52 protein-coding genes (1 of these 52 only partly in view) are annotated in these 49,072 nt (G+C 38.3%); 24 read left to right on the forward strand and 28 right to left on the reverse strand.

The window, feature by feature from the left end:
- Positions 1-128 carry the end of a hypothetical protein gene (locus ACKWBX_RS06115; RefSeq protein WP_413967764.1) on the forward strand. It extends 955 nt beyond the left edge of the window, so only the last 128 of its 1,083 coding nucleotides appear in the window; its start codon lies beyond the left edge, outside the window; its stop codon occupies positions 126-128.
- 58 nt (positions 129-186) lie between these two features.
- On the opposite strand, the gene ACKWBX_RS06120 is transcribed toward ACKWBX_RS06115, so the two are convergent.
- The 7 genes from ACKWBX_RS06120 to ACKWBX_RS06150 are packed head-to-tail and all read right to left on the reverse strand — an operon-like array spanning position 187 to position 6,614.
- Entirely contained in the window at positions 187-1,245 is a 1,059-nt protein-coding gene (locus tag ACKWBX_RS06120) for a nucleoid-associated protein (RefSeq protein ID WP_413967765.1), read from the reverse strand.
- A 60-nt stretch (positions 1,246-1,305) separates the two neighbouring features.
- Positions 1,306-1,809 (reverse strand): IS1096 element passenger TnpR family protein, encoded by a 504-nt coding sequence (locus ACKWBX_RS06125; RefSeq protein WP_413967766.1) that lies wholly within the window; start codon positions 1,807-1,809, stop codon positions 1,306-1,308.
- 26 nt (positions 1,810-1,835) lie between these two features.
- Positions 1,836-2,870, reverse strand: coding sequence for a COX15/CtaA family protein (locus ACKWBX_RS06130; protein WP_413967767.1), 1,035 nt, complete (start codon positions 2,868-2,870; stop codon positions 1,836-1,838).
- Between the two features lies 1 nt (position 2,871).
- Complete coding sequence (locus tag ACKWBX_RS06135; RefSeq protein ID WP_413967991.1) at positions 2,872-4,299, reverse strand: CCA tRNA nucleotidyltransferase; 1,428 nt, start codon at positions 4,297-4,299, stop codon at positions 2,872-2,874.
- A gap of 4 nt (positions 4,300-4,303) precedes the next feature.
- A complete protein-coding gene (locus ACKWBX_RS06140) occupies positions 4,304-4,864 on the reverse strand; it encodes an L-threonylcarbamoyladenylate synthase (RefSeq protein ID WP_413967768.1) in 561 nt (186 codons plus the stop codon).
- A 2-nt stretch (positions 4,865-4,866) separates the two neighbouring features.
- Positions 4,867-5,706, reverse strand: a complete 840-nt coding sequence (locus tag ACKWBX_RS06145) for a glycosyltransferase family A protein (RefSeq protein WP_413967769.1) — start codon at positions 5,704-5,706, stop codon at positions 4,867-4,869.
- 5 nt (positions 5,707-5,711) lie between these two features.
- A complete protein-coding gene (locus ACKWBX_RS06150) occupies positions 5,712-6,614 on the reverse strand; it encodes an ATP-grasp fold amidoligase family protein (RefSeq protein WP_413967770.1) in 903 nt (300 codons plus the stop codon).
- Positions 6,615-6,673: 59 nt separating this feature from the next.
- Between ACKWBX_RS06150 and ACKWBX_RS06155 the strand changes: the two genes are divergently transcribed.
- On the forward strand, positions 6,674-7,507 hold the full coding sequence (locus ACKWBX_RS06155; protein WP_413967771.1) for a glycosyltransferase family 2 protein: 834 nt from the start codon (positions 6,674-6,676) through the stop codon (positions 7,505-7,507).
- Here the strand turns inward: ACKWBX_RS06155 and ACKWBX_RS06160 are convergent.
- Both ACKWBX_RS06160 and ACKWBX_RS06165 read right to left on the reverse strand, forming a co-directional pair.
- A complete protein-coding gene (locus tag ACKWBX_RS06160; RefSeq protein WP_413967772.1) occupies positions 7,489-8,283 on the reverse strand; it encodes a glycosyltransferase family 2 protein in 795 nt (264 codons plus the stop codon). The two genes, ACKWBX_RS06155 and ACKWBX_RS06160, sit on opposite strands and share 19 nt — an antisense overlap.
- A 96-nt stretch (positions 8,284-8,379) precedes the next feature.
- Positions 8,380-9,195, reverse strand: coding sequence for a 2,3,4,5-tetrahydropyridine-2,6-dicarboxylate N-succinyltransferase (locus ACKWBX_RS06165; protein WP_413967773.1), 816 nt, complete (start codon positions 9,193-9,195; stop codon positions 8,380-8,382).
- A gap of 102 nt (positions 9,196-9,297) precedes the next feature.
- On the opposite strand from ACKWBX_RS06165, the gene ruvX reads away from it, so the two are divergent.
- The 4 genes from ruvX (at position 9,298) to ACKWBX_RS06185 (ending at position 14,215) form a co-directional block, all read left to right on the forward strand.
- Positions 9,298-9,708, forward strand: coding sequence for a Holliday junction resolvase RuvX (gene ruvX / locus ACKWBX_RS06170; RefSeq protein WP_413967774.1), 411 nt, complete (start codon positions 9,298-9,300; stop codon positions 9,706-9,708).
- Complete coding sequence (gene def, locus ACKWBX_RS06175; RefSeq protein WP_413967775.1) at positions 9,709-10,299, forward strand: peptide deformylase; 591 nt, start codon at positions 9,709-9,711, stop codon at positions 10,297-10,299.
- A 60-nt stretch (positions 10,300-10,359) separates the two neighbouring features.
- The gene (locus ACKWBX_RS06180; protein ID WP_413967776.1) at positions 10,360-10,779 is read left to right on the forward strand and encodes a DUF5606 family protein; all 420 of its coding nucleotides are present in this window, start codon (positions 10,360-10,362) and stop codon (positions 10,777-10,779) included.
- A gap of 109 nt (positions 10,780-10,888) precedes the next feature.
- Complete coding sequence (locus ACKWBX_RS06185; protein ID WP_413967777.1) at positions 10,889-14,215, forward strand: amidohydrolase family protein; 3,327 nt, start codon at positions 10,889-10,891, stop codon at positions 14,213-14,215.
- 64 nt (positions 14,216-14,279) lie between these two features.
- On the opposite strand, the gene ACKWBX_RS06190 is transcribed toward ACKWBX_RS06185, so the two are convergent.
- From ACKWBX_RS06190 to ACKWBX_RS06205, 4 genes are all read right to left on the reverse strand, one after another.
- On the reverse strand, positions 14,280-15,890 hold the full coding sequence (locus ACKWBX_RS06190) for a family 20 glycosylhydrolase (RefSeq protein ID WP_413967778.1): 1,611 nt from the start codon (positions 15,888-15,890) through the stop codon (positions 14,280-14,282).
- A 15-nt stretch (positions 15,891-15,905) separates the two neighbouring features.
- On the reverse strand, positions 15,906-16,580 hold the full coding sequence (locus ACKWBX_RS06195) for an SGNH/GDSL hydrolase family protein (protein WP_413967779.1): 675 nt from the start codon (positions 16,578-16,580) through the stop codon (positions 15,906-15,908).
- A gap of 34 nt (positions 16,581-16,614) precedes the next feature.
- Positions 16,615-17,337, reverse strand: a complete 723-nt coding sequence (locus ACKWBX_RS06200; RefSeq protein ID WP_413967780.1) for an MIP/aquaporin family protein — start codon at positions 17,335-17,337, stop codon at positions 16,615-16,617.
- Positions 17,338-17,448: 111 nt separating this feature from the next.
- A complete protein-coding gene (locus ACKWBX_RS06205; protein WP_413967781.1) occupies positions 17,449-17,901 on the reverse strand; it encodes a DUF1569 domain-containing protein in 453 nt (150 codons plus the stop codon).
- Between the two features lie 124 nt (positions 17,902-18,025).
- Here ACKWBX_RS06205 and mazG point away from each other — a divergent pair, with 124 nt between their 5' ends.
- Positions 18,026-18,805 (forward strand): nucleoside triphosphate pyrophosphohydrolase, encoded by a 780-nt coding sequence (mazG, locus tag ACKWBX_RS06210; RefSeq protein ID WP_413967992.1) that lies wholly within the window; start codon positions 18,026-18,028, stop codon positions 18,803-18,805.
- On the opposite strand, the gene ACKWBX_RS06215 is transcribed toward mazG, so the two are convergent.
- Positions 18,802-19,221: a response regulator gene (locus ACKWBX_RS06215; protein WP_413967782.1), complete on the reverse strand. Its 420-nt coding sequence runs from the start codon at positions 19,219-19,221 to the stop codon at positions 18,802-18,804. The genes mazG and ACKWBX_RS06215 overlap by 4 nt on opposite strands.
- Before the next feature lie 10 nt (positions 19,222-19,231).
- Positions 19,232-20,509: an ATP-binding protein gene (locus ACKWBX_RS06220; RefSeq protein WP_413967783.1), complete on the reverse strand. Its 1,278-nt coding sequence runs from the start codon at positions 20,507-20,509 to the stop codon at positions 19,232-19,234.
- A gap of 201 nt (positions 20,510-20,710) precedes the next feature.
- Here ACKWBX_RS06220 and ACKWBX_RS06225 point away from each other — a divergent pair, with 201 nt between their 5' ends.
- From ACKWBX_RS06225 to ACKWBX_RS06240, 4 genes are read left to right on the forward strand one after another with little or no spacing between them, the layout of a single operon-like run.
- The gene (locus ACKWBX_RS06225) at positions 20,711-22,096 is read left to right on the forward strand and encodes an MATE family efflux transporter (protein WP_413967784.1); all 1,386 of its coding nucleotides are present in this window, start codon (positions 20,711-20,713) and stop codon (positions 22,094-22,096) included.
- 36 nt (positions 22,097-22,132) lie between these two features.
- On the forward strand, positions 22,133-22,360 hold the full coding sequence (locus ACKWBX_RS06230; protein ID WP_413967785.1) for a hypothetical protein: 228 nt from the start codon (positions 22,133-22,135) through the stop codon (positions 22,358-22,360).
- A 5-nt stretch (positions 22,361-22,365) separates the two neighbouring features.
- Positions 22,366-22,935 carry a phosphatase PAP2 family protein gene (locus tag ACKWBX_RS06235; protein ID WP_413967786.1) on the forward strand — a complete coding sequence of 190 codons (570 nt, stop codon included), beginning with the start codon at positions 22,366-22,368 and terminating at the stop codon, positions 22,933-22,935.
- The gene (locus ACKWBX_RS06240; RefSeq protein ID WP_413967787.1) at positions 22,932-24,590 is read left to right on the forward strand and encodes an ArnT family glycosyltransferase; all 1,659 of its coding nucleotides are present in this window, start codon (positions 22,932-22,934) and stop codon (positions 24,588-24,590) included. The genes ACKWBX_RS06235 and ACKWBX_RS06240 overlap by 4 nt, the downstream gene beginning before the upstream one ends.
- A 14-nt stretch (positions 24,591-24,604) precedes the next feature.
- On the opposite strand, the gene ACKWBX_RS06245 is transcribed toward ACKWBX_RS06240, so the two are convergent.
- From ACKWBX_RS06245 to ACKWBX_RS06265, 5 genes are all read right to left on the reverse strand, one after another.
- Entirely contained in the window at positions 24,605-25,480 is an 876-nt protein-coding gene (locus ACKWBX_RS06245; protein ID WP_413967788.1) for a lysylphosphatidylglycerol synthase transmembrane domain-containing protein, read from the reverse strand.
- Positions 25,464-26,423, reverse strand: coding sequence for a glycosyltransferase family 2 protein (locus ACKWBX_RS06250; RefSeq protein ID WP_413967789.1), 960 nt, complete (start codon positions 26,421-26,423; stop codon positions 25,464-25,466). The genes ACKWBX_RS06245 and ACKWBX_RS06250 overlap by 17 nt, the downstream gene beginning before the upstream one ends.
- Before the next feature lie 71 nt (positions 26,424-26,494).
- Positions 26,495-27,508 carry a methylmalonyl Co-A mutase-associated GTPase MeaB gene (meaB, locus tag ACKWBX_RS06255; protein WP_413967790.1) on the reverse strand — a complete coding sequence of 338 codons (1,014 nt, stop codon included), beginning with the start codon at positions 27,506-27,508 and terminating at the stop codon, positions 26,495-26,497.
- 21 nt (positions 27,509-27,529) lie between these two features.
- Positions 27,530-28,093: a DUF2911 domain-containing protein gene (locus ACKWBX_RS06260; protein ID WP_413967791.1), complete on the reverse strand. Its 564-nt coding sequence runs from the start codon at positions 28,091-28,093 to the stop codon at positions 27,530-27,532.
- Positions 28,094-28,131: 38 nt separating this feature from the next.
- On the reverse strand, positions 28,132-29,040 hold the full coding sequence (locus ACKWBX_RS06265) for an aldose epimerase family protein (protein WP_413967792.1): 909 nt from the start codon (positions 29,038-29,040) through the stop codon (positions 28,132-28,134).
- 105 nt (positions 29,041-29,145) lie between these two features.
- On the opposite strand from ACKWBX_RS06265, the gene ACKWBX_RS06270 reads away from it, so the two are divergent.
- The 3 genes from ACKWBX_RS06270 to ACKWBX_RS06280 are packed head-to-tail and all read left to right on the forward strand — an operon-like array spanning position 29,146 to position 31,673.
- Positions 29,146-29,688 (forward strand): RNA polymerase sigma factor, encoded by a 543-nt coding sequence (locus tag ACKWBX_RS06270; RefSeq protein ID WP_413967793.1) that lies wholly within the window; start codon positions 29,146-29,148, stop codon positions 29,686-29,688.
- A complete protein-coding gene (locus tag ACKWBX_RS06275) occupies positions 29,672-30,259 on the forward strand; it encodes a hypothetical protein (protein WP_413967794.1) in 588 nt (195 codons plus the stop codon). Before ACKWBX_RS06270 ends, ACKWBX_RS06275 begins: the two co-directional genes overlap by 17 nt.
- Positions 30,231-31,673 (forward strand): hypothetical protein, encoded by a 1,443-nt coding sequence (locus tag ACKWBX_RS06280; protein WP_413967795.1) that lies wholly within the window; start codon positions 30,231-30,233, stop codon positions 31,671-31,673. Before ACKWBX_RS06275 ends, ACKWBX_RS06280 begins: the two co-directional genes overlap by 29 nt.
- Here ACKWBX_RS06280 and ACKWBX_RS06285 read toward each other — a convergent pair whose 3' ends face one another.
- From ACKWBX_RS06285 to msrA, 5 genes are all read right to left on the reverse strand, one after another.
- Positions 31,674-32,408: a sugar-binding protein gene (locus tag ACKWBX_RS06285; protein WP_413967796.1), complete on the reverse strand. Its 735-nt coding sequence runs from the start codon at positions 32,406-32,408 to the stop codon at positions 31,674-31,676.
- 301 nt (positions 32,409-32,709) lie between these two features.
- The gene (locus ACKWBX_RS06290) at positions 32,710-34,026 is read right to left on the reverse strand and encodes a Gfo/Idh/MocA family protein (protein WP_413967797.1); all 1,317 of its coding nucleotides are present in this window, start codon (positions 34,024-34,026) and stop codon (positions 32,710-32,712) included.
- A gap of 2 nt (positions 34,027-34,028) precedes the next feature.
- Positions 34,029-35,408, reverse strand: coding sequence for a 3-keto-disaccharide hydrolase (locus ACKWBX_RS06295; protein WP_413967798.1), 1,380 nt, complete (start codon positions 35,406-35,408; stop codon positions 34,029-34,031).
- A gap of 109 nt (positions 35,409-35,517) precedes the next feature.
- Positions 35,518-36,252, reverse strand: a complete 735-nt coding sequence (locus ACKWBX_RS06300) for a sugar-binding protein (RefSeq protein WP_413967799.1) — start codon at positions 36,250-36,252, stop codon at positions 35,518-35,520.
- 190 nt (positions 36,253-36,442) lie between these two features.
- Positions 36,443-37,141 (reverse strand): peptide-methionine (S)-S-oxide reductase MsrA, encoded by a 699-nt coding sequence (gene msrA, locus ACKWBX_RS06305; protein WP_413967800.1) that lies wholly within the window; start codon positions 37,139-37,141, stop codon positions 36,443-36,445.
- Positions 37,142-37,241: 100 nt separating this feature from the next.
- Between msrA and ACKWBX_RS06310 the strand changes: the two genes are divergently transcribed.
- Both ACKWBX_RS06310 and ACKWBX_RS06315 read left to right on the forward strand, forming a co-directional pair.
- On the forward strand, positions 37,242-37,925 hold the full coding sequence (locus ACKWBX_RS06310) for a peptidoglycan DD-metalloendopeptidase family protein (protein WP_413967801.1): 684 nt from the start codon (positions 37,242-37,244) through the stop codon (positions 37,923-37,925).
- Between the two features lie 178 nt (positions 37,926-38,103).
- Entirely contained in the window at positions 38,104-38,340 is a 237-nt protein-coding gene (locus ACKWBX_RS06315; protein WP_413967802.1) for a hypothetical protein, read from the forward strand.
- A 76-nt stretch (positions 38,341-38,416) separates the two neighbouring features.
- On the opposite strand, the gene ACKWBX_RS06320 is transcribed toward ACKWBX_RS06315, so the two are convergent.
- Positions 38,417-38,833 (reverse strand): DUF3052 domain-containing protein, encoded by a 417-nt coding sequence (locus ACKWBX_RS06320; RefSeq protein ID WP_413967803.1) that lies wholly within the window; start codon positions 38,831-38,833, stop codon positions 38,417-38,419.
- A 272-nt stretch (positions 38,834-39,105) separates the two neighbouring features.
- On the opposite strand from ACKWBX_RS06320, the gene ACKWBX_RS06325 reads away from it, so the two are divergent.
- Together ACKWBX_RS06325 and ACKWBX_RS06330 are read left to right on the forward strand one after the other, a co-directional pair.
- Entirely contained in the window at positions 39,106-39,342 is a 237-nt protein-coding gene (locus tag ACKWBX_RS06325; RefSeq protein ID WP_413967804.1) for a hypothetical protein, read from the forward strand.
- 294 nt (positions 39,343-39,636) lie between these two features.
- Entirely contained in the window at positions 39,637-39,879 is a 243-nt protein-coding gene (locus tag ACKWBX_RS06330) for a hypothetical protein (protein WP_413967805.1), read from the forward strand.
- Here ACKWBX_RS06330 and ACKWBX_RS06335 read toward each other — a convergent pair.
- Positions 39,876-40,586 carry an arylesterase gene (locus ACKWBX_RS06335; protein WP_413967806.1) on the reverse strand — a complete coding sequence of 237 codons (711 nt, stop codon included), beginning with the start codon at positions 40,584-40,586 and terminating at the stop codon, positions 39,876-39,878. The two genes, ACKWBX_RS06330 and ACKWBX_RS06335, sit on opposite strands and share 4 nt — an antisense overlap.
- Before the next feature lie 61 nt (positions 40,587-40,647).
- Between ACKWBX_RS06335 and ACKWBX_RS06340 the strand changes: the two genes are divergently transcribed.
- The 6 genes from ACKWBX_RS06340 (at position 40,648) to ACKWBX_RS06365 (ending at position 47,068) form a co-directional block, all read left to right on the forward strand.
- Positions 40,648-41,337 carry an ABC transporter ATP-binding protein gene (locus ACKWBX_RS06340; protein ID WP_413967807.1) on the forward strand — a complete coding sequence of 230 codons (690 nt, stop codon included), beginning with the start codon at positions 40,648-40,650 and terminating at the stop codon, positions 41,335-41,337.
- Positions 41,338-41,384: 47 nt separating this feature from the next.
- Positions 41,385-43,883, forward strand: a complete 2,499-nt coding sequence (locus ACKWBX_RS06345) for an ABC transporter permease (RefSeq protein ID WP_413967993.1) — start codon at positions 41,385-41,387, stop codon at positions 43,881-43,883.
- 223 nt (positions 43,884-44,106) lie between these two features.
- Positions 44,107-44,478, forward strand: a complete 372-nt coding sequence (locus tag ACKWBX_RS06350; protein WP_413967808.1) for a DUF2200 domain-containing protein — start codon at positions 44,107-44,109, stop codon at positions 44,476-44,478.
- Between the two features lie 75 nt (positions 44,479-44,553).
- Positions 44,554-44,910 (forward strand): hypothetical protein, encoded by a 357-nt coding sequence (locus ACKWBX_RS06355; RefSeq protein ID WP_413967809.1) that lies wholly within the window; start codon positions 44,554-44,556, stop codon positions 44,908-44,910.
- A 114-nt stretch (positions 44,911-45,024) separates the two neighbouring features.
- Positions 45,025-46,377 carry a DEAD/DEAH box helicase gene (locus tag ACKWBX_RS06360; protein ID WP_413967810.1) on the forward strand — a complete coding sequence of 451 codons (1,353 nt, stop codon included), beginning with the start codon at positions 45,025-45,027 and terminating at the stop codon, positions 46,375-46,377.
- A gap of 433 nt (positions 46,378-46,810) precedes the next feature.
- Positions 46,811-47,068: a hypothetical protein gene (locus tag ACKWBX_RS06365; RefSeq protein WP_413967811.1), complete on the forward strand. Its 258-nt coding sequence runs from the start codon at positions 46,811-46,813 to the stop codon at positions 47,066-47,068.
- An 89-nt stretch (positions 47,069-47,157) separates the two neighbouring features.
- On the opposite strand, the gene ACKWBX_RS06370 is transcribed toward ACKWBX_RS06365, so the two are convergent.
- Positions 47,158-48,744 (reverse strand): amidohydrolase family protein, encoded by a 1,587-nt coding sequence (locus ACKWBX_RS06370; RefSeq protein WP_413967812.1) that lies wholly within the window; start codon positions 48,742-48,744, stop codon positions 47,158-47,160.
- Between the last annotated feature and the right edge of the window lie 328 nt (positions 48,745-49,072).

Genomic DNA, 49,072 nt, shown 5'->3' on the forward strand with positions numbered 1-49,072 from the left:
CGGGTGATTTAAATTTTAAAACGTGCACTACCATGGGAGATGTATTGGACAATGCGCTAAGTTTTGTACGCCGTAATTATGAAGATGTGAGTATGAAACAAATCATGGAGAACAATATCAAGATTTAGATGTCGTCCGTTTTCAGTAGCGCGTAATTAGTTTTGATTTTTCTAAACCCTAACTCTTTTATGATTTTTGCTCCTTGTTAAAATACACCAAGTAATAGTACATTTGACGCTCTTCGTCCCAACCTTTTTCAACAAATTTTTCGGCAGATTCCGGATTGATGAAATCCATCTTGATTTGGATATTCGTGTCTAAATTGATGACGTTTTTAATCTTTTTACGTGCGTCTGAAACTGCTTTGTTGGCAATATCGAAGTTGGAAACATCCTCAATGCTATACTTGGGTCCCTTTTCCACTTTATAGTGTTTAAACTCGGGAATAAGTTCCGGATTTTCAATAACCTCGTTTAAAAAATTACTTTCCTCAAAGGCATCGTTCTTTGCAAAATGGTTAACGGCCCTATTCATAAAGAGGACTTCCTGTTGCTTGTCCTCCGCAGGTAAAACCACATCTTTTGCAAAGTTCTGACAGAACTTTAAATAGTTTTTGGTATAGAAATTTTCATCTGCCAAGGCATCAACTCCCAAAAAGTTTTCCAACCAGTATTTGGTATCGTATTTATTGCTATCCACCGAAAGCACTTTATAGCCTTCCTCCTTGTCAACATTAAAAATAAGACAACCTTTATCCAGTTTATTGATATTAATGCCCTGCTGTACCAAAATATCCAGATTTCCCCCTTTTTCCTGAAATTGCAGAAAATCGTGTTTCAACTCACTTTTAAAAATACCTACGGCTTCTACTTTTTTATTATCCAACATGATATTGGACAAATGCGCCACATAAACTTCCCCACTTTTTATGTGTGGATGGTTGGACTGGTCAAAAAGATGCGTTGCTATTTTTTTTGAATTAAGATGTACCGAAGCCGGTTCTAAAAAAATTGCCGAGACTATTTTATGCAGCTCGTTAAATTCAACGTCTACTTCATTGCTCAGTTTAAAGTAATTTTCTTCCTTTTCCCTAAAGGGCTTGAAGAAATACTCTTTCAATAATCCCGTAGTTTCATCGTTAAGCGCAAAGGGCTCCGCAGACAAGAATACACCTTCATTCTTATTTTTATTGCCCACTCTATGAATGGAGATGCTTTCTATTTGTGTGCTGTAGAGGTTTAGCATATTTTGGTTAAAGGTTAAAGGTTAAAGGTGGTTTTATGTTATCGATTACCGGCGGGTTTTTCAATTCCAGTTTTCGTCAAAATCAAGATCTTCATAACTGTCATAAGTATCATCAAAATCTATTTCCTGGTTTTTATTTTCTGCTTCAAAGTTTTTTTCCGGTGGATTTTCAGGTAGTTCCCCAAAACTGAAAAGTACGTTGGGATACGCTCTACCATCTTCTTTTTCCACTATATCCGCCAGTTCGACTAAAAACGTCCACATGTTCAAGAAATCGTAAACATAAATAAGTTTCGGCGTTTTTTCGGTGAGTATATCTTCCAAAAACGTTTCGTTCATCAACCTCACGTCAGAACCATTTTCACTCATATCAAATAGGGCAATTTCGTCCTGTTGGTTCCATTGTTCGTCACAAGTGTAGAAAGATGCCATTTCGCTCCCAAGAAAACCAAAAGCTTGGGTAATGCTATTATGAAAATCCTCTAAAGTATTGTGTGCCTCTATTTCCAAATCCCTAAAGATATCTTCTTCGGCATCTAGAATTATCCTGATTTTATATACCATACCTCAAATTTTATGGGAGGGCAAAGTTACGAAGTTTTATAACTCCTTTTAGACTTTAAGGCATCTAAAACAATATAGAATTGTACTCCAAAAAGTACGGAAGCCAGAATAAGGTGCAAGGGCTGACTGGCAAAAGGAAAGTCTAGGTAATACATGGCCATCCCGGTTAGTACTTCTACTATCAATAAAATCAGGACCCAATTCATTTTAGGATGATTTAGCCTGTATTTTCTGACCCTGTAGAAGAGATAGAAATTGATTAGCACTACTAAAATTGAAAACGAACGATGAACATAAAATTGAATCGTGGGTCTTTGCAACCATAGATTTTTAGCTTCTTCCCCAACGGTATCTATTTGTTCATCCACAAACTGACGAACTTGTGTACCCAAAACAATTTGAACCAAAGTTAAGCCTAGCGCAAAAAGTGCAACATTAAAAAAGGTTTTGTCGTGGACAATGTTCTTATCCTTTGTATTGGCATTATGGATGATATACAGCAGCATGGCAACAATTATCAAGGCCATAATCATATGCGTTGTTATTTTTACCGGTTCCAATACAGAATAGACCACTGTAGCTCCCAGCCAGGCCTGAAAACCCATTCCCAAGACTACTAGAAAGGATAATAGGGTGACACGCTTTTTTTCCTTCCAATATAAAAGAGAAATCACTGCTAGAATAAGTGTTGCGAGTCCTGCCAGCGCTCCAAAAAGCCTATTGATATATTCTATCCAAGTATGCCAAACATTAAAAATGGCATAGTCATGTTTGGTGTAAGGTTCCCAATTATTGGAGTTATATATTGTTCTTGTGGTAATGTCCGATTTTGAAACTTTCAGGGTTTTGTCCAAAATGATAACTTGCCCTTTTTTAAAGGTTTTTTCCGGTTTCCATTCCAGCGTTTCTGCATCTGTTGGCGGGATGTAATAGCCAAAACATTTTGGCCAATCGGGGCAACCCATGCCACTTCCCGTCATGCGTACCACGGCACCTGCTACAATGACCAAATAGACCAAAACCAACGTTACTTTCGCAATTTTTCGGAAGTGTATTTTCATGTTACCCGTTCAGTGTTAGCCCCAGTTCTTGTCCCTTTTTTATCATAAATGCCTTTGAGGCTTCATATTCATTGGGAATCTCCCCCTCCAATATTGCCTCTTTGATGGCCTCTTTAATGATACCAATTTCCCTGCATGGCTTTAGATTAAAAGTTTCCATAATTTCTTCCCCACTAACAGGTGGTTGGAAATTACGAATATGATCACGTTCTTCTACTTCCTTTATTTTTTGACGGACTACTTTGAAGTTGTTTTTATACCTGCGTTGTTTTTTTTGATTTTTTGTGGTGATATCCGCTTCACAAAGGGTCATCAGATCTTCCACATGGTCTCCGGCATCAAAAACCAATCTTCTAATAGCAGAGTCTGTCGCAAAATCTTCGGACAGTATTTGGGGCCTGGAACTCATCATGACCATTTTTTGAACAAATTTCATTTTCTCATTGAGCGGCATATGTAGTCGTTTGAACAACTTGTAGACCATTTTGGAACCTACAAATTCATGCCCGTGGAAGGTCCACCCAATTTTTTTATGGAATTTTTTGGTCGGTGCTTTACCAATGTCATGTAGTAGGGCTGCCCAGCGAAGCCATAGATTGTCCGTAGTTTCAGCAATATTATCCACCACTTCCAGGGTATGCCAGAAGTTGTCCTTATGTTTTTGACCTTCTACTTCTTCAATGCCCTGAAGTGCTGTCAACTCTGGCAGAATTATAGGTAATAATCCTGTTTTGTGAAGTAATGCCAGGCCTACAGAAGGTTTTTTGGACAATAAAATTTTGTGCAATTCGTCTACAATACGTTCGTTGGAAATGATTTTAAGACGCTCCTTGTTTTCGGAAATGGCCGCTAAAGATTTCGATTCGATTTTAAAACCAAGTTGAGAAGCAAAACGAATGGCGCGCATCATACGTAACGGATCATCGGAATAGGTAATGCCCGGCTCCAACGGTGTGCGGATAATTTGATTTTTCAAATCCGATATTCCGTTAAAAGGATCTAGCAACTTGCCAAAGTCGTTTTTATTTAGGGATAAGGCAAGGGCGTTAATGGTAAAATCCCTTCTTTTTTGGTCATCCGCAAGCGTACCATTTTCTACGATAGGTTTGCGGCTATTTCTATTGTAACTCTCCTTGCGGGCACCAACAAATTCCAATTCTATATCTTGGTTTTTGACCATAGCGGTCCCAAAATTCTTAAAAACCGAAACCTGGGGCTTACCTTCTAATTTAGAAGCTACTTTTTCCGCGAGGGCAATACCACTGCCTACGGCAACAATATCTATATCTTCGGGTATTCCTCTTTGCAACAGATAATCCCGCACAAAACCTCCAATGACATAACAATCCAGAGAGAGTTCCTCAGCGGCATCGGATATGGTATTGAAAATTGATTTTGATAAAGCTCTCTTGTGGTATTCCTCTTGCATTGCATTATTCGCGAACAACTTTTACAACGCCATTGTTCCCCAATCGGATGATGGCAGAAGTGTGGCTATTCTTTTTATCCTGATGCAAATTTACCACATAGTCCACACCTGTTAAAATGGCTTTGTCTATTTCTTGAAAAGATTTTGGAACGGGCCTGCCAGATACATTTGCGGAAGTGGAAACGATAGGTTTTTTAAATTTAGTAATAAGGTATTGACAGAATTTATCCGATGCAACCCTTATGGCCAAAGTACCATCTTGTGCTATTATGTTTTTGGCAATTCCTCTGGGTTTATCATAAATGATAGTTGTAGGTTTTTCGGAGAGGTCCATGATATCATAAGCTAAATCGGGAACATTTTCCACATGTCTTTCGAGCATGGCATCGTTTCCGACAATACAAACCAAAGGTATTGATGTTGTTATCTTTTTGAGATTGTGTAAATGACTTACTGCTTCTTCATTTGTAGCATCACAACCTATTCCCCAAACGGTATCCGTGGGGTAGAGGATAAGACCGCCAACGGATAAAACTTCAATAGCTCTATTGATTTCAGGTTGCATTATCAGTCTTCATTTAAAATTAGCGCACTAAGGCTGTACTTTTCCTCTAGTTTTGCCCATTGTAAGGTATTTTTATCCAACCCCAAATTATCTCGTTTTAATGCTATTTTTTGAGTTCCTCCAATCGGAATCGGTTCTTTGGGAACATTTTCGGCTTGTCTAGAGATAGTATTGTTCAAGATTGCCATTGCCTTGAACCAAAGGTCATCAGCTTTTGGTGCGTATTTTAAAAATAGAATTATGTTCGTTGTTTCTTGGTGCAAAGAATTAGGTGGATATAGAATTCCCCAAGCTCCAATGGGCACCAAGGCTTTTGGGTTGAATTTATTTATGAATTCTTTCCTCCATTTTTTAAAAGGTAATGGCTTATTACTATCATCAAAATTGATATGGCTTGTTTGATTAGCAATTATGTTCTCTGGAAATTTTTGATGCTCTTTATATAACAAGGATATCCAATTCCTACGATACATTAAATCATCATCGCACGTGACTATAATTTCGTTTGGAAACTCTTGTAATGAATGAATCAATTTCCTGTGGGAACAGGTTAATTGAGAATATTTTATTTCAAATAAATCTCCTTCTAGTTTTTTTAATTTCTTTGGTATAACCGGTTTGAGATTTTCATTGAGCCATAGCACAATTTTTTTTGGAGAGGTATCTTGATTTAGCAAACTTCTTATTACAAGGTGCAATGTTCTAATTCTAGAAGGTATGGAGGTAAGGGACACAATAACGGGAACTTGTGTTGATTTTACCCGTTTTAGTTTTGATAATGGCATTAATGTTAGAAGACATCTAGTAAATAATGAAATGGGTAGTTCTTTAATTATTTTCATAGAATTTATTCGAGCGTTGTAATATATTTTTGCCCTTTTGGAATTTTAGGCAAAGTAATATAATCACCGATAATTTTATTGTATTGAGCAGGTTTAAATTCTAAACGACCATCTGCGGGATAAAAAGTCATTTCACCAAATACTATCTTTCCGTTTAGGTTATATAAATCTACGCGCACAAAGGGAAACTTATTGGCCAACTTAGTTGCAATTTCAACCATTTCATCAAAATTGGAAGGTTTTTCGGTTTTGCCATCAATAAAACTTATGCTATCATGTTTTATAGGTAATTTATTCCAATTCAAATCATAGTAGGCCCTGGAATGATTTGAGCCTCTATCCGTATCTACATGTAAAAATTTTGGAACGCCGTTAAAGCAGAAGAACTTATAATCATTAATATCATCTTTACCGATTTCCTCAAGAAAATGTTCGATAATAATTTTTGGCTTTGCATTTTTGTATGCCCATTCCAAACCTCCGCGCCAGTATTGGTTTTTTGACATCCACTTATACATCAAAAAACGCGCTCTTTTCCTATTTAATTTTTTCTTATCCTTGACCAATAAATTAAAGTGATAACCGTGAGTAGCCTTTAAAACGAATTTATTCGGCAAAGTGTCAAAATTAACTTCATTGACTTTATGGTAAACACCTATAAGTTCATTTAAATATTGAGCACCTACTTTCTTGCTTACATAATCACGAACATCATATTTATCTACTAGTTGACTTAGGATAGGTACTCTATAATACACCTTAAGCCATTGCAGTTTTTCATTAAATTCGACCGGATTGTTCAAATCCAGTTTTTTTCCTGAATAATACTCATAAAATACTTTCATGTAAAAGGGAGCCGGTAAGAACTTCATTTTTTTTAGAATACCTAATCCTATTTTTTTGAGCATGAAATCTATATTTTATGGAAAACAAAGATATATGATTAGACTTTTATATTTTTGACCTGATGAACCTAACGGAAAAAGATAAACCCAAAATATCTGTTATTGTAAGTACATACAATGCAGAGGAATGGTTGAAAAAAGTGCTTTGGGGCTTTAACCAACAAATATTCAAAAACTTCGAGGTTGTCATTGCTGATGACGGTTCAAAACCAGCTACAAAGGACTTAATAGATGAATTTTCCAAAAAAGTCTTTTTCCCTATTGTTCATGTATGGCAGGACGATGATGGGTTCCAAAAATCCAGAATTTTGAACAAAGCCGTATTAGCTTGTCGTGCAGAGTATATCATCATGACCGATGGTGATTGTATACCTAGAGATGATTTTGTCCAGGTTCATTACATCAACAAAAAACCAGGCTATTTTATTTCAGGAGGTTATTATATGTTGCCTATGAATATTTCTAAGCTAATTAGTTTAGAGGATATTGAAAAACAACTTTGTTTTAATATCAATTGGTTAAAAAAGAAAGGAATTCCCCAAACATTTAAGAACAATAAACTTACTGCGAATGGTATTATATCCAAGTTTTTGAACTGGATTACCCCAACTAATGCAAGTTGGAACGGACACAACTCTTCAGGATGGAAAAAAGACATCATGAATGTGAATGGTTTTGACGAGCGTATGCAGTATGGAGGTCAAGATAGGGAGCTTGGGGAACGACTTTTTAACTTTGGTATAAAATCCAAGCAATTAAGATATAGTGCTGTCTGTGTTCATTTAGACCATAAAAGAGGTTATAAAACTCCGGAGTCTATTGCAAAAAATCTAAGGATAAGGAAAAAGACCAAAAGCGAGAAGCGAGTTTGGACGTACTATGGCATTACCAAATAGTATGCTAGTTTGTTCTTTTGTTCTAAACGTTTCAATTCCCTGAATCTTTCTAGAACACCAAGTGCGTTAAGATAGCAAATAGTGAATCCCTTTTGACCATCCAAAATACCTAATCTCAGAATATAATGATTAAAAAACTTCCAACTAGGCTTTAATAACATCATGATATAGTTGAAATGTTTTTCGGTATAGAATGCTTCAATTGCTTTAAGTCTGCCATATTTTAGCATTTTACCTTTGTAGTCTTCATAGTTTTTGTAGCAATAGTGTGTTAATTTCTCTTTAAAAATACCGGAATCACCATCAACGTCCAGCGTCTCATGCACTATTTTACAATCAGAAAATTTGACTTTACTTTTTCTAAAAAGCCTGTAGTTTTTGTCAGTTTGCCAACCACTGAATCTTAATTTTTCATCCTGAAACATAAATTGGCGGTAAAACCAATAGGCAACTATGTCTTTCTGTGCTGAAATCGTATCCAAAACCTCTTCTTGTAAATCAGAACTTACAATTTCATCGGCATCCAGAAAAAGAACCCAATCGTTTGAAGCTTGTTTTAGAGCGAAGGACTTTTGCGCCGTAAAATTTTCAAAAGGATTTTGGATGACCTTCACTTTTGGATGTGCTACCAAAAACTCATAAGTGCCATCCGTGCTAAAAGAATCGACGACAAGTATCTCATCGACAAAACTTATGGATTCAATACACTTTTCTATATAACCTATTTCATTATAGGTAATGATCAAAGCACTTAATTTTTCTGTCCCGGTAGTCATAAAAATCCAAATAAGTAGGTTCTCTTATTAAGTCTAACAAAGTTATAACTAAAAAAAAAGTAAAAAAGTATATTTTACTTAATTTTCCTACAAATTTTACACCGCTACATCATATTCTCTCAATGCGTCGTTCAAAGAGGTTTTTTTATTGGTACTTTCTTTTCTGGTTCCAATAATCAATGCACAGGGCACGTTGAATTCACCTGCAGGAAATTTCTTTGTATAACTCCCTGGTATAACAACTGAACGTGCGGGAACCCTACCTTTCATTTCTATTGGTTTCTCTTTCGTTACATCAATTATCTTTGTAGAAGCGGTCAGCACAACGTTCGCACCCAAAACGGCTTCTTTTTCAATTCTAACTCCCTCTACAACAATACTTCTAGAGCCTAGAAAAGCATTGTCCTCTATGATGACCGGAGCTGCTTGTAACGGTTCCAGAACGCCACCAATACCAACGCCACCGCTTAAATGAACATTTTTACCGATCTGCGCACAACTGCCTACGGTGGCCCATGTGTCCACCATGGTACCTTCGTCAACATAAGCCCCAATATTTACATAACTTGGCATTAAAATAGTGCCTGGAGAGATGTAAGCACCATGTCTTGCGACCGCATTGGGAACAACTCTAATACCTTTTTCGGCATAGCCTTTCTTTAAGGGCATCTTATCATGATACTCAAAAATCCCCGCTTCCAGAGTCTCCATCTTTTGAATGGGGAAATAAAGTACAACTCCCTTTTTTACCCATTCGTTTATTTGCCAGCCATTGGTTGTTGGTTCTGCACATCTCAGTTTCCCGGCATCGATGAGATTTATGATTTCCCGTATGGCATTTTGGGTGTTATCCTCTTTTAAAAGTTCCCTGTTTTCCCAAGCTTTTTCTATGGTCTTTCTTAATTCGGTCATTGTGGTATAAAAATTTTGGCAAATATAGCGGTAAGAATATGAATTAGCGATTAGTTACACTTCTTATAACAAATTATCCTTTATTTTTGCCAAAAATTGATTTTGGGAAGAATTCTTGCATTGGATTTTGGAGCGAAACGTACGGGAATTGCCGTGACCGATGAGCTACAAATAATTGCCTCTGGTCTAAAGACCGTTCCGACCGAAACTATTTTTGAATTTTTGGCAGGATATCTAAAAGATGAAAAAGTGGATACGATCGTTATTGGAGAACCCAAACAGATGAACAATACACCATCTGAATCCGAAGCGTTGATAACACCTTTTTTGGAAAAACTAAGGAAACTTTTCCCGCAAATACCGGTACGGAGACAAGACGAAAGATTTACCTCTAAAATGGCCTTCCAAACGATGTTGGATGCCGGAATAAGTAAAAAGAAAAGGCAGAATAAAGCACTGATAGATGAAATCAGTGCCACAATTATATTACAGGATTATTTGAAAAGTATTTAGATGATTTTACCCATTATAGCCTACGGAGACCCAGTTTTGAGAAAAGTGGGTTCTAATATCGATAAAGATTATCCCAATCTAAAAGAACTTATTGGTAACATGTGGGAGACCATGTACAATGCCAACGGGGTAGGTTTGGCGGCTCCACAGATAGGATTGCCTATTCGTTTGTTCGTAATTGACACCACCCCGTTTTCGGATGACGAGGATTTAAGCGCCGAGGAACAAAAACAATTGAATGGTTTTAAACAGGTTTTCATCAATGCTAAAATTGAAGATGAGACAGGAGAAGAATGGGCCTTTAACGAAGGGTGTTTGAGCATACCGGATGTTCGTGAGGATGTGAATAGAAAGGAAACCATCAACATTATGTATTGGGATGAAAATTTTAAGAAAAGGCAACAAACATATGATGGTTTATTGGCTCGCGTTATTCAACACGAATATGACCATATAGAAGGTATTTTGTTTACGGATAAGCTCTCTTCCCTAAAAAAGCGATTGATCAAAGCCCGGTTGAACAATATTTCAAAAGGGAAAATTAAGGTGGACTACAAAATGCGTTTTCCTGCAATGAAAAAAGGACGTTAAATACCGAGGATTATTACTGGAAAAATTTAATATTTGCCACCCTAAAACTCAAGAATTACTATGGCTTTGGATAAAATATTGTCAATTGCTGGAAAACCAGGACTTTTTAAGTTAATAACCCAGACAAGAACCGGCTTTGTTGCGGAATCTTTGTTAGATGGTAAGAAAGTGAGCGTAGGCCTTAGAAATAATGTCAGCGTACTCTCGGAAATTGCTATTTATACCTTGGAGGAAGAGTTACCGCTCAGGGAAGTTTTTCAAAAAATCCAGGTAAAGGAAAAAGGAGGGAAAACTGCTGTTGGGCATAAAGCGGAAAAAATAAAATTGGAAGAGTACTTTTTTGAAATACTACCAAACTATGACGAGGACAGGGTGTATGCAAGCGATATAAAAAAAATAATTCAATGGTATAATCTATTGACAGAAAAGGGAATCACCGATTTCTCTTCCGAGGATGGTGGGGATGACGAAGATGAATAAAACCTATTGATACCCATAATCAAAGCCCTGACCATGTTAGGGCTTTTTCTTTGCTCAAAAGCCAAAACCATTGATTATATTTAAGCGGCTAATTTTAAATATACTTTACATGCACTTCAAGAAACAATTACTTCACATCTCATTGCTATTTTCGCTAATAGGTATAGCACAAGAAAACAAAAAAGCGACCAAGGAACTCCCATTGGAACCGGAACGAAATATTTCATTTACAACGGACAACGGTACTTGGATTTCCTTGGATGTGAGTCCAGATGGCAAAACGATAGTCTTTGATTTGATGGGGGATTTATATACCGTTCCAGTAGCGGGTGGTAAAGCAACCGCCCTGACCAAAGGAATGGCCTATGAAGTACATCCCAGATTTAGTCCAGATGGTAAAAGCTTGGTCTACATTTCGGACAAAAGCGGCTCGGATAATGTTTGGACCATGAATTTGGCAACCAAAAAGGACAAACAAATATCCGAACATAAAAGCCATAACTTTTTTGCTGCGGAATGGACACCGGATGGTGATTATATTATTGCATCAAAAGGAAAGAGAAATATAAAACTGCATATCTATTCCAAGGAAGGTGGTTCGGGGAGTCAGCTTATTTCTGAACCTGAGAATTTAAAGGCTATTGATCCCGCTGTGAGTCCCGATGGGAAATTAATTTATTTTTCCCAACGAAATAGGGCGTGGAATTATAATGCGCAACTACCTCAATATCAAGTAGGAACGTATGATATGGAAGATGCCGATATGGCTGTTATCACATCAAAATACGGTTCCGCATTTACCCCCACGTTATCTCCAGATGGTAAATATTTGGTATATGGCAGTAGATTTGAGGACAAAACAGGTCTGGTTTTAAGAAATCTAATAACAGGAGACGAGCGTTGGTTGGCGTACCCCGTTCAGAGAGATGAACAGGAATCCATTGCCCCATTGGGCGTTTTGCCCGCTATGTCCTTTACGCCCGACAGTAAAAATATTATAGCATCTTATGGAGGTAAGATTCATTCTATTTCGGTGGAAGACAATACCGCAAAAGAAATACCTTTTTCCGTGGATGTTAATTTGGATATGGGACCTAAACTCACTTTTAAATATCCGATAACCGACGAAAAAGAAGGATTTGCCACGCAAATTAGGGATGCTAAACCTTCACCGGACGGCACTAAATTAACCTTTACGGCCTTAAACCGATTGTATCTGATGGATTTTCCCAATGGGACTCCAATGCGTCTAACAGATCATGATTTTATAGAGGCACAACCTTCGTGGTCACCGGATGGTAAATATATTGTTTTCACTACATGGAAAGAAGGTGGTGGGCATTTATATAAAATCAATGTATCGGGAAGAAAAAAACTGACCCAATTAACTCCGCAAACGGGAATCTATACCTATCCTGAATTTGCTTATAACGCAAACCGAATCGCTTTTCACAGGGGAACCACGCAATCCTTTCAAGATTTGTTAGGCTTACAGTCATCTGCCATTATGGAAGATTTGGTATGGATTGATGCCGATGGGGGCGAAATCAACTTCATTGATAAATCCAAGGGAAGAATGCAGCCTCACTTTACCAAAAAAGATAATCGCATTTATCTGACCGATTCCGCAAAAGGCTTAAAATCGATCCGATGGGACGGAACCGATGAGAAAACGCATGTGGAAATAAAAGGAATTGTCACCTATGGTTCCCAAGATGCTTTTGGGCATCATCACGCACTACCCCAAGAAGCTGGTGCGGAAGATAAAAAATCTTCCAGACCAAGTGTTATCAAAATTTCTCCTGATGGTACGACGGCAATGGCAAAAATTAATAACGATATTTATTTGAGCGCTATTCCCAAGTACGGAAAAACTCCCGTGATATCATTAAAAAAAGCGGATAAGGCCTCGTTTCCTGCCATGAAACTTACCGTTATTGGGGGAGAGTTTCCCGCATGGTCATCGGATAGTAAAAAAGTACACTGGTCCTTGGGTTCCAGTCATTTTAGATATGATGTGGAAAAAGGGAAAAAATATAAGGACAGTTTGGCTATCGAGCAGAAGGAAATTGATAAGGATAGTACTAAAGTAGATACGGTAGCTAAAAAAGAAAAGCAAAATAAGTTTAAGGCCGATGAATTTAAAATAAACGTTTCCTACAAAAAAGATATTCCAGAAGGTACTTTGGTATTAAGGGGTGGTCGTATCCTCACGATGAAGGGAAAAGAAATCATTGAAAATGGGGATATTCTCATAGAGAATAATAGAATCAAACAGGTAGGTGCTTCCGGCAGTCTCAACATACCGGAAGGCACAAAGGAAATAGATGTTACCGGAAAAACGTTGATGCCTGGTTTTGTAGATGTACATGCGCATTTGAGACCCGCATGGGGCGTACACAAAAATCAAGTATGGATGTATGCGGCAAATTTAGCATATGGTGTAACTACCACACGTGATCCCCAAACAGGAACTACAGATGTATTGTCCTATTCCGATATGGTAGAAGCGGGTATAGTAGATGGTCCTAGAATATATAGTACCGGGCCTGGTCTGGGCTATTGGGGCTATAATCTGGAAAGTTTGGAACATACCAAAGAGGTCTTAAAACAGTATAGCAATTACTACGATACCAAATCCATCAAAATGTATAGGGTAGGTAATAGGCAACATAGACAATGGGTTATTGAGGCTTGTAAAGAATTAAAATTAATGCCTACTACGGAAGGCGGACTTGATTTTAAACTGAACATGACGCAGTTATTGGACGGATATCCCGGTCATGAACATTCTTTCCCCATTTATCCTATTTATGATGATGTGATAAAAACGGTTGCCGAATCAAAAATGGCCGTTACGCCCACTTTGTTGGTCTCTTATGGTGGTCCATGGGCAGAAAATTATTACTACTCTAGGGAAAATGTTTGGGGAGACGAAAAACTGCAATATTTTACACCTTATAAAGAATTGGCAAGAAAGAGTAGGAGAAGACCGGGTTGGTTTATGGACGAGGAGCATATATTTAAAAAACATGCAGAATTTATGAAAGACCTTATAGAGGCCGATGGTCTTGGTGGCGTGGGCAGTCACGGACAGCTACAAGGTCTCGGTTTTCATTGGGAGTTATGGTCGGTAGGCAGCGGTGGAATGGCTACTCATGATGCGTTGAGGGTCGCTACGATTATTGGAGCAGAGGCACTTGGTCTCGATGGGGATTTAGGGAGCATTGAACCTGGAAAACTGGCAGACATTGTTGTTTTAAAGGATAACCCAATAGAAAATCTTCGCCATACCAATACGCTGAGCCACGTTATTAAAAATGGTAAAGTATATGATGCCGATACCTTGGATGAAGTATGGCCGGTCACTAAAAAAGCCGGAAAATTTAATTGGCAAACCATAAAGCCTGAAGGATTACCTGGAATGAAAAAGTAGAAAATCAAAAAAAGCTGTCCAAAAAGGTCTATTTTCTTATTCCATTTTGGACAGCTTTTTTTAACTAATCCTTTTCTATGGTTTTATAAGTGAACTTGCTTTTTTTCCAATCAATACGAGGGGAAGGATAATATTTAACATTCATTCTATCCAAATAAGGAGCTTGATCGCCCAATCTCACCTTATAATCTTCCCAATCCCTATTTTCTATAGTAGACCAGCTCAATTCGGAATAACCAATAATACGGGGAAAAGCCAAATACTCCAATTCCTCAATAGTGCTTATGGTCTCCGACCATAATGGTGCTTCGACCCCCAATATGTTTTCCATAGGAATATTGCCATAGGTTTCCGCATTCCAAATATAGGCCGTGTCAACGGGAATGTAGGCCGCCCAATGCAATCCGTGTTTGGATAGCGTATCATACTCCATATCCAAATATGCTTTATTGGCAGGTGATACAATCATCTTCATATTCTTCTGAATTGCCAATTTTGCATTTTTTTCGCTCTTCCACCACTGCGAAATTGAGGTCGAATCCACGTCAGCTACAGCCACTTCGTCCCACCCTATCATTCGCTTGCCATATTTTTGGACTATTTTCTCGACCTTGTTTACAAAAAATATATAGTCTTTCTTTTTGGTCACATGACTTTCATCGCCCCCGATATGAAAATAGGGACCTAGCGTTATTGCGGATATTTCTCGTACTACGTCATCAATAAAACTGTAAACAGTATCCTTCCTAGTGTCAAAAGTGCTGAAACCTACCCGCATGCCTTCATATAATTTTGGTGTTTTGCCATTTCCGTTCAAAATTGGGTAGGAGACGGAGGCTGCATTTGTATGACCGGGCATATCAATTTCAGGAATAACGGTCATATAACGTTCGGCGGCATAACGGACAATTTCTTTATAATCCTCTTGGGTATAAAAACCACCTGATTCGCCCCCAACTTCTGTACTACCACCTATTTCGGTCAATTTTGGCCAAGACTTTATTTCAATACGCCAACCTTGATCATCGGATAAATGCAGGTGCAAAACATTTATTTTATAGTAGGACAAAAGGTCAATGTATTTTTTTACGTCCTCCACGCTAAAAAAATGTCGGGCTACATCTAACATGGAACCTCGGTAGGCAAAAACAGGATTATCCATTATTTTTCCCGAGGGTACGGGCCAAATCTTCTGCTCTGCAAGGGTGTCATTGCTTTGTTCTGGAATTAACTGCCTTAAGGTCTGAATGCCGCGAAACGCTCCTTCCGGAGTGTTTGCATTAAGAATAATGGAGTCTTGGTTGATATATAGTTCATACGATTCCGGTTTTTCCAATGCCACACTGTCCGATTGATTGATATAAATAATACGTTCAACAGGATTTTCCGTCTCCGTGTTTACGGGAATGTCCAAATCGATTTTCGATTTTAATTTCTTCGCCAAGAACAGTGCTACTTCCTCAAAACCACTGTTGCTTTTTGGGGTGTAAATGGCGGTATATCTATCTAAAGCAAATGCGGAGTTTGTGGGGATAATTTTCAATGGTTTTGGTATGAGACTCACTTTGGCCATGTCGGTAACAGGCATCGGTATCCTTTTCTTTTTTTCTTCACATGCCGTGAATGCCAAGATGAAAGCAACTAAAAAAAAAATCCTTATGATATTTTTTGCCATTATTCTATATTAAAATTACTCTACTAAATGCTTCATGGTATTAAACCAAATGTCATATCCCTTTTGATTCATATGAAGACCGTCCGAAATGAAAATTTCTTTTTTAGGTTTCCGTCCGTTCAACATCGGATTCCATACATCTACAAAGGTCAAAAGTGGGTTTGTTCGACTTAAACGTTCCAATTTTCTATTTAACCTTTTATACCTTCCTCTCAATTTCCATCTGCTGATACTGGGTTTTGCAGAAATCAATACGATTTGCGCATCATTCTTATGATACCAGATACGTTGGATAATCTGCTCAGTCGTTAAAATAATTTTATTCGGTCTCTTCTTGGAGAAAATATCATTATCACCTTCATAGATAAAAACTTTACTGGGAAGGTATCTAATGACCAAATCATCAATATGATACAATAAATCCGAAGCCTGTGAACCCCCAAAACCGGTATTGATAATCTGGTGTTGCGGAAAAGATTCTTCTAAATTCTTCCATAAGCGAATGCTGGAACTCCCTGTAAATACAATTGTTTCTTTGGATTCGTCCCAAACAGAATCGTAATTTTCCGTTATAGTATGTACTTCTTCGGTGAATGTATTTTCTTGCCCTAGCACGGTTAGGTTCAATAAAAGAAATAGGAGGAAAGTAGGGTTTAGATATGTAGAGGATTTAGGGATTCGGTCTGTCATGGCTTGCCTTATTGTATGTTTTATGATTTCGAAGTCAGTGTAAGGCCATGAAAGCCATGGCCGCTATTACCGCCCCAATAAACGGACCAACGATAGGAACCCATGCATAGCGCCAATCGCTCTTCCCCTTATTTTTTATAGGTAAGATCGCATGTAACAGTCTTGGTCCAAAATCCCTGGCAGGGTTAATGGCATAGCCGGTGGGGCCACCAAGTCCAAAACCGATGCCTATTACCAAAAGTGCAACGGGCAAAGCATCTATTGACCCTAAAGAAATAGTTTCTTCTCCTACTGAACCGCCAGCAATAAAAAACACACCAAAGACTAGTGCGAATGTTCCAATAATTTCCGTAACCATATTCCAAAAAGGACTTCTGATTGCAGGTGAAGTCGAAAAAGTGGCCAAGATAGCATCAGTATCCTGTGTGCTTTCATATTGTTTTTTGTAGGTGAGCCAAACGAGAAGATTTCCCATCATGGCACCAAGTATTTGACATATAATATAACCGGGAACCAAATCCCATGAAAATTTCCCGGCAATGGATAGGCCAAAGGTAACTGCAGGATTGATGTGGGCACCGCTCCCATCTGCCGAAATAAAAACACCGATGAAAACCGCCATACCCCAACCCATGGAAATACCGACCCAGCCCAAATCGGCCCCTTTTGTTTCTTTCAGTACCAAATTGGCAACAATACCATTTCCAATAAGTATTAGCATTGCCGTTCCTATAAATTCAAAAAGATAAGCCGTCATTATTACAATGAATGTTTGATGAGGTAAGTTAGAAAAAAAAGGATGAATTTTTAAGATTGCTTATCGAATACAAATTTTTATCAACAAACAGAACGATAATAATCCGATAATTTATACCCCAAATTGTTCCAAATGATGATTTAAATGCTTGTAGAAAAGAACGTTCCATTGTTTAGCGGTCAAAGGGCCAAAGGCGTGAGAATCTTTTCCTTCAAAATGTGCTTCCCCAAGTTCCTGGGTCTTTCTAAGGTTATGGATCAATAATTCCTTTTCTTTTAGAAAATCTCTTTCATCTGTAATGAGAAATTCCGGAGCTGTTCTTAAGTTTTTTTTATAGGGCTTGGGCCCTACGACCAGATTTTTGGCAAATAGTTTAATCATAAACTTTTTAAAACCTTTGGGTCTGGGATATTTATCGGTGAACGTCATATCATAGGCTACGTTGCAATGCGCTAGCATCTGTGCTACATTCATTTTTCCCCAAAGGTTTGGAGTTTCTGGCGTTAGGTTTTCAATTCGGTCGATAACTTCATCGGTTACTTCTTTTTTAAAGATGTTCTTCATGATGTATTTGATTTTGATGGATGATTATTTTAAATGGTATTTTTGTTTTTTAAATGTACAAAATATCAGATCAAAGCTTGTTTTATCAAAAGTGTGCTTGGACAATGATATCAAAGAAGAATATATGAACACTAGAGCCCAGCAACTCAAAGCTTTTGATAGGTTATTGACGATTATGGAAGAATTAAGGGAGCAATGTCCTTGGGACAAAAAGCAGACCATGGAAACCTTACGTCATCTAACCATTGAAGAAACCTACGAACTGGGCGATGCTATCTTGGATAATGATCTGGAGGAAGTAAAAAAGGAGCTTGGAGATTTATTGTTGCACATTGTTTTTTATGCCAAGATCGGATCGGAAACCAAAACATTCGATATCGCTGATGTGGCAAACGGAATTTGTGATAAATTGATTAACAGACATCCTCATATTTATGGTGATGTTCAAGTAGCGGACGAAGAAGAGGTGAAGCAGAATTGGGAACAAATAAAATTGAAAGAGGGTAAAAAAAGTGTTTTGGAAGGAGTACCAAGAAGTCTTCCCGCATTGGTCAAGGCAAACCGAATTCAAGATAAAGTAGCTGGCGTTGGGTTTGATTGGGAGGAACCCCAGCAAGTTTTTGAAAAGGTGAAAGAAGAATTGGAAGAGTTACAAGAAGAGCTTAAAAATGGCGATGTTGCTAAAATCGAGGATGAGTTTGGAGATGTGCTTTTTTCCATGATCAATTATGCCAGATTTTTGAAAATAAATCCTGAAAACGCCTTGGAACGCACCAATAAAAAATTTGCCAAGCGTTTTCAGTACCTAGAGGCAAAATCCAAGAAAATGGGCAAATCCCTAAAGGAGATGTCACTAGCGGAAATGGATGGTTATTGGAATCAGGCTAAAACTAGGGAGGGCTAACCTAATTTACCTTCTTGTTCCAAACTCTTGATAAGCCCAATGAGTTTGTTGCGTTCAATGGGTTTTATCAAATAATCGGAAATTTCGGATATGGCTTCCGCTCTTTCAATATCTACCGGGTTAACGGAGGAAGAAACCATATAGATTAAGATTTTCTTTCCCACTCTCGGTTTCAATTTTACATATTCTTCAATAAATTCAAACCCGTCCATAATGGGCATGTTAATGTCGAGGAAAATAATATCGGGTAGATTTTGACTGTTCCCCACATTATCGATCATAAAATTAATGGCCTCTTCGCCATCCGTAAAAATCAATACTTTTTGGGAGATGTTAAGGGCTTTTAAGTTTCTGGTAATCGTATATCTATAAATATCATCATCATCTATGATACATATCAAAAAAGGTTTGCTCATCTGGTGTTCTTTAAAAAGTTATTGTGAAAGTGGTTCCTTCGTTCACTTTGCTAGTAGCGCTAATAGTGCCGCCCAAAGCTTCTATTTGGGTACGGACCATAAATAGACCAATGCCTCTGGCATTTTTGTTTCTATGAAAAGTTTTAAATAACCCGAAAAGCTTATGCCCTTGCCTTTCCATATCTATGCCTAAACCATTATCCTTAAAAATAAGGGTAGGCCTATTTTTGATTTTCATACTTCTTATGTGAATTTCAGGGGCTCTGTCCGGAGCTTTGAACTTAATGGAATTACTTATCAAATTCTTAAAAATGTTTTCCATATAAAACCTGTTAAAAGTTATTGTATGCAATTCAAAATCGGTTTTAATACGTGCATGGTTATGCTCCAATTCTGATGCCATTAATTTTTTAGTCTTGGAAAGCACTTTGTCAAGTACAATGGGAAGTATCTTTTTATGGTTATTATTTTGGGTCCTTAATGTCTCTACCATGGTGGTCATGGTCAAATTAAGCTCGTCCGTCACTTTTTTAAATTTATCCATAACTTCCTCTTTTTCTTCCTCAGGAACTATCTTGTAAATATGTAGCAAGCTATTGAGGTTGCTTATGGGGCCGAGTAAATTATGGGAAGTAATGTGCGCAAAATCCGATAGTCTGGCATTACTTTGGGCCAGATCCCTATTTTTTTCATTTAGCCGGTTGAAGAAAGGTAAAATGATAAATATGAATTCACCCAAAAGCACTAAAATGGAAATACATGATAATAGTAAAACAATATTTTTTGTCTTCTTAAGTTTGGTTTCCGCGCTTTTTTGATATTCCATGACAATCTGGTCCATGATTTTCAAAAAGTGTGATTCCGAATTTAATACGTACTCTTTTGCCTTTCCGGACGGGTAAGTTTCAATAGCTTTAAGTGTCGTCTCGGATGCCTGTAATATTTGAGAATAATAAGGCTCTAACTGCTGGAAAAGACTATCTACTTGAGTCGTATTTTCAATACCCGCATCTCCTGATTTCAATAAGTTATGGGTATTTTCCCACTCCGAGACCAGTACCTTAAGTTCATCTTTGGATTCATCACCCGATAAACCATCTTTTAAAAGAATTTCTTTTGCGATACGTTGGCTAAGCATGCGTTGTCTACCCGCCATGTTTATCACCTTGGCATCGGAAAGCTGTAAATCTATGTTATGTTGGACAATGATATTGTTCAAAATAATAGTGACAACTACCGTTAGGATAAATATGGCATACCGCAGTTTGTGCGATGTGTCTTTGGACATGGTCGGTTTTTTCTTTGTGGTTCGAGATTTAATTGACAAATGAAATTTTCAAATCTCGTGTAGCTAATTTTTTCTAAAAGTAAATATAATTTCTTACAACATTTTGAATTTTCCCAAAAAGCCAAATTTGCTATCGTTTTTAAATTCTTTCTTTCCCTAAAACAATCTTCTTTAAAAAGTATCTTTGCCCCAAAAACTACCTTGTTCCAAAACTATACAAAAGAATTTTCCTATAATATAAGACTTTCTGTTCCTGTTATTTTAGGAATGTTGGGACACACCTTTGTCCAATTTGCCGATAATGTGATGGTAGGGCAATTGGGAACAGCAGAGTTGGCCGCCGTATCTCTAGGAAATAGCTTTGTTTTCATAGCCATGTCCCTAGGCATAGGTTTTTCTACCGCTATTACGCCTTTGGTCGCTGAGGCGGACGGAGCCGGTAACGAGAATAATGCAAAAAAAGCATTGAAACACGGCCTAGTGCTTTGTACCATCTTAGGATTTTCTTTATTTGGATTGATTCTGTTAGCACAGCCCCTGATGTTTTTAATGAAGCAACCGGAAGAGGTTGTAGCATTGGCCATGCCATACTTGGATCTTGTAGCTTTCTCTTTGGTTCCGCTGATTATTTTTCAAGCGTTTAAACAATTTTCAGAGGGATTGTCACAAACGCGATATCCTATGTATGCCACTGTTATTGCCAATGTGGTCAATATTCTACTTAATTATGTCTTGATTTTCGGAATGTTCGGTTTTCCAAAGTTGGGTGTCGTAGGTGCGGCCATCGGGACTTTGGTAGCAAGGTTTATGATGGTGGGCTATCTATGGGTCTTACTTAGAAGCAAGAAAAAAACCCACGACTATGTGGTTCGTTTTAATTTTTTATCCATTGAGAGTAAAGTCATTAAAAAAATAATCGCTTTGGGGTTTCCTTCTGCATTACAAATGTTCTTTGAGGTGGCCATATTTACGGCCGCTATTTGGTTAAGCGGTGTTTTGGGCAAAAACCCACAAGCGGCCAACCAGATAGCTTTAAACCTGAGCAGTATGACATTTATGTTTGGAATGGGCCTTGGAGTGGCCGCTATGATTCGTGTGGGCAATCAAAAAGGACTCAAGAACTTTAAGGAATTAAGGCGTATAGCACAATCTATTTTCTTTTTGACTTTTTTATTGGAAATCATTTTTGCCATACTTTTTTTATGGGGCAGGAATTGGTTTCCCACACTATATTTGGATTTGAACGATGTTTTGAATGTAAACGATACTACAGAAGTACTGGTATTGGCGGGACAGTTACTTTTGGTAGCTGCGTTCTTTCAAATTTCGGATGGCATTCAAGTGGTAGTGTTGGGAGCGCTCAGGGGGCTGCAAGATGTTAAGATACCTACTTTGATTACTTTCATAGCGTATTGGGTCATTGGTTTTCCGATTTCTTATTATACGGGATTGCACACCGGTTTAGGGAGTATAGGTATTTGGTTGGGATTGCTTACCGGACTCACGGCATCTGCCATTATGTTGTATATTCGATTTAATTATTTGACAAAAAAATTGATTCACGATCAAGTTCAACAATCGTTTTAAACTGCACTTAATTATAGTTTTTAATTTTTAACACTTATGGAAGTTCCAAAGTTTTTACTGGGCGATAATACGGATTACCCTTCAGCGATATTTATTGTACATACTGAATATCCTAGATTCATCATCAATCTAGAAAATGACGAAGTGGAATGGTTGGAGGAATTCTCCAAAGAAGATGAAAAGGAATTGGAGACCGAGACCGAAAATATGATCAATGCGGCCTCTGCTTTCTATGATCGCGAAATTTCCAGATACGAAGATTAGGTTTTATGTTGGACGCACTCTTGGAGCTGGACAAGGAATTTTTCCTTTACCTGAACGGTCTGGGTACTCCGGCCTTTGATACAATTTGGCAGTTTATATCCCATAAGTTAAGTGCTGTTCCGCTATATGTATTTCTGCTAGTACTGTCCTTTAGAAAATTGGGATTAAAACAAACCATTGCACTGGTAATTACTGTTGCGTTATTGATTACCGTATCCGATCAGTTAAGTAATTTATTCAAATATGGCGTTGGCCGCTTACGCCCTTGCCATGACCCGGATATTTTGGAAAAAATGAGATTGGTGAAAAGTTATTGTGGCGGACAATACGGATACTTTTCCGCACATGCGGCAAACTCCTTTGCGCTTGCCATTTTTTTCATGACAATCCTCAAAACGGAATTGAAATATATAAGCTACATTTTGCTCGTATGGGCTACCCTAGTGGCTCTTAGTAGGGTCTATATTGGTGTTCATTTTCCATTGGATATCATCACCGGAGCTGCTATCGGTTCTTTATTGGGATGTGTATTTATAAAGTTATTTATATTTGCACGTCAGAAATTTCTGCTATGATTTCCAACCTTAGGTATTGGTTCTTACTGTCATTGATAGTTCTCGTCTATATCGTTGGGATGTTCGTCACCTTATTTGAGAATGATTCCGCCCAATTTGCCGTAATGGCCATGCGAATGGTTCAGGAAAATGATTTCTTAAGTTTGTTCAAAGGGCCGAACGAGTATTTGGATAAACCGCATATGCACTATTGGTTGGCCGCGCTGTCCTTCAAGATTTTTGGGATTTATGATTGGGCATACCGCATCCCGGGAATCTTAGCAACCCTACTAGGCGCATACAGCTGTTATGGACTGGGGAAACTGTTGTACAATGGGCATACCGGTAAACTTGCAGCGCTAGTTTTTATGACGTCACAAACCATAGTTCTTGGTGCTATAGACGTACGTACCGATGCTATTTTGACCGGATTTTCCGTCCTTTCCATTTGGCAATTGGCCAAATACGTTCAGCTCAGAAACTTGGGAGCTATTGTTTTGGGCGCTTTTGCGGCCGGTATCGCATTTTCTACCAAAGGGCAGATAGCACTATTGGTCATTGGGTTGCCGATATTGTGCCATATTGCCTATACCCGAAATTGGAAAGCTTTCTTAAGTTGGAAAATACTGGTGGCCATTTTGATTTTTACATTGACCATTGCCCCAATGTTATACGCTTACTATCATCAATTTGATTTACATCCTGAGAAAATAATTAGAGGTAAAGCAAATAGAAGTGGCATCTTCTTTATTTTTTGGGAGCAAAGTTTTGAGCGTTTGAGCGGTGAGGGAATAGGAAAAAACAGTAGTGATTACCTCTTCTTTTTCCATACTTTTTTATGGGTCTTTCTGCCATGGACTATTTTAGGACTTACGGCATTTTGGTGCAGAACCAAGACATTTATCAAATTGAAATTTCAGTATAACGAAAAATATGAATTTCTGACCATAGGAGGTATTACGCTCATTTTCATCATTATCAGTTTTGCCCAATTTAAACTGCCACACTATTTGAATATTACGATTCCATTGTTTTCTGTTTTGACGGCTTCCTATATGTATGACATCTATCGATTTGATAAGAAAAAGGCAACAAAGTATTTAATGGCAGGACAATATTTTATCTTGTGTGTGGTATTTATAGCGGCATCGCTCATATCATTTTTCGTTTTTAAACTTTCAAACATTTTTTCTTATCTGGTTTTGGGAGTCGCTGCCATAATAATAGTCTATTATGCCATGAAGCAAGAGGATAGATACTCCCGTATGATTACCATTTCGGTCTGTGCGGCATTGCTCTTGAACATGGTACTGAATCTGCATTTTTATCCTAATTTATTGAAATACCAAGGTGGCTCCTCCATGGCTCAAATCATTAAGGAAGAACGGATTTCTGTCGATAAAATCTATAAGATTTCAGATACGCACACCTGGGCTTTGGATTTTTATAATCGGTATCCTGTTCAGATAACTACTTTTGATGTAATCAAAGCGCAAAAGAACATTTGGCTTTACCTAGATGATAAGGAACTGGAAAAATTGAGAGAAGCAGGATTGGATTGGAACCGGCAGATTTCTGTGGACCAGTTCAGAATTACAAGGCTACAAGGGAAATTTCTAAACCCTAATACGAGGAGTAAAGTACTGAACAAAAGACATTTGATTTACTTAAAATAATTTATTAAAAGCCTTTATCGTTCAGGAACTTTCAACAAGGTTATTTTTTTAAAGTGATATACTATACCTACAAGCGATATCAACGCTGTTATCAAAAAGAAAATGACGCTAATCCCAATAGATACCGTTTCGCTTAGCCCCAAAAGTGATGCCCCATAAAAAAAAGTAACTTCCCTACTGCCAATACCGCCTATGGTAAGGGGTAAAACAGAAACTATGGAGGAAACCAAAAAAATGACCATATACGCTATGTGATCGGTCTGGATATTCAGACTCAACATAATGAACCAAATACAGACCAATTGCGCTAATTGAACTCCTGCAGAATATAAAAAAGAGGCCCAGAAAACAGGAAGTACATACTTAAAAAAGCGCTTGTTCAATATCCAGAAAACTACTATTGCCAATGGAATACCAATGAAGAACAGTAATCGGTACTGCCCAATTATTCGATGATTTAACGCGATAATCAATAAACAGGCATAAATGAAAAGCAACAGTAATCCACTTAATCTGTCCAGCACCAAAACACTTACGACCCTTTTCGTAGGAACATTAAATTTTTTTTTGATGAGGTAGCCTTTGTAGGCATCCCCACCAATACCTCCGGGCAGAAATAAATTGTAGAACATACCCAGAAAATACAGTTTTAAATTGCTCTTTTGGGTCAGAAAAACAGCGAGTTGATGAAAATAACGGTTTAATCTAAAGGCTGCGATAATCTTGGAAAGTAGAAAAAAAATAGCCCCAATGAATATATAAAAAGGATTACTCTTTTTAAGGGTTTCCCCTATTTCATCAATATCAATTTTAGTGAGGATAAAATAGACCAATACCGCGCTAAAAAGGATTTTTAATAGGGTGATACCCGTCTTACGCAGATTTGCCACCTATACTTACTTTTTTGATACGATATGGCCGTTTTTTCTGGGATTCATAGTATGTGCGAATCAATAACTCCATGACAATACCAATGGTAAACAATTGAATGCCCGCCAAAATAAACATCATTCCAAACATCAACAAAGGTCGGGTGCCAATATCTTCTCCTAGCCCTAACTTTACAATTAGTAAATAAATGTTGACCAAAACACCCAATAGAATCATCAAGAAACCGAAAATACCAAACAGGTGAATAGGGCGTTGAAAATACTTTCTTATGAAAAGGAGCAACATCATATCCGCTACTACCTTAAAAACGCGTTCCAGACCGTATTTTGAAACACCTGCATGCCTAGCATGGTGCTTAACCGGTACTTGCTTTATTTGGGCGCCTTCCAGGTGGGCCAATAAAGTAATGAAACGGTGCATTTCGCCATACAAATTCAAATCCTTGGCAATGTCCCTAGTAAATACCTTTAAGGCACAGCCATTATCCTTTATATCCAATTTAGTGATTCTGCGAACTAGGAAATTGGCAATTTTAGAGGGTATTTTTTTAACTAGCGAATCTTTTCTTTTTTGTCGTATGCCCGTAATGAGATCGTATTCGCCATCTACTGCATAAGATAGCATCTGTGGAATATCGCTCGGGTCATTTTGCAGATCACCGTCCATGGTGATGATATATTCCCCTTCTGCATAATCTATTCCGGCGGCAAGCGCTAAACTTTGCCCATAATTCTTTTTAAGTTCTATAAGGTGCACCTTATCGTCATTCATTCCCCTCACTATCTGTTTAGTGGCATCCGTAGAAAAATCATCTATATAGATGATCTGGTACTTGTAACCCACTAGACTTTCGTGGATTTTAGTGGTCAGTAGTGCTACATTTTCAGCTTCGTTATACAAGGGAACAACTATAGATAGTAGTGAGGATGTGATAGGATCCATTAGGTTGTATTAGGATTTATGGCAAAGTTATGTTTTTTATCCATAGTTAGTTTTGTAAAATATAAGGAGCTTTACCCGTTCTTGTATTCCCGGATAATGTCTTCAGCTGCTGCAAAAGGGGATAATTGCCCCTCCATTACCTTTTCGGTTAAAATGGGCAGTAGTTTTTTTACCTTGGGATTTTGGGTAAAATCCATTTTCAGGATGAGTTCAATATGTTGGGTCAACCAACTCTTATTTTGAAGGCGTCTGTTTTTGATGAAATCGCCGGAGATTTGGGCACTATCGTAAAAGTTTTGCATCATTTCCCATATTTCTTTTAATCCATCGTCTTTAAGCGCGGAACAGCTCATGACTTTGGGAGTCCATCCATTTTCTTTTGGAGGGAATAAATGCAGGGCCCTTTTGAATTCAACTTCAGCCTGTTTTGCTGGCTTTATGTTATCTCCGTCAGCTTTATTGATGGCGATGGCATCTGCCATTTCCATGATACCTCTTTTAATACCTTGTAATTGATCCCCGGCACCTGCAAGTTTTAATAACAGAAAAAAATCTACCATATCGTGAACGGCCGTTTCACTCTGTCCCACACCCACTGTTTCAATAATAATAATATCATACCCGGCAGCTTCCAATAGAATAATGCTCTCCCTAGTTTTCCGCGTAACGCCACCCAAGGAATCTCCGGACGGGGAAGGTCTAATAAAGGCGTTTTGGTCCAGTACCAACTCTTGCATACGGGTCTTGTCTCCCAAAATACTTCCTCTGCTTTTACTACTGGTAGGATCTACGGCCAATACTGCTATTTTTTTGCCCGTAGCCGTAAGCATTTTTCCAAAGCGTTCAATAAATGTACTTTTTCCGACTCCTGGAACACCTGTTATTCCGATGCGAAACGCTTGTTTTTTTTGTTTTAGACAGTTTTCTATAACTTCATTGGCCAGCTGCTGGTGTTCCTGTTTTGTACTTTCAATAAGTGTGATGGCTTTGCTTAATGTAGCAATATCATTGGATACTATTCCCTTTATCAAATCTTTTACTTCGGGCAAAGGTTTTTTAAATCGTATTGGTTTATTGGAACTCAATGAATTTTATTTTTCTAGGTTTTATTTATTGATAGGGACATTTATACTTACCGTATCCCAAAGTAGATTTAAATACAGCTGATTTTCATTGTTCTTAAAGTCTATGGTAAACTGTTCTACCGGAGTGCCTATTGTTCTCGCAGGGACTTCTACGGTAACTGCATCTTCCTTAGGATTTCTAGTCGTTTCGGAACCACCGCTCAACAAGGTAACGCCCCAATCCGGAACTTCTTTATTGAAAATGATTTTCCAACTTTCTTTTCCGGGTACCGTCCATAAAGAATAAGTGCCGGCAGGTAGTTTTTTATCTATAATATCTATCTGGGCAGAATTGGTAAAGGTCGTTGGCTCATTGGCTCCGGTTCTCCATACTTGTCCAAAAGGAACTAATTCCCCGAATATAATACGATTCTTTTTTGATGGACTTGAATAATTGACCGAGAGTTTGGCATTATCAAATGTATGGGTTGCCGTTTTTTCAGGACTATATTTTTTGGTCTGCTTTTGAAGATAGGGGACACCAACAAAATAGAATAGACCACCCAAAATAAATAAGGTGATTACCAATCGTTTTAGGAACTTCATGTGGCTTAATTAATTTGGAAACTGTATCCGACTAATTTCTAAGGTACTAAATCAAACTTAAAGATGGCAATATTACTGTAGGTTTCACTAGGTCTAAGAACGCTATTTGGAAAGTCCGGTTTATTGGGCGCATCCGGAAAATTCTGCGTTTCAAAGCAAATACTGGGAAAGTCAAGAGGTGTATAGACTACCACTCCTGGTTGGTTGGTATATACTTTCATAGCGATACCGGATTTCTTGGAATGGACCTCGGCCACTTTTTCACTTCCCATATCCTTTACAAAAGGGGTGTCCAACCTTCTTCTCCCTATTTCCTTGGGTAAGAGAAAATCGTAATCAGTGTTGCGAACGGGCAGGATATTTCCCGTAGGCAATAAGTTATCATCCGTTTCCAAATAAGAAGGACAATTTAATTGAAGTTCATAATCATCGATAAACGGGCTGTCATCCAATTTAAAATAAGAATGGTTGGTAAGATTTACCACGGTACTTCTATCCGTAATGGCCTCATGAATGATCTGCAAAGCATTGTTTACCAGTTTATAAGTAACATTGACCGTTACATTGCCAGGATATCCCTCTTCCAAATGTTTGCTTACATAGGATAGTTTCACAAAAGGATTGTCCGAATAATCCACCGCTTCGATTTTCCAATATTTTTGATTGAAACCTTCCTTGCCCCCATGCAGATGAACTCCGTCCTCATGGTGTAAAAAAAATTGCTCGCGGTCCAATTCAAAACCACCTTTTGAAATTCGCCCGGCATACCTTCCTATACATGCCCCCAAACAATTCTCGTCCAATCTATATCTGCTTGGGTGGTTATACCCTACAACAACGTTGGTATACTCACCGTCCGCTCCCTTTATCAATAATTTCTGGATAATGGCGCCATAATCAAGAACGATGAGCGTAATAAATTCGTTGGATATTGTAACTTGTTTCACAGTACATTTCTAAAAAGAATAGCAAAAGTAAAGTTTTTTGCAACATCCTTTTTTTTCTTTCGTCCTTAAGATAACAACAAACAAGAACCAACTATATACCGATCAATGTTTCAGATTGATGTCGTAGAAAAATGTAAGGCAAATGACCGGAAGGCCCAGATGAAATTGTACCGTCAATATTGTGACGGTATGTACACTGTGGCGATGCGATTTGTAAAGAATGCAGATGATGCCGAAGATGTCTTACAGGAGGCGTTTATCAAGGCCTTTCAAAAAATACATCAATTTAAGGGAGATGTAACTTTTGGAGCCTGGTTAAAGAGAATCGTCATCAATAAAAGCATAGATTATTTAAAAACGAAGAAAGAAAATTTAGTCACTTTAGAAGAAAATTATATGGTCTCTGTAGAGGATGAAGATTGGACGGTAGATGATGGGATTAAAATTGAGGATATAAAAAAAGCGATTGACAAGCTATCCGAGAAATATAAATATATAGTGATGATGTATTTGATAGAAGGTTATGACCATAGCGAAATAGCAAATGTCCTCAATTTGGCTGAAACTACCTGTAGGACTAGATTGCTAAGGGGAAAAGGACAATTAAAAGAATTACTTAAAACAAAAAGATATGGGACAGGATCTTAGGGAAATGTTCAAAAAAGAACGGGAGCAAAAGTTTCATCTTAAAAAAGGCCACGAGGCCCGTTTCTTGGAAAAATTGGAAGAAGATCTACCCAAGAATACTAGAGGAAATTCTTTTGCCTGGTTAAAGGTAGCGGCGTCCGTAATGGTGGTCGTAGGTTTAAGTATAGTCGCTTATACCACCTTGGACAATAGTGATGATATACCTACGACGATCGTAGATAAGGACCATGGCAACGAGGAGAAAGATGAATTCTCTTTTGGAGATCTTTCGCCAGATTTAAAAAAGGTAGAAAATTATTATGTGGCCAATATAAACATGGAGCTTTCCAGATTAGAAGTTTCCCCTGAGAATAAAGAATTGGTAGATAGTTTTATGGAACAGTTATCGGAGCTGAACGAAGAGTATAAAAATTTAAATGCCGAATTGGTGGCACTAGGTCCCAATGATCAGACGATTACGGCACTTATAGAGAATTTACAATTACGATTACAATTATTACAGAAGTTAAAAAGGAAGTTAAACGAATTAAAATCATCAAAAAATGAACAGATCACAGAAAACAGTATCTAGACAACTCATCATTGCCCTAGGTTTCTTTACCATCAATTTGGGTGTTTTTGCCCAAAAGCAGGACAAGACTTTTAAGGAAAGTTTTAATGTTTCGGAAGACGCTGTGTTGGACATCAACACCAGTTATACCGATATTGAATTTGAAACCTGGGACAAAGATGTTGTCGAGATTGAAGCTACCGTAACTTTAGAAGGTGCCACGAAAGAAGAGGCCGAAGCTTATTTTGAAAACGAGCCCATAGAGATTTTAGGCAATAGCAAGAAGATAGAGATTACGTCCAGGACAAGGGGACATAGGTTGTTCAGTGATATGGACATTGATATCGATTTGGGACACCTGAATATTGAGATTCCGGAGATAGCCCCCTTTGTAGTGGAAATGGCGGAAATAGCTCCTTTTCCCGAAATAGTCGAAATGCCTCCGTTGCCTATGACCAAAGCATTTAAGTTCGATTATAAGGCCTATAAGAAGGATGGTGAAAAGTACATGAAAAAGTGGCAAAAAGACTTTGAGAAAAGCTTTGACAAAGAACATCAGAAGAAATTAGAGGAGTGGGCCGAAAAAATGGAAAAACGTGCCGAAGAATGGGAGAAGCGAGTAGAGAAGAGGCAAAGAGAGCGTGACGAGCAAATGGAAAAGCGTGAGGAAATGATGGAAAAGCGAAGCTTGGAGAGGTCCGAGCAGCGTGAAAAACTGGCTGAAGCACGTGTAAAAAGAAATGAGGCCAGGGCAATTCTGTTAAATAGCAGTAGGATTGGGAACGCTCCTAACGTTTTTTATCTTTCCTCTGATGGAGAACACAAAAACTATAAAGTAAAAAAGACGATAAAAATAAAAATGCCAAAATCTACCCGTATTAAGATGGATGTACGTCATGGTGAGGTAAAGTTGGCCGAAAACACAAAGAATTTGAATGCGACTCTGTCGCATTCAAGTCTTTTGGCCGCTATCATTGATGGTAACGAGACCAATGTTTCCGCATCTTACTCACCATTGACAGTGGAAAAATGGAACAACGGTCAATTAGAAGCCAATTATTCAAAAGATATTTTATTGGCCGAGGTCCTAAATTTGCAGTTACAGGCAAAATCATCTGAGATTACCATAGACAAATTATCAAGAAGAGCATTTATCAAGAACGATTTTGGACCCCTACAGATTGTTTCCATCGGAAACGATTTTGAAGAGTTGGATGTTTCTCTAAGAAATGCGGAGTTGGAATTTCCTTTGCCCACTTCCGCTACTACTATCTATATAAAAGGAATAGCCACCAGTCTAAGTACTCCTAAAAACCTTGAACTAAATAGGACTCAAAACGGCAATACAATCGTTCATAAAGGATATCATTTAAAGAACGATAATAAGCGTTCTATCATAGTCAATGCCGATTATAGCGAAGTTGTGATACAGTAATTATTTTTTTAAGACCAATGTCCCAAATATATCCGCATTTATCCACCCCTGATTTTTATCCTCTCCCGGAACAAAAATAGAACCTATAAAGTTTTCCCTTTCAACACTTTGGTCATTATCACAATAGGCCAGCGCAAAACCAATTTTCTTATCGGGCTTGAGTATAGTTGGCTCTAGCACCTTTTTTTTGTAAAAATCCTCGTCAAAGATTTTTACCTCCAACTCCCATGTGCTCAGATTTCCTTCTGTTGTATGGGCAGAGGTCACGTGCTCGTTAAAAAGTGCAGGTTCTTCTTCCTCGGTGATATCTACCACATTACCATCCAAGGCCACATGGTATGCAAAGGCATTATAGTTAAATTGGTGTAGGCCTCCGGAATTATCCTCGTCTATAAAAATTTCTACACAATCATCGTTCCACCAAAGTTTTAGTGGGTCTTCATTTTTATCGTACAGCACATCATCCGTGATTTCGAGTAGGATATATAGTGCATTCTCGTTCCAGGCCAATTTATATTTACCATTAAAGTCCTCATGTTCATAGGGGCCACCGATCCAATTTTGGTCTATGGACTGCCACTCGATGAGATTCCAAAAATTCTCCATGGCTTTACCATCTAAAACAGGAGCAGTTTCAATATGAATGACCTCGGTAATCTGTGTATCCTGTTTTTTATGAACAGCACTGCAAGCGCATAGCATTATCAAAAAAACTAAAAGAAGAGTAGTTTTCATCATATCCAAATTTGGTATTTGGATTGATAAATATAGTAATTTCCTACAAAGGGGATATTTATATTCTTTAAGAAAATATTAAGAACGCAAATAGTCACATAACATATCTATGTCATTTTTTATTATCTAGTTGAAGGTTAAAACCCTGCAATTTCATTGCAGTTAATTTTAGTTCCTATAAACTTTTATGAATATATCTTACTTCGAACGCAGTGAGAAATCCCATGATGAATCTATATCGTGGAATTCCCCGTCGCCGTGTTCTGTCGGAACGACACTCGCTCAAAAAGAATTTCATTCTTTAAAGTTTCGGCTCCCAGCCGGCTGCATATTCCCTTTTCCAGGATTTCATTGCTTTTTCGCTGTTCAATACCTTTCCGTCACTTGAATCTATTGTAAGCTTTTCTCCGGTATCTTGGGCCATATTCCCTAAATGGCAGAGCATTGTAGAAATACTGGCATCTTTTATATCTGCTCGGAGACTTGTATCTTTTCTGATGGCATCAAAAAAATTGGCCACATGATTCACATCTAAATTACTTTCTCCACGGGTATCCGTTCCGGTGCTTTTTGCACCTTCTAATTCTTCTTTGATAAGATTGCCTTGTAAATCAAAAAGCCTATAGAATCCCCTATCCAGCATAATAGAACCTTTACTGCCATAAATAGTGGTTCCCCGACCTGGTCTTTTGGGCTGGATGAGCCCTCTGCTATGACCGGTCCATGTAATGAACTTATCGTTTTTAAATTGAAAGGTCACCTGTTGGTTATCTACAAATTCCCAATCGTCATCAAATGTATATTTTCCTCCAAAAGAGGTAACACTTTCAGGTAGGTCTACTCCAAGGGCCCATCTACAAATATCTATCTCATGCGTGCCGTTATTGTGGATTTCTCCCGTTCCCCAATTTCTGAACCAATGCCAATTATAAGGATGAACATTGTCTTGATAAGCTTTGCGTGGTGCCGGCCCTTGCCATAACTCCCAATCCAAAGTGCTTGGTACCTCGATAATATTTCCTTTTCCAATGGATCCCCTATTGTTGGAATAATATGCTTCGCCTTTGTACACGTCACCAATAACTCCTTCTTCTATTTCTTTGATAGCAAGAATAGAGGTTTTGGCAGAACGCTGTTGGTTGCCCATCTGTACTTTTTTCCCGTATTTTTTTTCTGCCGCTACCAACAATTCATTTTCATGTGGATTATGGCTACATGGTTTTTCAACATATACATGTTTTCCTGCCTGCATGGCCAGTATAGCCATAGGAGCATGCCAATGTTCGGGTGTTGCTATAAAAACGGCATCTACATCCTTATTCTCCAATATTTTTCTAAAATCTTTTTCGACCTTGGGGACGTATCCAATATTTTCTTGACACCATATATTATGGTCCTCAAGAATAACATCATCAACATCGCAATTATAAAGTATTTTGGCATTTGTGTCTGCGTGAATTGCTTTGATATGGGCTTTTGCCCTGCTTCTTACTCCTATTACGGCACAATTTATATGGTCGTTCGCATTGATGACCTGTGAAAAGGAAACTTTTGGAAATAGTGCTACCGCAGCAGTCGATGCCGTTACTTTTTTTACAAAATCTCGTCTATTGGTCATGATTATTGGTCTTTTGAAGTCGGTTTGATTTTTATGTTTTTGAAAGAAACTTTGTTCCCATGGTCTTGAAGAAGGATATGGCCAGATTCTACCTCTCCAAAATTGGGCCATTTCACATATTTACTTTCCGAAACAAGCTTTTTATATTCTGGACTTTTACGTTCGTATTCCAAGACCTTCATTCCATTGAGCCAATGTTCAACATGATCATTCTTTGAAACGATATGGGCCGTGTTCCATTCTCCGGGAGGATACATTGGTTTATTTGGGTCTGCCTTGATCAAATCATATAAGGAGGCCACGGTTCTACTCCCTTCATGATTCCCTAATTTTGCATCAGGATGCCGAGTATCGTCTAAAATCTGATATTCCAGTCCTATGGAAGAACCGGGACCTTTGTTCAGATCTGTATCTACATAATACTTTATACCGCTATTTGCACCTTCGGTAATCATAAAGTCCAATTTTAATTCAAAATCGGAAAACGTTTCCTTGGTAACAATGTCCCCGCCTGCTTCCGATTCTCCACCTTCGGATGCCAGAACGGTCAGGACACCCTCTTCGATTTTCCATCCATTATCCGGAAAATCATCAAGCCTGGCGCCTCTCCAACCCTTTGTAGTTTTACCGTCCCAAAGCATTTTCCAACCATTTTTGATTTCGTCCGATCCTAAAGCATTTTTTGTAATGATAGGTTCTAAAGGAGTTTTCTTGGAATATTTATGTAAACTGTCCGTAAGTATTTTAATATTCTTCCATATAATTTCCGTACCCTCTTGTTTATCTTCCGGAATACTGTGTACTTGTAGACCTATAAATCCGGAATCGGTTTTATCATCGATCAAATAAGCGGCCGGAACGGAATTTATCCATGTCTTTATGGTATCTCCAATAGCTTCTATGCGATAGTGGTTCCAATCATTTTGTTCAAATGCAAGCTGCGCTTTTTTATTATTGGTCAGTGGATTTAACCAGCCTCTTCTTGCTTCATCATAAATTCCTGCACTCCATGCACGGTCAGAGGGGTCTATCTCTATTTGATATCCGTGAACGCGGCCATTTTGATAATATGGGAAACTATTACTCCGGATTTGAATTCCGGAATTCATGGAAGAGTCTACCTTGTATTCGAGTTCCAAGATGAAATCTCCATACAATTTTTCCGTGGTCATGAAGGTATTTGGCGTATGATGAACTGTTTTGCCCACGATAGCCCCATCTTTGATGGAATATATAGCATCTCCGCCAAGCTTTTTCCAACCTTCCAAAGTCTTACCGTCAAATAAGGAAACCCAAGGAGTGGTGTCCTCTGGTTTTTCGTTGCATCCTGATAAAAATATAAGAACACATAAAATAAAATAAAGTATCGGTTTTAATTTCATGAAGTGCGGATTAATGAATGGTAAATAAAAAGCATCCCTTTTAGGATGCCTGAATATACTAAAATTAGTACTGATTCTATGATTTGGGTACTCCTGAATATCTGTCTGTCTATTTTTTTAAGACTAAAGTTCCGAAAATATCTGCATTTATCCATTCTTGATTTCTTTTTTCATTGGATACATAAACCGAGCCAATGAAATTTTCCTGTTCCATACTTTGATCTTTGTCATAGTAAGCCAGTGCAAACCCCAATTTTTTGTTGCTAGTGAGTTTTACTGGGTTATTAATGGTGTCGTCTTGATAGCTATCATCAAAAATTTTGACCGCTACTTCCCAAGTGGACAAATTTCCCTTGGTAGTGCGGCTAGAGCGTACATTTTCATTGTATAGTTTTGGTTTCTTGTCCAATCCTAAATCCACTACGTTACCATCTAAACCTACATGATAGGCAAACGCATTATGACTGTATTGGTGTAGTCCACCAGAATTGTCCTCATCTACAAAAACCCGAACGGAATCATCGTTCCACCATAGTTTTAAAGGGTCTTGACTACGATTAAAAAGAGAATCATCCTTTATTTCAACCAATATATACAGAGCTTCTTGGTTCCAAGCCAGTTTATACCGGCCGTTGAAATCGTTTTCTCCATAGAGTTCACCTTTCCAGTTTTGGTCAAGAGAATGCCATTCTATCAAGTTCCAAAAATATTCTATTGCCAAACCGTCTATTATAGGGGCATTTTCAACGTAATTGACCTCTATAATTTGGGTGTCTTTTTTCTTTTTTGGGGAATTACAGGAGAATAGAAGAGCTAGAAAAACTAGGGGGATTATAGTTTTCATATTATTACAGTTAATAGTTAGCTTCAACAATGTAATAAATATTTTAAAAAAGTAATAATTTTCTTACGTAAATTTATATTTTCAATTATGCTTTATCTTACATTGAAAAAAGTGATACTATGATATTAAAAAAGCGAGAAGTATTTATTATAATACTCCTCGCTTTTTAATTTGATTTGTCACGAAAATTTTAGTGTACTTCTTTTTTCAAATAGTCCTGAAAGTTTTCTTTAAACCTATTTAGCCTAGGGATGGATACATTTCTAATATATGAGTTGTTGGGATTGTTCTTTTCGTAATCCTGATGATATGCTTCGGCTTTGTAAAAAACATCAAACTGTTTTACCTCTGTAGTAATGGGAGCCCCATCATAAACATCTTGATCTTTTAAAGCTTGTATATAACTTCCGATAATTTTCTTTTGGATCTCGTTCTTATAGAAAGCAATCGACCTATATTGCGGACCTCTATCCGGTCCTTGTCTATTAAGAGTAGTTGGGTCATGGGAACCAAAAAACACTTGGACCAGTTCCGTAAACGAAATTTCTTTCGGGTCATAATATACCTCTACGGCTTCCGCATGGGTTGTTTTGCCATAACCTACCATTTCATAGGTGGGATTTTTCTCTTTACCCCCAGAATATCCGGAAATAACTTCTTTAACACCTCTTACACTTTCAAAAATGGCTTCCACACACCAAAAGCATCCACTCGCAAAATAGGCGGTTTCATATTTGCTGAGTTCTTGTGGACTCAATTTTTCCATTTCATAAACTTCCTCGGTCTCTATTTTTGAACTTTCGGAAAAGACTTCTTTCTTGGTGTTGGATTTACAACTGGTTGTTAATAAAATGGCCAGTCCCAATATGGTAATTTGCAGTAATTTCATTTTTTGATTTTCTTTATCTCTTTGTAGGCAATTTACGAAGTACTTACAGCATAAAGGGTTAAAAAATGTTAAGGAAGAAGCGTCTTTATAAAATTGAAATATGGCAGCGTTTGAATTACTATTAAAATCGATATCCCATACTCCCATTGCTATTCTGGATGAACGCATTCCCATAAGTTCATATGTTACCATCGATTTATCTTCAAAAAACCCTGAATTGTTACAGTTTGATATAACGAATCCGAATAGCTGTCAGGCCTACATAGATCAAGTATTGAAATTAAAAGAAGGTCAGGTTGCCTATGGAGGTTATCTTGAAGAAAGAAATCTTTATTCGGACAAGGAAAATTTTGCACAAACCGTTTTTCCAAGAAATATACATTTAGGAATCGATTTTTGGTGCATTGCCGGAACCAAGGTATTGGCTCCTGTAACAGGTACCGTGCATAGTTTTAAAAACAATGACACGAAAGGGGATTACGGGCCGACTATAGTTTTAAAACATAAGATTGATGATATTGATTTTTTTACCCTCTATGGTCATCTATCTTTAGGCTCTATAAAAAGTTTGACCATCGGAAAAAAAATTGATAAAGGAACGATATTGGGAACTTTGGGAACCCCGGATATCAATGTGAACTATGCTCCGCATTTACACTTTCAAATCATAAAAGATTTGGAAAACAACTTTGGGGACTATCCAGGTGTATGTAATATAAAAGACTTGGATTTTTATCGTGGTAATTGTCCGAATCCTGATCTATTGCTAAAAAATATAGGATGAAGCTACCGATTAAAGGCACCTTTTTTAGGTATACTGTATCGATATGCTATGTTGTTTATCGACTCATTTTGCACCTTATCCCATCATATGTTATAGAACGATAATTAGGTCTCTTCAGCGAATCATAATCCCCTTGGATACATTTTTCCGCGTTATAATAGTGTAACCAAAACAAGTCATGAAAAAAATAGCTACAATACTTTTTATCATTTTTATAGGAACAGCTGCCCAAGCGCAATCTGTAACGAAAGAAGTAAAAGTAGAAACTATTGAAATGACAATCGCTACGGAAACTACCCCGAAAATGGAAGGAGTACAAAAAAACGAGGTTGCTAGATTGTACAAGTTTAAAAATACTAGAGTAAAAAGAGCTTTGTTCTTTATAACAAAAAAGGACAGGCCAAAAATGGCATAAGTTTAAAAATAGATAAATTATGAAAATCCAAATCTTACATTTAGAAATCCAATTTTCAAGAACAGACGGAATAAGGCTAACGGTCCTTGACCCTGTACACAAACTTGTGACCGCTCCAGTCCGCGTCGATCGCGGCCACTTTGATATCCACTAGTCCTTTTTTTTGGCCGTAGTTCATAATGGCGAACTTATCCAAGGTTGTGACGATTTGAGATGTTTTCTTTGGCCAGCTTATCCATAACATGCCGTCTTTTTTAAGATTATGCTTTGCCAAGGAAAATAAGGATTCCAATTCTTCCGGATGGGCAACAAAGATGTGAATAAAATCCATTGGGATATTGGCCGATGCATCTTTATGGACATCAATATCTTTAGGTAAATCTTCAAAGAAAGTACGATAAGGTTTGGGAGGATTAAAAACCTGTATAGAAAAACCTTCTTTAATTCCTAATTTTTTCGCTAATGGTGTTCCGGAGTATCCTGAAGTTGACATAGGTACTGTTGTTAGAATGTTTTCGTAAACGATAATAAAAGATAGTGTTTCTTATCATTGGTCGGAAAGGTTTTATTAAAATAAAGGATAAGAAGTGCCGATGAAGTACCGCTTTTTTCGGTATGCTGTTTTTGGGTCAGTAGTTATTTATCGACCTAATTTTACACTTTATCCCAAGTAGTGCTCAATAACGAGAAAATACTGTTTTTCAGCGAATGGAAACCCTTCAAAATATATTTGACGACGTTATCATAGTGTAACAAATGCAAGTCATGAAAACAATAGTAACTATCATTTTTTTACTTTTTATCGCAACGGCAGCACAAGCACAAGTAGATACAACAGAAGTTAAAGTAGCGACTATTTCAAAAACGATTGTAACGCAGACCACTCATAAGTTAAACTTGGAGTCGACTATTAAAGTAGCTAGGCTTACCAAATTCAAAAATACTAGAATATTAAAAGCATTGGCTTTTACGACCAAGGCGAATAAGCCCAAGATGGCCTAATGATTTTATCCCCTCGGATGGACCCCGCCTGCCTTTTGGCAGGCTTTGGGGCATCCATTTTAAATAATGCCTCTTTCAGTCAAATCAACTTATTTATTTGTAAGAAAAAACTTATAATAAGATAAAATGTTCAATTTCATCGATTAAAAACATCTCATTTTGTAGGAATCATTCTTACAAAAAAGTGTGACTTGTCGAAAAACCCGTGATTCATCGGTAAAAGATGTCCTTTAATCGATTCGTAAATCCTAAAAGCAATAGGTGAGAGTTATCTAATGACCCAATCCTATTAAAATGAAACCTACTTTTTTTTTATTTCTAGTTATCTGTATGGGACTCTCTATACAGGCGCAGGAGAAAAGACCACTTGTTATGGCAAAGGTCTTGACCATGCCTGTTGTTACCGAAACGATTCACCAAACTAAGACGGTCAACAAAGAGTCCCCGCGGATAGCTGCTATCTACTTGCTTAAAAATTCCAGAATTAAAAAGGCCTTGGCTTTTGAACCTAAAAAGAGGGAGACCAAACTCGTTTAGGGACTCATTGTTTCCAATGTGGCCTCCGTTACAACAATAGGTTCCAATATTTCCCAAATGTTATTGGCCACTATTTTCTGTCCGGCTGCAGTAGGATGAATGCCATCCTCTAGGTTGAGTTCCGGTATTCCGGCTACATCTTCCAATAAAAATGGAATTAAGGCGATATCATTTTTCACGGCTAAATCCGGGAATAGGTTCTTGAATGCTGTGGTATATGCTTTGCCCATATTTGGTGGTATCTGCATACCTGCCAAAATAATCTGGGTATCCTTATTTTTCGTTCGGACCATATTGATCATGGTTTGTAGGTTTTCTTTTGTTTTATCCAGTGGTACGCCTCTAAGACCGTCATTTGCCCCGAGTTCCAAAACAAAAATATCCACCTCCTGATTAAGGACCCAATCCAAGCGGTTCACACCACCAGAAGTAGTTTCACCACTGACCCCGGAATTAATGACCGTATAATCAAGTCCCAAAGAATCCAAACGCCGCTGGATCAAATTTGGAAAACCTTGTTCCGTTTCCAGACCATAAGCGGCCGTTAGGCTATCGCCAAAAAATAAGATGGTCTTTCCTTTTCGGGCGATGTTTTCTTCAACTTCGGCATTTTCGTTGTCTTCACCGGTTTTTGTTTTTGGATTTTCCCCACAACCCAGTAAAATGAAAAGAGCTAAAAAATAACGAAACTTTAATACTTTGTCCATAGCATATCTTTCTAAATATTAAAATCATTTAGTTACTTTGGTGACCTTTAGCAAATGATTTATGACAAAGATATTAAACGTCCGTAACCTAAGAAAAACCTATACGAGCGGAGCTAAGGATTTAACGGTTTTGGACGATATTTCCTTTGGTATAGATGCTGGCGATACCTTTGCCATTGTGGGGCCGTCCGGCAGTGGTAAGACTACTTTATTGGGGCTTTGTGCCGGTTTGGACCAAAGCAACGCCGGTACCATAGAACTATGTGGAAAAGAACTTGGTGCCATGAACGAGGATGAAAGAGCCTTGCTGCGTAATCAAAAAGTAGGATTTATTTTTCAGGACTTTCAATTATTGCCCACGTTGACCGCTTTGGAAAATGTAAGTGTGCCGCTAGAACTACAAGGTGCGCCCAACGCAAGAAAGGATGCGGCGGCACTTTTGGAAAAAGTAGGTTTGGAAAACAGGCAAAGTCACTATCCGTCCCAGTTATCGGGTGGGGAACAACAACGTGTAGCCTTGGCACGGGCATTTTCCAACAAGCCCGAAATTCTTTTTGCCGATGAGCCCACCGGGAATTTGGATGAGGAAACAGGGGAGAAGGTCATCAAATTATTGTTCGATTTAAATACCGAGATGGGTACCACTTTGGTCATTGTGACCCATGATCTGGATTTGGCACGCTTGAACAATCACGTACTTCGGCTAAAGGGTGGTAAAATAGTCGCTAACGAAACCATGGTTTTATCTTGAGCGACTTTCGGCACACTTCAAAAACACCGGTCAGTTGGTTGTTCAAAATGGCATGGAGAGATGGAAAAGCTAGCGGAAAGCGGCTCCTTCTGTTTATGGCTTCGATTGTTTTGGGTATCGCTGCGGTGGTTTCCATACAATCGTTCAGTGAAAATCTAAAGGAAAATATCGCATTGCAATCCAAGGCCCTAATGGGTGCGGATTATTTAATCGATAGCAATCAGCCCGCCAATGAGAGGGTGCAGCAACTCATGGATTCTTTGGGCGGTGCGGATGCGATGGAAGTAAAATTTGCGTCCATGGCGGCCTTTTCAAAAAACAATGCTACAAAATTGGTGCAGGTAAGGGGTGTCAAAGGCAATTTTCCATTTTATGGTGAATTGGAGACGCAACCTTCGGAAGCGGCATCACAATATCAAAATAGCGAGGGGGCTTTAGTGGATGCCACGGTCATGCTTCAATTTAATTTAAAGCCCGGCGATAGTGTAAAATTGGGGACGACCACCTTTCCCATTATAGGTTCTTTGATAACGGCTCCGGGAAGTACGGGCATCAGCACATCGGTAGCCCCACCAGTAGTAGTGCCCTTTCGGTTTATGGAACCCAGCGGCTTGCTGGAGAAGGGAAGCAGGTTGACCTATAACTACTATTTTGAAGCTCCAGAAGCAGATTTAGAAGCACTGGATGAAACAGTGGACCCGCAATTGGACAATCAAAATGCGGATTTGGATACCCATACCGCTACAAGTCAACGGTTGGGCAGGCGCTACGATAATGTAGGCCGATTTTTAAATCTAGTGGCCTTTATCGCTTTATTGTTGGGTTGCGTAGGTATCGCCAGCTCGGTCCATATTTATATCAAAGAGAAATTGAAGGCCGTTGCCGTATTGAAATGTCTGGGAGCTACTCGAAAACAAACTTTTTTCATCTTTTTGATACAGATTGCCGGGATGGGCCTGATTGGCGGACTGATAGGTACTTTGGTAGGTTTGGTGTTACAACAACCATTCCCGTTTATTTTACAGGAATTTTTACCGTTTGAGGTACAAATATCAACCTCTTATCAGGCTGTTTTTATTGGTCTTTTGTTGGGCATAACCATGTCAGTATTATTTGCGTTGATCCCACTGATCAATACTTGGTTCGTTTCGCCGTTACAGGTGCTTCGGGTTCAAGAAAACAGCAATAAAAAGGGGAATGTGCCCAAACTGGTAGTGGTCGCGGCTATTATCACTTTTGTTTTTCTTTTCGCGTTATGGCTATTGAGCAACTATAAATATGCCATAGGTTTCGTATTGGTCATATGGTGCACTTTTGCCATACTGAGCGGAGTGGCCTTAGGGTTTATGCGATTGGTAAAACGCTTTTTCCCAAAATCATGGAGTTTTACTTCAAGACAAAGCCTGCTGAATCTTTTTAGACCGAATAATCAAACGGTAGTATTGATATTGGCAATCGGTATCGGAACCTTTTTGATAAGCACGTTATATTTTACAAAAGATTTTCTTTTGGCGAAAGCCACCTTGGAATCCAATGCAAAAAGCCCCAATATCATTATGTTCGATGTGCAAACGGACCAAAAGCAAGCACTGGCTAATACCATTGTTCCAAAAGGATTGGACGTGTTGGACAATATTCCTATTGTTACCATGCGCCTGCAAAAAATAAAGGACCGCAGTGTCAACGAAATACGTTTGGATACTACTACCAGTATCAATAAATGGATTTTAAGCCATGAGTTTCGGGTAACCTATCGGGATTCATTGATCGGTTCGGAGCAATTGGTAGAAGGTGATTTCAATCGGCCTATTGCTCCAAACCGACCTGTTCCTATTTCTTTGTCGGATAATGTAGCGCGGGATGCGCAAGTGAAGCTAGGGGATACCCTATTGTTCAATGTACAGGGTATGTTGATGGAAACGACCGTGGGAAGTATCCGAGCGGTGGATTGGGGACGTATGCAATTGAATTTTTCCGTGGTCTTTCCAACGGGCGTTTTGGAAAAAGCCCCGCAATTTCATGTATTGACGACCAATGCCCCGGATAAAGCTACTTCTGCGGAACTTCAAAAGGAGGTAGTGAGTAAATTTCCCAATGTTTCCATCTTGGATTTACGTCAGATCTTGACAATTATTGAGGGGATTCTGGACAAAATATCTTGGGTCATCAGTTTTATGGCCTTTTTCAGTATTCTTACCGGAATTATTGTGCTGATCGGTTCCGTCCGAAATAGCAAATACCAGCGCATTCGCGAAAGTGTGCTGTTGCGAACCCTTGGTGCAAAAAGCAAGCAGATACTGCGCATTACCGCTTTGGAATACCTGTATTTAGGTGTTTTGGGCAGTGGTATTGGTATTTTGTTGTCTTTGGTAAGCAGCCAATTATTGGCCAATTTTGTATTTGAAACTCCATTTGTACCCTCTTGGATTCCTTTTGGGATTGTTCTGCCCGGAATAACCTTGTTGGTATTGTTTATTGGATTATCCAATAGTAGTAGTGTCTTAAACAGTCCGCCGTTACAGGTACTGCGAAAGGAAGGGAAGTAACTGTTTTTGGTTATCTTAGATAATATAAATAGATGACATTTATAATGTTATTAGGTTGTCATAACCGATTTAAAAAAACAAAACCAAAATAAAAAGCACCATTGGCATAGCTACATGACTGTTGTTGCAATATTTTGAGTCCAATAAGAAATTGGCTGATTTAAAATAAATCGAAGCCAATATGTATGACGTAAAAACTTAATTGGCAAAAAACAAGTATACGATGAAAGCAACCCCTGAACATAATGAACGTATAGCAAAAATGGCATTTGCCTCCGTATATCCGCATTATGTTACTAAAGTGGAGAAAAAAGGAAGAACAAAAGCGGAACTTCATGAAGTGATTACTTGGCTAACAGGTTTTGACGAAAATAGATTACAAGAGCTCATAAATCAAAAGGTTACTTTTGAAGACTTTTTTCGGCATGCGCAAATCAATCCAAATGCTCACCTTATTAAAGGTGTTATTTGTGGTTATAGAATTGAAGAAATTGACAATGCTTTGACCCGTAAAGTAAGATATCTGGACAAGCTAGTGGATGAATTGGCCAAAGGCCGTAAAATGGATAAAATTTTAAGGGCTCAGAAGAAATAGGAATTTGAATCCATTAACATAGATACCCTGAAATCGTTTCTAAACTATTTTTACAATAACCCAAAAACATTGTTTTTGATAGATAGCGTTGGAGCGGCATTTTCTATCATTTTACTTGGGGTTGTTTTGCCCAAACTAGAAAGTATATTTGGAATCCCTAAATCCATCCTTTATATTTTGGCTTCTTTTCCTGTTGTTTTTATGTTGTTCGATTTTTATAGCTATACGAGAAAGGTAGTATTGAAGCTGTATTTATTTGGTATTGCAATGATGAATCTGCTGTATTGTTTTTTGTCTATTGGCTTGGCACTTTTTAACCACTATACAATTACACATTGGGGTTGGCTATATTTACTATTGGAAGTCATTATCATAATGTTATTGGCCTTTCTTGAACTGAAAGTTGCGAAAAGAATATCAAGCGAAAAATAAATGATTTTCAACTCGTTCTGTGATTTTTCAAATTTCTTTTACAAATTATTCTCAAACTACTTTATTCCCATTCTAACCCCATAGCTTTGCATCACCAATATAAAAGTGATATCCATGGCTTCTTTTTCCGATTTTAAAATTTCCAATGCGCTCCAAAAAGCGCTTACCGATTTGGGGTTTGATAAGGCCACACCCATTCAGGAACTAGCTTTTCCGGTGGTCATGAGCGGAAAAGATGTCGTCGGAATTGCGCAAACGGGCACAGGAAAGACTTTTGGATATCTGTTACCTATTTTAAATATGCTGTCCTTTTCCAAGGAAATACACCCAAGGATTTTGATATTGGTGCCCACGCGCGAATTGGTCATACAAGTGGTGGAAGAAGTGGAGAAATTGGGTAAATATGCTTCCGTTCGTGTTTTGGGCGTATATGGCGGCACGAGTATGAACAAGCAAAAGGAGGCTTTGGCCTCGGTAACGGATATTGTGGTAGCTACCCCGGCACGCCTGTACGATTTGGTACTCGCGCGTGCTTTGCAATTAAAACATGTTAGAAGATTGGTAATCGATGAGGTAGACGTGATGTTGGATTTAGGGTTCCGATTTCAATTGATAAATATCTTTGAACTTTTACCGCAACGTAGGCAAAACATCATGTTTTCCGCTACTATGACGGATGATGTGGAGAAGCTCATTCATGATTTCTTTAAAGGCGTAGCAAAAATAGCGGTCGCCGTAAGTGGTACGCCCTTGGAAAATATAGCGCAATATGCTTATGCCGTTCCTAATTTTTATACCAAGGTAAATCTGTTGGAATATTTATTGAAAGACGCGGATGACTACCGAAAAGTCTTAGTTTTTGTATCCAGCAAGCGTAGTGCGGATTTATTATTTAAAGAGCTCGCGGAATTCTATAATGATGAAATCTGTGTCATACATTCCAATAAGACACAAAACTATCGGTTACGGTCCATTAATCAGTTTGATACAGGTCAAAATAGAATTCTGATTACTACGGATGTCATGGCCCGAGGATTGGACCTGAACGAAATTTCGCATGTTATCAATTTTGATGTGCCCCGTTTTCCCGAAAACTATATGCACCGTATCGGAAGAACCGGACGGGCAGAAAAAACGGGAACAGCATTGGTTTTATACACCGATGCCGAAAGGGAGGCCAAAGAAGCTATCGAAACGTTGATGGAGATGAAAATTACACCACTTACACTTCCACCAGAAGTGGAAATGGCCACACAACTCACATATGACGAGCAACCGAAGCATGTAGAACGCGAGAACCCTTTAAAACAAAACGAAGATGAACGCGGCTCCGGGTTTCACGAGAAATCGGACAAAAAGAAAAAGCAAAATCAGGGCGGTTCCTATAAGCGCATTATCAAAAAGAAATACAGTAAACCAAAAACCCGCGGCGATAAAAACTACGGTAAGAAAAAAAGGCGGAAGTAGTTTTAAAAAACTCCTCTGCCCAGCGTTGACAACAACTTCAATTTAGCATTTGGGCAATTGAAATAATAATCTGGGTCGGACACTATTATCTAGGATAGAAATGCTTTATGTCACCCGGTCATGTCTAGTGGAATAAGACCTATTGCTATTGCCAAAAACAGTGCTCCAAAAGTTCTGAGACGCTAGAGGAGATAATCAGATAACATAACTTATATCACCAATCTTATCCAAATTAATGGAAAATGACTTTCAAAAACCTCGGTAAAACGCATATAGTTTCGATATGGTGAATACAGGTGCTTAAACGTTTATCGACCCTTTTTTACACTTTATCCATACTTTTTACCATAATCGAGAAACAGTGCAGTTCAACTGTACCGAATTGTGCCGATGCTTCATCTGCAGTTATCTTTATATAACCCAAATGAATATTATGAAAACTGTTTTAACCTTCGTTTTAGTTCTTTTCTTCAGTGCAACGGCTATGGCACAGCAAACGGATAACAATGATAAAGTGGACATTATTGAAATGGGGGTTGTTTTGGTTACTGGCAATAGTACTGATATCACTTTCAAAACCGTTACGGGTACTGCTCAAAAAAGTATAGCACGATTGTACAAAACAAAAAACGCACGTGTTCTTAAGGAATTGAATTTTTCCACAAAGAAAAGTCGTCCTAAAATGGCATAATCTTTACAGTTTGATTATTGCTACACTCTCTTTTAATAAGGACTTTCTTGAATCGCTTTAGATAGTAAATCAAAATAAAAAATAGGTTATCAGTCTTTTATACCGGGTTGTTTTATACTGTAATTAGTGGCCGCTTTCGCTTCGTCAACTTGACGTTTTACATCTTTTAAAAGTGCTTTGGAATCATAAATGATTCCGTCCTTAATAGTATATTTTACTCCACCTACACGAACTACTTCGTTATCCTCGGTCAATTTTATGGCACCTGTTCCATAGAGTACCTTTAAATTCTTTAGAGGGTTTTCCTCCACAATAGCAAAATCGGCCATTTTTCCTATGGCGACAGAGCCAATTTTATCATCCATTCCCAAAGCTTCGGCACCGTTCAAGGTCGCGGAACGAATGATTTCCAAGGGATGAAAACCTGCTTCGCGAAGCAACTCCAATTCCCTGATATAGGCAAATCCGTACAGTTGAAAAATAAATCCGGAGTCGGACCCCGTGGTGACACGCCCCCCTCTGTTTTTATATTCATTGATAAAGGTCATCCAAAGCTTGTAATTGTTTTTCCAAGCAACTTCCTGTTCCGTACCCCAGTCATGCCAGTACGAACCGTGTGATATTTTACTGGGCTGGTAAAACTCCCACAAAGAGGGCAAGGTATAATCCTCATGCCATTCTGCTCTTCTAGCACGTTGTAAATCTCGGCTTGCCTCATAAATATTAAAGGTAGGGTCTAACGTAAAATCAAGTTCCAACAATTCGTTCATTACATTGTTCCAATGTTCGGAGTAGGGCTTTGCCGCTTGGTCCCAAAGTTTTCCGGCATTTTCAAAGCGATGCTGTTCATTTTGATAGTTGTAATCCAATGGGTAGTCCTGTACCGTTCGCTCATCGAATAGGGCTTCCGGCAATCCGTACCAGTGCTCCATGGAAGTTAGCCCCGCTCTTGCGGAATGTAGTACGTTCCATCTGGCCACGCTCAATTGGGCATGGTGGCAGGCCGAACCTAATCCCAATTTTTTGTTCTCGTCCAACGCAGCCGCCATTATTTCAGGTTCGGCACCAAAGAATTTGATACCGTCCGCTCCTTTTTTTGCATTGGCACGCACCCACTCCCGAGCCTGTTCCGTTGTAGTGATTGGAATGTCGTTTAACGGATTAAAGGTTTTGCTCGTTTGTCCAAAGCCCGTGTAGGCCATAATGCGTGGTGCAATAATTTCGTTTTTGGCACTTTTTCGTTTTAAGTCCATCGTAAAATCCACACCTCTACCACTCGGTTCCCTAACGGTGGTAATGCCATGTGCCATCCATAATTTAAAGACATAATCAGGTTCCGCACCTTGAGCAGTACCACCAATATGGCCATGCATGTCTATAAAACCGGGCATCAGGAACATACCGGTACAATCCAGTTCTTTACCTCCTGTCTTTAGTTGTGGTCTTCTAGTATCATCAATGGCAACCCCCGGATAACCGACCACCTGAATTTCTTTAATGATATTGTTTTCCACAACAATATCAATAGGTCCTTGTGGTGGCGCTCCATTACCGTTAATAAGCATGACACCTCTTATAATCAATTGGGAATGAGGTCCGTCACCTTCAAGGGATTGAGAAAAGATTACGCCGCTAATACATAGCGATAAGACGAAGAGAGCGGTTTTTACTTTCATATTTTTGGTTATTGGATTTTTGATATTTAGATTTATAGTGTTTAGAATCTTATTTTTTGATAATTGTTAATTCAATACGGATTTAAATTTAGAAGTCGTATTTATAATAGCATCAAGTTTTACTACCAGCAGATCAATCGCTGTTTATTATAAAAAAACTATAGATTGATGCATTTAGTTTATTTTCCAACTATCCAACTATCCGACTATCCGACTATCCGACTATCCGACTATCCGACTATCCGACTATCCGACTATCCGACTATCCGACTATCCGACTATCCGACTATCCGACTATCCGACTATCCGACTATCCGACTATCCGACT

The organism is Maribacter algae (assembly GCF_047345745.1).
Classification (GTDB): Bacteria; Bacteroidota; Bacteroidia; order Flavobacteriales; family Flavobacteriaceae; genus Maribacter.

Bases quoted from the DNA above. Each gene is read 5' to 3' on its own strand.
- ACKWBX_RS06120 (WP_413967765.1), bottom strand. From the start codon at position 1,245: ATGCTAAACCTCTACAGCACACAAATAGAAAGCATCTCCATTCATAGA.
- ACKWBX_RS06125 (WP_413967766.1), bottom strand. From the start codon at position 1,809: ATGGTATATAAAATCAGGATAATTCTAGATGCCGAAGAAGATATCTTT.
- ACKWBX_RS06130 (WP_413967767.1), bottom strand. From the start codon at position 2,870: ATGAAAATACACTTCCGAAAAATTGCGAAAGTAACGTTGGTTTTGGTC.
- ACKWBX_RS06135 (WP_413967991.1), bottom strand. From the start codon at position 4,299: ATGCAAGAGGAATACCACAAGAGAGCTTTATCAAAATCAATTTTCAAT.
- ACKWBX_RS06140 (WP_413967768.1), bottom strand. From the start codon at position 4,864: ATGCAACCTGAAATCAATAGAGCTATTGAAGTTTTATCCGTTGGCGGT.
- ACKWBX_RS06145 (WP_413967769.1), bottom strand. From the start codon at position 5,706: ATGAAAATAATTAAAGAACTACCCATTTCATTATTTACTAGATGTCTT.
- ACKWBX_RS06150 (WP_413967770.1), bottom strand. From the start codon at position 6,614: ATGCTCAAAAAAATAGGATTAGGTATTCTAAAAAAAATGAAGTTCTTA.
- ACKWBX_RS06155 (WP_413967771.1), top strand. From the start codon at position 6,674: ATGAACCTAACGGAAAAAGATAAACCCAAAATATCTGTTATTGTAAGT.
- ACKWBX_RS06160 (WP_413967772.1), bottom strand. From the start codon at position 8,283: ATGACTACCGGGACAGAAAAATTAAGTGCTTTGATCATTACCTATAAT.
- ACKWBX_RS06165 (WP_413967773.1), bottom strand. From the start codon at position 9,195: ATGACCGAATTAAGAAAGACCATAGAAAAAGCTTGGGAAAACAGGGAA.
- def (WP_413967775.1), top strand. From the start codon at position 9,709: ATGATTTTACCCATTATAGCCTACGGAGACCCAGTTTTGAGAAAAGTG.
- ACKWBX_RS06180 (WP_413967776.1), top strand. From the start codon at position 10,360: ATGGCTTTGGATAAAATATTGTCAATTGCTGGAAAACCAGGACTTTTT.
- ACKWBX_RS06185 (WP_413967777.1), top strand. From the start codon at position 10,889: ATGCACTTCAAGAAACAATTACTTCACATCTCATTGCTATTTTCGCTA.
- ACKWBX_RS06190 (WP_413967778.1), bottom strand. From the start codon at position 15,890: ATGGCAAAAAATATCATAAGGATTTTTTTTTTAGTTGCTTTCATCTTG.
- ACKWBX_RS06195 (WP_413967779.1), bottom strand. From the start codon at position 16,580: ATGACAGACCGAATCCCTAAATCCTCTACATATCTAAACCCTACTTTC.
- ACKWBX_RS06200 (WP_413967780.1), bottom strand. From the start codon at position 17,337: ATGACGGCTTATCTTTTTGAATTTATAGGAACGGCAATGCTAATACTT.
- ACKWBX_RS06205 (WP_413967781.1), bottom strand. From the start codon at position 17,901: ATGAAGAACATCTTTAAAAAAGAAGTAACCGATGAAGTTATCGACCGA.
- mazG (WP_413967992.1), top strand. From the start codon at position 18,026: ATGAACACTAGAGCCCAGCAACTCAAAGCTTTTGATAGGTTATTGACG.
- ACKWBX_RS06215 (WP_413967782.1), bottom strand. From the start codon at position 19,221: ATGAGCAAACCTTTTTTGATATGTATCATAGATGATGATGATATTTAT.
- ACKWBX_RS06220 (WP_413967783.1), bottom strand. From the start codon at position 20,509: ATGTCCAAAGACACATCGCACAAACTGCGGTATGCCATATTTATCCTA.
- ACKWBX_RS06230 (WP_413967785.1), top strand. From the start codon at position 22,133: ATGGAAGTTCCAAAGTTTTTACTGGGCGATAATACGGATTACCCTTCA.
- ACKWBX_RS06235 (WP_413967786.1), top strand. From the start codon at position 22,366: ATGTTGGACGCACTCTTGGAGCTGGACAAGGAATTTTTCCTTTACCTG.
- ACKWBX_RS06240 (WP_413967787.1), top strand. From the start codon at position 22,932: ATGATTTCCAACCTTAGGTATTGGTTCTTACTGTCATTGATAGTTCTC.
- ACKWBX_RS06250 (WP_413967789.1), bottom strand. From the start codon at position 26,423: ATGGATCCTATCACATCCTCACTACTATCTATAGTTGTTCCCTTGTAT.
- ACKWBX_RS06260 (WP_413967791.1), bottom strand. From the start codon at position 28,093: ATGAAGTTCCTAAAACGATTGGTAATCACCTTATTTATTTTGGGTGGT.
- ACKWBX_RS06270 (WP_413967793.1), top strand. From the start codon at position 29,146: ATGTTTCAGATTGATGTCGTAGAAAAATGTAAGGCAAATGACCGGAAG.
- ACKWBX_RS06275 (WP_413967794.1), top strand. From the start codon at position 29,672: ATGGGACAGGATCTTAGGGAAATGTTCAAAAAAGAACGGGAGCAAAAG.
- ACKWBX_RS06280 (WP_413967795.1), top strand. From the start codon at position 30,231: ATGAACAGATCACAGAAAACAGTATCTAGACAACTCATCATTGCCCTA.
- ACKWBX_RS06285 (WP_413967796.1), bottom strand. From the start codon at position 32,408: ATGAAAACTACTCTTCTTTTAGTTTTTTTGATAATGCTATGCGCTTGC.
- ACKWBX_RS06290 (WP_413967797.1), bottom strand. From the start codon at position 34,026: ATGACCAATAGACGAGATTTTGTAAAAAAAGTAACGGCATCGACTGCT.
- ACKWBX_RS06295 (WP_413967798.1), bottom strand. From the start codon at position 35,408: ATGAAATTAAAACCGATACTTTATTTTATTTTATGTGTTCTTATATTT.
- ACKWBX_RS06300 (WP_413967799.1), bottom strand. From the start codon at position 36,252: ATGAAAACTATAATCCCCCTAGTTTTTCTAGCTCTTCTATTCTCCTGT.
- msrA (WP_413967800.1), bottom strand. From the start codon at position 37,141: ATGAAATTACTGCAAATTACCATATTGGGACTGGCCATTTTATTAACA.
- ACKWBX_RS06310 (WP_413967801.1), top strand. From the start codon at position 37,242: ATGGCAGCGTTTGAATTACTATTAAAATCGATATCCCATACTCCCATT.
- ACKWBX_RS06315 (WP_413967802.1), top strand. From the start codon at position 38,104: ATGAAAAAAATAGCTACAATACTTTTTATCATTTTTATAGGAACAGCT.
- ACKWBX_RS06320 (WP_413967803.1), bottom strand. From the start codon at position 38,833: ATGTCAACTTCAGGATACTCCGGAACACCATTAGCGAAAAAATTAGGA.
- ACKWBX_RS06325 (WP_413967804.1), top strand. From the start codon at position 39,106: ATGAAAACAATAGTAACTATCATTTTTTTACTTTTTATCGCAACGGCA.
- ACKWBX_RS06330 (WP_413967805.1), top strand. From the start codon at position 39,637: ATGAAACCTACTTTTTTTTTATTTCTAGTTATCTGTATGGGACTCTCT.
- ACKWBX_RS06335 (WP_413967806.1), bottom strand. From the start codon at position 40,586: ATGGACAAAGTATTAAAGTTTCGTTATTTTTTAGCTCTTTTCATTTTA.
- ACKWBX_RS06340 (WP_413967807.1), top strand. From the start codon at position 40,648: ATGACAAAGATATTAAACGTCCGTAACCTAAGAAAAACCTATACGAGC.
- ACKWBX_RS06345 (WP_413967993.1), top strand. From the start codon at position 41,385: ATGGCATGGAGAGATGGAAAAGCTAGCGGAAAGCGGCTCCTTCTGTTT.
- ACKWBX_RS06350 (WP_413967808.1), top strand. From the start codon at position 44,107: ATGAAAGCAACCCCTGAACATAATGAACGTATAGCAAAAATGGCATTT.
- ACKWBX_RS06360 (WP_413967810.1), top strand. From the start codon at position 45,025: ATGGCTTCTTTTTCCGATTTTAAAATTTCCAATGCGCTCCAAAAAGCG.
- ACKWBX_RS06365 (WP_413967811.1), top strand. From the start codon at position 46,811: ATGAAAACTGTTTTAACCTTCGTTTTAGTTCTTTTCTTCAGTGCAACG.
- ACKWBX_RS06370 (WP_413967812.1), bottom strand. From the start codon at position 48,744: ATGAAAGTAAAAACCGCTCTCTTCGTCTTATCGCTATGTATTAGCGGC.